A 57,671-nucleotide genomic window follows, 5' to 3' on the forward strand; every position below is an offset into this window, starting at 1 on the left:
ATGCAACGTTTTGCTAAAGGCGAAACACAAATTATGGTTGCCACTACAGTAATTGAAGTTGGTGTAAACGTTCCTAATGCCTCTGTTATGGTTATTGAAAGCGCTGAACGCTTTGGGTTATCGCAATTACACCAGTTAAGAGGTCGTGTTGGTCGTGGTGCCGAACAAAGTTATTGCATTTTAATGACGAGCCATAAACTAAGCAACGATAGTAAACTACGCTTAGAAACCATGACCAGAACCAGTGATGGCTTTGAAATTGCCGAAGTAGACCTTAAACTTCGTGGTCCTGGTGATATTATGGGAACCCAACAAAGTGGCGTGCTCAACCTTAAAATTGCCGATATTGTTAAAGACAAAGACATCTTACAAAGCACTCGCTTTTATGCTAAACGCATTTTAAACAGCGACCCAACTCTAGGCTTACCAGAACACAAAGTGCTACTCCACACCTACAGGCAATTGAGCAAATACAAAAACATGTGGAATTACATTAGCTAAAAAAAAAGCCCAACTAAAATGTTGGACTTAAAAAACATAACTGCTCGTTTTTAATTGATTGATTGTCTTAAAATTAGACCATTACCTACCTCGCTGCTGTTAGCAATTTGTTAAAGTACTGTATACAACTGTTAATTAACGCTTTTTTAAGAATACACAATTGTCCATAATTGTTTAGAACTAATCACCATTTAGCATTGATTTAATGCTGAAAAATACCGAACTTCGTTTAACGGTAGATATAGATAATTAAAACTATCCATATCTTTATTATTGTGTTTCATACCGAAAAAAGCCAGCCGCACAAATAGCACATTTGTTTTTTTCCTCGCAAAATCCAACGCAATAAAAAACAAAAGAGCTATTTTTAGCCAACGCTCACGACTAAATTTGTAACTTTGGAACTATGCAAACAACGTTAGACATAGAAAAAAACAAAGACACTTTACCAAGCAAATTTGCTGATATACTTGGCGTTAAGTACACTTCTACTGTTTCTAAAGAACATAAAAAAGGAAAAGGACAATTCTTTACACCAACTGAAATTTCCAATTTTATGGGAAGTATTGCAACAGAACCGAATTCTAGAGATATTTCTATTCTTGACCCAGGTTGTGGAACTGCGATTTTGACTTGTTCGCTAATCGAAAAATTAATTGAATTTGATTTAAACTCAATCCAATTAGTTGCTTATGAAACTGACATTACACTTTTTCCTTATACAGAACAATCTTTACAACATTTAAAGCAATGGACTAAAGAAAGAGGAGTAAAATTCAGCTATACACTTTTGACAAGTGATTTCATTGAAGATATGGCAAAATCAATGGAAAATCACATTGAGACTTTTGATTATATAATTTCAAATCCACCATATTTTAAACTCGCGAAAGATGATAAAAGGGTTAAACTTTTACAGAATTTAGTAAAAGGTCAACCAAATATTTATTCATTCTTTTTAGCTGTTTCAGTTAATCTCTTAAAAAATGATGGAGAACTGATATATATTGTACCAAGAAGCTTCGCTTCTGGTCAATATTTCAATTCTTTTAGAGATTATTTTTTCAGTAATATCAATTTAAATTTTATTCACCTTTTTAAATCACGTAGTGAAACTTTTGACAGAGATAATGTTCTACAGGAGACTTTAATTTTAAAAGGAAGTAAAGACAATATAACAGAAGTTATTGTATCGACTTCAGAAGGTCTTAAAGATATTCAAGAGCCAATACAAAAGACGTTTGATGTTAGTGATTTAATCGATTTAAACTCTAAAGCAAAAATACTTCATCTTCCAACAACAGAATATGAAGAGAATGTAATCCATTTGTTTAAATCTTGGAATAACAAATTAATTGACTTTGGCATCCAAATTTCGACTGGTCCAGTAGTTTCATTTCGTTCCAGAGAATTTTTATTTGACAATTACCAAAACTCAACCGTTTTTTTAGCACCTCTTTATTGGTTGCATAACGTTACAAAAATGAAAGCTGAATGGCCAATTTTTGTTTCTAACAAAAGCCAATATATTAACAAAACAAAAGTTTCCAAAAAGATGCTGACCGTTAACAAAAACTATGTTTTTTTAAGACGATTTAGTTCTAAAGATGATAAAAGTAGATTAATAGCTTCACCTTATTTTTCGAGATTTAACGATAGTGATTTTATTGGAATTGAAAACAAACTTAATTACATATATAGACTTGATGGTGAGCTTCAAGAAAACGAAGCTGTTGGAATTTCCGCAATTTTAAACTCAAAAGTATTTGACACATACTTTAGGACTTTCAACGGAAATGTAAACGTTAGTGCTACAGAAATACGATTAATGCCATTTCCAACAATTGAAGTAATACGAGAAGTTGGTAATACACTTATTGAACAAAATGATTTTTCTCAAGAAAAAATCGATTCCATTGTTAATCAATGGTTAGAACAAAACATTTTAGCAAATAATGAATAAAATTGAAGAAGCCCAAATTATCCTAAAAGATTTAGGACTACCCAAATCACAGCAGAATGAAATGTCAGCAGTTACACTTTTAGCTCTTTGTAACATTAAAGAAACTGACAAATGGAAAGATGCCGAAAAAATAAGTCTTGGAGTTAGTAATGGTGTTATGAAATTCAGTTCCGATTTTTATGGTATGAACTATGCACCAAACTCAAGAGAAACATTTCGAAGAAAAGTTCTTCATCAATTTATACAAGCCAGAATTGTAAATTACAATCCAGATGACCCTACTATTCCAGTAAATAGTCCACGAGCTCATTATGGTATTGCAAAGGAAGCTTTAGCGGTTATTAAGACTTTCGGTTCGAAAAAATGGAATAAAAACGCAACTGAATTTAGAGCTTCAGTTGGAGATTTATCTAAAAAATATGCAAAAAGTAAAGCTGTAGCTCGAGTTCCTGTAAAATTGCCAAATGGAAAAACTTTAAAACTTTCACCTGGTAAACATAACGAAGTTCAAGCTGCTGTAGTTGAGCAATTTTTACCTGAATTTGCAGAAGGCAGTGAATTACTTTATTTAGGAGACACAGAAACAAAAGACCTTTATGCTGATAAAAAAACTTTAGCAGAAATAGGAATTCCAATCGACCAGCATAGCAAATTACCTGATGTTGTTTTATATCATCGTGAAAAGAATTGGCTTTATTTAATTGAAGCAGTTACATCTCACGGACCAGTTTCGCCTAAAAGAATGCACGAATTGGAGGAACTTCTTGAAAAGTGTGATGCAGGAAAAATATATGTTACTGCATTTCCAGACTTTTCGGAATTCAAAAAATGGTCGAAAAAGATTGCGTGGGAAACTGAAATATGGATTTGTGAAATGCCTAGTCATATGATTCATTTTAATGGCGACCGATTTATGGGTCCACGTTAAGCCAACGCTAAAAGCCATACACATTTACAGTCGCATCATCCAGGCTTCACCAAAACTGTAAAAGAGTATGTCTTTGCCAACGCTCGCAAGATTGCGGAATGAAAAGCCAGCAGGTAACAACGTATATAAAATAGCGGTTAAAGTGCTTAAACAAAAATGAATTTTATAAATTTAAGGTCAGTTATAAACCGAAAAGTTAGTGCATAAAGTCCGCTACTTTTCATATACAAGACCGTTAAACGAACATTTGACCCGTCCTGAATAAAGGCTACATAATTTTAAACATTATGTATAAAAACGACAAAGTCATCAGACGGTATTCAGAACCTTTTAAACTGAAAATTTTAGACGAACTTACAACGGGTAAATTAAACAAGTATCAATTAGGTAAGGCTTATGGTATTGCACCAACTACCATTAATGAATGGATTAAGAAATACAACCGTAAAGACCTTATGAACACTAGAATAACAGTGAAAACTAAAGACGAAATAACACGTATAAAAGAACTCCAAAAAGAGATTGAACAACTTAAAAAATTGTTGTTAAAGAAAGACTTGGATGCGATGATTCAAGATTTATACCTGGAAGTTGCTGCCGAAGACCTTGGTTATAAATCGGTTGCCGAACTAAAAAAAAAGTTAAATATAGAGCGGTAAGTAAAACTAAAGACAAAGCTAAAGGATTTGCGTCTTTAACCACTATTTGTAAGCCTTTCGGGATTAAACGTGATGCTTATTACAAGTATAAATACAGAGCTGATAAACGTTTAAAACTTGAACAACAGGTCATTCAAATTGTAAACCAAAAACGTAGATCCTTGCCTAGAGAAGGTGTACGTAAACTCAAAATATCTTTGAAAAACGATTTTGATAAAGCTAACCTCAAAGTAGGCAGAGACACGCTTTTCAACATCCTTAGAAAACACAATATGCTTATAACCAGAAAGAAACCTAGCTATAGAACTACCAACTCTTTCCATAGGTTCTATAAACATAAAAACATCATCAAAGATTTACTTGTTAATAGACCTAATCAAGTCTGGGTATCTGATATTACCTATATCAGAACCGTAAAAGGATTTTGTTACTTGGCGCTCATAACCGACATGTATTCAAGGAAAATCATTGGCTATGACCTGAGTGATAGCCTTGAACTTAGTGGCTGTGTCAGAGCGCTTAATAAAGCATTATATCAAGTTAAAAACACTCAGAACCTTATACACCACTCGGACAGAGGAATACAGTATTGTAGCAATCTATACACGCAAATTTTAAAGAGAGAAAACATCAAAATTAGTATGACAGAAGAAAATCATTGCTACGAAAATGCTATTGCGGAACGTGTAAACGGCATCCTAAAAGACGAATTCTATCTCGACCAAACCTTTGATAGCGTACAACACGCAAAAAGAGCAACAAAAAGTGCTATTAATCTATACAACCAAATTAGATTACATGTATCTTTAGATTATAAAACACCAAATATGGTATATTTAAAAACAGCGTAAATCAATTTTTAACCTGTAGCCATATTTCAGGACTAGACAATTCCAAATCCTCCTATTCTTATTTCCATATTCAATTTAGTACCTTTAAGCATTAATTATCTATTATGCTTACAAAAAAAGAACAAGGCTTTAGTATCTTATTTTTTATCATTGTTATTGCAGAGCTTATTTGCAGTAGTGTTGAAAGCCTAAATGGGTTGCATTATGTTACCAAACCAGCTATTTTGGTGTCACTTATCGCCTATTTTTTAACAAGCAGTAATCACCTCAATAAAACCTTAAAGCTGCTTACCTTATTTGCCTTACTGTTTTCTTTGCTTGGTGATGTGTTGTTAATGTTTGTGCACAAATCAGAAGGTTATTTTATGTTTGGGCTTATCGCTTTTTTACTCGCTCATATTATGTACATTATAGTATTTTTAAAACATAAAAACCCAAACAAAAACCCTTATGTATTTACACTTATAGCTTTGCTGTATGCTGCAATGCTGTTTTATATAATGTTTGATGGTCTTGGAGACATGCTGTATCCTGTAACGGTTTATATGCTAGTAATTTTAACTATGGCTGCAACTGCGTTTTTAAGACAAGGTAAAGTGTTACCACTAAGCTATACGCTAGTATTTTTAGGCGCATTGCTGTTTATGCTTTCTGATAGTATTTTAGCGCTCAATAAGTTTTACAAACCCTTACCATTATCGAACATCAGTATTATGCTAACGTATGCTTTGGCACAGTATTTCATAGTGTTAGGCTTACTAAAAAACAAATAATTTTAAACTAGTGTAACAACTCACCTTTTATAGCTACATATAGTCAACTAACTGATTGAAATTTGGACAAACAACTTGAACATAGTTTTGTAGAACAGCTTGAAAAGCATCAGAACATTGTACACAAAGTCTGCAGATTATACACCAATAATCAAGAAGCGCACAATGATTTGTTTCAAGAAATAACTATACAATTATGGAAAGCCTATCCTAAGTTTAGAGGCGACTCAAAATTTAGCACATGGATGTATAGAGTTGGCTTAAATACAGCAATAACGTTGTACCGAAAATCTAAACGCTCCATAAAAACACAGGAGTTTGAGAGTATTCAGTTTAAAATTAAATCGGAAGAATACGACGACACCGAAGAGCAACAACTAAAGTTATTGTACAAAGCAGTCCACCAATTAAACGACATTGAAAAGGCACTGGTGTTTTTATACTTAGAAGATAAAAATTACAGTGAAATAAGTGAAACTCTGGGAATTACTGAAGTAAATGCAAGAGTGAAGATGAACAGAGTGAAAACAAAACTAAAAACAATATTAAATCCGTAAGCTTATGGATGAGTTAGAATTATTAAAGAAAGACTGGAAAAAGGGAGAAGACAACTACCCAAAGTTGACTTACAATGAGATTTATAAAATGATATTAAAAAAATCATCATCTATTGTCAAGTGGATTTTTATTATCAGCCTTTTAGAATTTGCATTTTGGACAGGAATAAGTTTCTTATTGAAAGACAACAAAAATGCTAAACATTTTGACGAGTTAGAAAGCGACTTTTTACTCATACCATTTACCATTTTAGGCTATGTGGTTTTAGCATATTTCTTTTATCTATTCTATAGAAACTACCGCAGAATTTCGGTAACTGACAGTGCAAAAGTACTTATGGAAAATATCCTAAAAACCAGACGTACTGTAAAGCAATATGTAGCTTTTAACCTTATTTTTATGATTGCCTCAGCAGTTATAGCGTTGTATATTGAATTTAGCCAAAACGAAGATGTTATTTCTAAGGTAGAGCTAGCTTCGGCCAATGGTGAAGCCTTTACATTCTACGCTAAAATTATTGGTTTAACCATAGTTACTCTAGGTGGCGCAATACTAGTGTTACTTGGGTTTTACTGGCTTATTTATGGTATTTTGCTCAAACGTCTTAACAACAACTACAGAGAGCTTAAAAAGCTGGAAGTATAGTGGTTATTAAAATGTAAATTGTCAATTTGAACTCGTTTCAGATTCTCATAATTTATGTTTGAGTTGAATTCCGCATTAGCAAATCAAGTGCAATACAGTCTTAAATTAGTTTTACCACTCACGCAGTTTGTTGAGTTCTTCTTGCGCTTGTAGTTCCTCTTGGGAAATCACCTTTAAAAACGAAGGATGTTGCTCAATAGCGTATTCTATTTTTTCAACAATTTCAGCAATACTTTCGTTATCGTAATCAATCTCCAAAGGTGCTTTTATTTCCATGCTTTGTAAGATGTTTTTCTTTTTAATACGCAATCCTTTTTTATCAAAAGAGCGTCTAAAACCATCAATTACAATAGGCACAACAACAGGCTTGTATTTTTTAATAATGTGCGCTGTTCCTTTTCTAATAGGTTTAAAAGGCGTTGTGGTTCCTTGCGGAAAAGTAACAACCCATCCATCGTCTAAGGCTTTTCCTATATTAGAAATATCGCTCATTTTAACCTGTCGGTTAACATCTTGTCCTTCTGCTCTCCATGTGCGCTCAATACTTACCGAACCTACATACGCCAAAATTTTTGGCAACAAACCAGATTTCATGGTTTCCTTTGCAGCAACATAGTAAATGTTCAGCTTAGGATTCCACAAATAACCTACATTTTTAATATTGTCTATTCTTCCACTTAAACTCGCATTGAACACGTGAAACATAGCCACAACATCTGCAAAATAGGTTTGGTGATTAGAAATAAACAACACATTGGCATCAGGAAGATTCTTGATAACCTCAGAGCCTTCAATTTTAAGTTCATTAAAACCTCTAAAGCGTCTGTGAGTCATTGCTCCTAAGATTCTAATGAGCCATTTTTTCAAAAAAAGAATATGTCCGAAAGGATTTTTTTTAAATAATCCCATAGATTTTTATTAGTTAGTAAGCTACAAATGTAAGAAAACTGTTATTTTATAACACTTGTTTTAACAAGTCTTTTAACTCGCTAAGCATCATTGCAGTGGCTCCCCAAACAATATGATTGTTCAATTTATAGGCAGGAACTTCAACATTTACTTTGTAAGATGTTGGTACAGAAGTTTTAATCATTGTGCTATCATCTAAAAAATGAGACAGCTCAACCTCTATCAAATCTTCAACCTCTTCTTCTTGTTTTATAAAACTAGGCATTGTGGTCGTGATTCCAAAAAACGGAAACACAGTAAAGTTACTTGGTGGTATATACATTGGCGTTAACGCTCGCAACACTTTTATGCTCTGCTCCAATACACCAACCTCTTCTCGTGTTTCTCTTAAAGCAGTAAATTCTAATGACGCATCGTCTTCTTCAAACTTGCCTCCAGGAAAACCCACTTGAGCCGAATGCACACCTTTGTAGGTTTTTCTTAAAATTAACAACAGTTTTGCGTTTTGCTTGGTATCAGGATAAAATAATGCCATAACACCAGCGTGCTTGGAGTTTTTCATGGCTTCTTTTTGTTTTGCCATAAGCTCCAAACGATAAGGAGGCGACATTTTAATTTGTGAAGCCTCTCCTGGTAGTGGTAGATTTTTTATTTTTGAAACAGAATCTAAAAACGCATTAAAATTCATTATGAGAATTCTTTTATTGGTTTGCCTTTGTTTTGCCTTAACGAACTGTGAAGATAAAAAATCTTCTAAAAAAAATAACACAATACCTTCAACAGATAGTACAGAAACCAAAAAAGAACCTCCAAAAACCGAAACTATTGTTGAGCCAGAAAGAGAATTCCCTTATCTAACCGATGAGAATGCTATGGAGTTTTTCTTGGAGTACGAAAAGCACAACAAAGAAAACAAAGTACGAATTACGACAGATTTTGGTACAATAGACATCTTATTGTTTAACGAAACCAAATTCCATAGAGCTAATTTTATCTTTCTTACCAAGCAAAGTTATTTTGACGACACACAATTTTACCGAGTAGTCAACAACTTTATTATACAAGGTGGAAGCACTGACGACCCTGATGTTATGAACAAAAGAAAAGACATTGGTCGCTACCTCTTACCTACTGATACCAAACGTGGTTTTAGACACGACAGAGGTGTGGTGAGCATGCCAAGTAGCGAAATTGAGAATCCTTACAAATTGGCATCACCTTATGAGTTTTTTATTGTTCAAAAACCTGGTGGTTCTTACCATTTGGATGGAGACTATACCATTTTTGGAAAAGTAATAAATGGAATGGACGTAGTAGATAAAATCGCAGCACAAGAAACCGATGAAGCCGAATGGCCATTGCATAATATATACATTAAAAAGGTAGAAATTATAAAATAATTAAGACTTCATTTTATAGATTTTTAATACCTTCCGCAGCATAATACTAAACTACTTTCTAAATGAAAAAACACAATTTTTCTACGCACATTAAAACTTTGGTTTTATGTGCTTTAATCTCTTTTACAGCTTGTAAAGAAGAGAGCCAACAACAAAATGATGACGTTGCCATGAGTGATAATATTTTACTACAAGAATGGACAGGTCCTTACCAAGGCGTTCCTGCATTTGACAAAATGAAGGTTGAGGACATTAAAGAAGCTATGGAAATAGGAATGGAATTAGGCTTAAAAGACATTGAAGCTATTGCCAACAATCCTGAACCTCCAACTTTTGAAAACACTATAGTTGCTATGGAGCGTTCTGCTGAAGAATTAGACCGAGTAACGCGTTACTATGGTATTTTTAGTAGTAATGTATCTTCGCCTGAGTTTAGAGCAATTCAAGCAGAGTTAGCACCTAAACTGTCAGATTACCAATCTAAAATTTCGCAAAACGAAAAATTATTTCAACGTATTAAAGCAGTTTATGATGCGTCACAAAAAACACCTTTAGGTGACCAAGAGCAACGTGTTGTAGATTTAACTTACAAGCGTTTTGAAATGAATGGTGCCAACCTTGATGCTGCTAAAAAAACACGTTACGCTGAAATCAACAAAGAATTATCATCGTTATATACTAAGTTTTCAAGTAACGTTCTACATGACGAAGAAAACTATGTGACTTACTTAAACAAAAACCAATTAGGAGGACTTTCGGATGGGTTTATAAAATCTGCTGCTAAAATCGCTACAGACAAAGGTCACGAAGGTGAGTATGCTATTACAAACACGCGTTCGTCAATGGATCCTTTCCTTACCTACTCTACCAACCGAGAGTTACGCAAACAAGTTTGGGAAAACTACTACTCGCGTGGAGACAATGGTGACGAATACGACAACAACCAAATTATTGCTGAGATTTTAAAACTACGTAAAGAGCGTGTAGCGCTTTTAGGTTATGACAATTATGCTGAGTGGAGATTACAAGACCGAATGGCAAAAACTCCTGAAAACGCTATGGATTTAATGCTAAAAGTTTGGCCTGCAGCAACAGCAAGAGTTAAAGAAGAGGTAGCAGACATGCAAGCTGTAGCTAATGAAAATGGCGACAATATTACCATTGAACCTTGGGACTATCGTTACTATGCTGAAAAAGTTCGTAAAAAGAAATACGATTTAGATAGCGATGAAGTAAAGCAATACCTTCAATTAGATAAGTTAACCGAAGCCATGTTTTTTGTAGCTGGAGAATTGTTTAATTACAAATTCACTCCTGTTAAAGAAGACTCAGTTCCTGTATTTAACGAAGATGTAAACGTTTGGGAAGTTACTGATAAAGATTCAGGAAAACATATTGGTCTTTGGTATTTAGACCCTTTTGCTCGTGAAGGTAAACGTTCAGGTGCTTGGGCAACTACTTACAGAAGTTACACGTCATTTGATGGTGAAACCAATGTATTGGCATCTAACAACTCTAACTTTGTAAAACCTGCTCCAGGAGAAGCTGTATTAGTATCTTGGGATGATGCAACAACATTTTTCCATGAGTTTGGACATGCTTTACACTTCTTTGCTGCTGATGTGAAGTATCCAACCTTACAAGGTGGTGTTAGAGATTATACCGAGTTTCAATCGCAATTGTTAGAACGTTGGTTATCTACTGACAAGGTGATTAATCAATTCTTAGTACACCACGAAACAGGAAAACCAATGCCTGCTGAATTGGTTGAAAAAATCAAAAAAGCTTCAACGTTTAACCAAGGTTTTGGTACGACGGAATATTTAGCTTCTGCATTAATTGATATGAAATTACACTTAGCTGACCCAACCAATATAGATATTGATAAGTTTGAGCGTGAAACTTTAGATGAACTTGGTATGCCAAAAGAATTACCAATGCGTCATAGAACACCTCATTTTGGACACGTATTTTCTGGTGAAGGTTATGCTACTGCATATTATGGTTACATGTGGGCAGATGTATTAACTAGTGATGCATCAGAAGCTTTTGCTGAAGCTCCAGGTGGTTTTTATGATAAAGCAGTTGCTGAAAAATTGGTGAAGTATCTGTTTGCTCCTAGAAACGCTATGGATCCAGCTGAAGCTTACAGACTATTTAGAGGTCGTGATGCTAAAATTGAAGCATTAATGCGTGATAGAGGATTTCCTGTACCGCAAAAATAAACACTAAAACAACAACAATTTAATCCCATTATCTCAGTATTAGGTAATGGGATTTTTTTATAATGCATATATTTTGTTAGCCTTCAAACAAAGCATCAAAATCAATCTCTAATCTTTATACAAACTAGGTAAGCTTATTTTCAACTTAACAGCTAAAAGTCGAATAACAATTACAACTACTCCTGCTATTACAAACACAAAGTTAGAATCGGTTAAAAACTCACTAAGCAAGAAATAAGTAAGTCCACCTAAAATACAAGCTGTTGCATAAATTTCTTTTCTAAAAATCACAGGTATTTCGTTACATAAAATATCTCTTATCACACCACCAAAGCAAGCTGTCATGGTTCCTAGCGCAATACAAATTATAGGATGCAAACCAATGGTTAAGCCTTTTTCAATTCCAACTACAGTGTAAAGTCCAATACCAATAGTATCAAACAAAAAAAGTGACGTTCTTAAATAATTAATATAGTTTTTAAAAAGAATAGCAAATAAGGTTGCTCCTAAAATAACATACACGTAAGTCATATTAATCATCCAAGACACAGGAGTTTGCCCAATAAGTGTATCTCTTAAAGTTCCACCACCTACAGCAGTTACAAATGCTATAATAAGTACTCCAAATGGATCCATTCTTTTATTCATAGCAACTAAAACGCCTGAAATAGCAAAAGCAATAGTACCTAGTATGTCAATAACCTGAAAAAACATTACATGCTTTGTGTATAGTAGTTATAGTCTTTAAGTATGGTATCAATAAATTCAATATCATTACCCTGTACTTCTTTAATATCTATAACTTCAATTATTTTCTTACGCAGTTTTATAAGCGTTGTGTAGTCTTTGGCTGCTTTGGCTGTTATAAAAGTGTCCTTAATAATACGTGCATCATTGTCAGACAATTTAATAACCGAAGGATAAGTTGGTGTGTAAGTGTCTTCTAAATCTTCAAGAATAGTATGGCTTATATTTACATTATTCTTTAATGAAATTACCGATGTACCAGCAGTCATATCACCTAAACGCTGACTTTTTTTACTAGTTACGATAGAGATTAATGCCACAATACCAGACATCATGTTAATATCTACAATCCTAAAAAACCAACGAATCACAAAATCGGCTAATGATGCTTGGTAACCGTCAATTTTTACAACCTTAATTTTCATTATACGTTTTCCAAGTGTTTGACCATCAAGTATAGTTTCAAAAATAAGAGAGTATAAAACAACAGGTAAATAAAAACATGCTTGAATGGCTATTTGAGACCAATGATCCATGTCTTCAATCATTTCATCAATTTCAAAAAGATTAAATGTCAGTTGATAAATTACAACAATATAGGCTATCTTAATTATTAAATCTATAATGTATGCCAATATCCTATCTCCAACACTAGCAGCTGTGAAATTAATATTTACATTTTGAGTGGTGTTTATTTGTAACTCTACCATTTATTACTTTAATTTGATAGCTTATGAGAGAAGTTGCATTTATTAAACAAAATAAAGAAAAATGGCTCAATTTTGAAAAGGCTATTTTTGGAAAAACCCTTAAAAATCCTGATGAACTTGCATCACTTTATATACACTTAGTAAACGATCTTTCGTATGCTCAAACTTACTATCCCAAAAGTAAAACAATTCTTTATTTAAACAACTTAGCCGCCAAAGCTTTTCAAAAAATTTACAAAACCAAGCGCGAAGACACTAATCGATTTGTGCATTTTTGGAAAATTGAAGTTCCGCTAATTGTTTACCAATACAGACGTTATGTGCTTTATGCCTTTTTAATTTTTGCTGCTTTTGTAGCTATTGGAGCAATTTCTGCAGCACACGACGACACCTTTGTAAGATTAATACTTGGAGACCATTATGTAAACATGACTTTAGAAAACATTGAAGCTGGCGATCCTGTTGCTGTTTATAAAAGTGGGAGTAATTGGGGAAGTTTTATAGGCATTACCTTAAACAATCTTTATGTTGGTATTTGCTCATTTATCTTTGGAGTTCTTGGAGGTATTGGCACTGTATACTATATGCTACATAATGGTATTATGCTTGGGTCTTTTCAATACTTTTTTTATGATAAAGGTGTGCTTTGGGAAAGCGTAAGAGGTATTTGGATTCATGGTTCTATGGAAATTTTTGCTATTGTTATTGAATGTGCCGCTGGATTAATTTTAGGAGCCAGTATTTTATTTCCAAAAACTTACTCACGAATGACTTCTTTTAAAACAGGTGTAAAAGATGGTGTAAAGATTTTAATCAGTACATTTCCGTTTACCTTTTCAGCAGGTTTTTTAGAAGGTTATGTCACTCGATATTCTAATACTATGCCCAATTGGTTATCAGTAGGAATTATATTAGTTACCCTTTTTATAATTTCTTACTACTATTTGGTTTACCCATACATTTTAAACAAAAAATTTAAATCGACTTATGGAACTATATAAATCTAGAGGCTTTGGTGAATTCTTTCAAGACACTTTTGCATTTTTAAAGCAAAGCGGAAAACACCTTTTTAAGCAATTTTTTATAGTAAATGGAATTTTCCTCATCATACTTATGGTATTGGGCTACTTTTTTTCAAAGTTTTATACTGATATCGTTTTTGGAGGATTAATGTCTAATAATCCATCAGTGGTTGATGATTACATGAATGAAAACATGGGAATTTTCATAGTACTCATTATTTTGTTTTGTACTGTTGGTTTAATTGCTGGTGTTGTCTCCTATTCGTTCGTTCCTATTTATTTAAAATTATACAGCGAACGTGGTGGTTCTAACTTTGAAACACGCGATATAGTTGACCTATATAAAAAACATATTGGTAAAATATTCATTTTTCTGGTATGTGCTATTTTAGTTAGTATCCCTTTAATGATTGTTTGTGGAGTAGCTATGTTTCTTCTTGTAATTACAATTATTGGTATGCTGCTTTTACCACTTGTTATTGGTTTTGTAGCGTTGTTTTATCAGTCTACTCTTATAGAATATATTGAAGACAAAAAAGGCATTTGGGAATGTTTTGGATATGCTTGGACCTTAATAAGTTCAAAATTTTGGGCTGCAATAGGTAGCGTTGGTATCTTTTTCTTAATGAGCTACATTGTACAAAACATTATTGCTTTAATACCTTATATTTTTGGTATGGCAAGCTTATTTACTACCATAGAACAAGGAGACACAATGAATAACCCACAGGAAATTGCTGGTACAATGACAGTAATGATGATTGCAATTTTCTTATTAACCTTTTTAGTTAGTTCAATACTAAATGTAATTGTTCAACTAAACCAAGGGATTGTATTTTACAGTTTAAAAGAAGACAATGAAAATATAAACACCAAAAGCGTTATTGATCAAATTGGTTCTGGTGAATAAATTCTTATTTATACATATTATCCTTTTCTACTTTGGGTCGTTAACTACAGTGTTTGGTATTCCTGCTACTGAAACTGTTTCTGATTCTTTAGTAACTGACAATTCGCCTATTGAAAAACGTCATTTTGAAAAGTTAACCGATAAGTATTCTGGTAACGATTACATTTATGAACGCACAGTAGAACAGTCTGGTTGGTGGACTCGATTTAAACAATGGTTAAGCGATTTGTTTCAAAAACTATTCAATTTAAGTGGTGACGGACAAGCATCGTCATTTACTGAGGTTGCTTTAAAAATTTTCTATGTGGTCGTTTTTCTACTGGTAGTGTATTTTATTTTTAGAGCAATTATCAACAAAGAAGGCACTTGGGTGTTTGGAAAATCTTCTGAAAAAAATATTGTTCCGGTTACTGATATTGAAAACAACATTCACGTAGCCGATTTTAAATCGCTTATTGAAATTGCTGAAAGTGAAAAGAATTACAGACTTGCAGTGCGCTATTATTATCTATGGTTGTTACGATCGTTAACCAATGCACAACTTATTGATTACGATGTAGAAAAAACCGATAGCGACTATCTGTACGAATTACAATCAAAAACCAATAGAGATCAATTTTCTTACACCTCTTACTTATATAATTACATTTGGTATGGTGAGTTTGATGTCAATACACAACAGTTTGACAAAGCTAAACATGCATTTACAACCTTTATAAACAACGTAAAAGCATGAACAAAACCATAAAAATATACATAGGTCTTTTAGTTTTACTTTTTGTAGGAGCTATAATTGTTGAGTTTTCTACTCCTCCACCAGTAAACTGGACTAAAACCTACAACGAAAATCAAAAAATACCATATGGTACTTATATTTTACACAACGAATTGGAAACCCTTTTTCCAACCAGTAAAGTGCATGATATAAAGGTCACACCTTATGAGTATTTTGACGATTACTACAGTTGGGAAGATAGCACGTACCTTACTGCTGGAAACTTTATTCAAATTAATGAGTTCTCTCCTACCGATGATGTTTCGGCTCAAGAGTTATTGGATTTTGCGTCCTTTGGAAATTCCATTTTCATGTCAACCAGTTATCCTCCAAGGACATTTTTTGACAGTTTAGGTTTTCAAACTGACAACGATTACAGTTTTAAAGGTGCTGCAAATTTAAGTTTTGCAAATCCTAGGCTTAAACAAGATTCTATTTCCATACAAAAAGGTATGAGCAACATCTACTTTTCAGAATTAGATACTGTTTACACAACCGTTTTAGGCTATCAAAAGTTTGACTCATTACAACAACGTGTCAATTTTATAAAAGTGAATTGGGGAAAAGGCAATATCTTTTTACACTTGCAACCTGTAGTGTTTACCAACTACCATTTACTCAAAAAAAACAATAAGAAATATGCAGCTGCTGCATTGTCTTACTTGCCTGACGACACCATTTATTTTGACTCAAAAAATAAGTTTGGTAAAGATTTAGGAAGTTCGCCATTACGATTTATTTTAAGCCAACCACCTTTGCGCTACGCTTGGTATTTAGCACTATTGTCTATATTTTTATTTATGATTTTTAATGCAAAACGAAAACAACGCGTTGTAAAAGTGATAAAACCATTAGAAAACACAACAGTAGCCTTTACAAAAACTATAGGAAACCTATATTACGAAACAAAAGACCACGACAATCTTGTCAATAAAAAAATAACTTACTTTTTAGAACATATAAGACGTGTGTATTATTTAGACACACAAGTATTAGATAAAAAGTTTGTAAAATCTTTAGTCTTAAAATCAGGAAAAGACGAAAGCGAAACTCAAAAACTCATCAACCTTATTGCACATTTAAAAGCAAAACCTAGTTGCAATGAAGATGATTTACTCAATTTAAATAAAGCAATAGAAGATTTTTATACCAAATAATTATGGAGCACGAAAACGAAAATCAAGACGAGCAATTACAACCTCAACAAGATGAGCAAACCACTCAAAAATCTGTTGAAACTGCTAATACAGAAGACGAAAACATTAGTTTTAAAAACCGAATAGACCTTAGCGAGTTACAAGAAGGTATTGCATCAATAAAGCAAGAAATAAGTAAAGTTATTGTAGGTCAAAAAGGAATGATAGACATGCTTTTGGCGTCGTTATTAGCAAATGGACATTCGCTTATTGAAGGTGTTCCTGGTGTTGCAAAAACCATTTCAGCTAAACTATTAGCAAAGTCATTGGATATTGGGTTTAGTCGTATTCAATTTACACCAGACCTTATGCCTAGTGATATTTTAGGAACTTCGGTTTTTGATATGAAATCATCAGAATTTCAGTTTAAAGAGGGTCCTATTTTTTCGAATATGATTTTAATTGACGAAATCAATCGTGCACCAGCAAAAACACAAGCTGCGCTTTTTGAGGTTATGGAAGAACGCCAAATTACTATAGATGGTAATAAATATAAAATGGATTTACCTTTTATTGTTTTAGCAACTCAAAACCCAGTAGAACAAGAAGGGACTTACCGCTTACCAGAAGCGCAATTAGACCGTTTTTTATTTAAAATAGATGTAGATTATCCTAACCTTGATGAAGAGGTTGAAATCCTTAACAGAGAACAAGCGCTTAAAGGCGATTTAAAAACCGATAAGGTAACGTCTCATCTTAACAAAGCACAAATTAAAAAGTTTCAGGATATTGTTAACCAAATCATTATTGAAGAGCATTTGGTAAAATACATTGCCAATATTATTGTAAACACACGTAACAATCCGTTTTTATATTTAGGAGCTTCACCAAGAGCATCTATAGCAATACTAAAAGCAAGTAAAGCATTTGCTGCTATTGCTGGACGAGATTTTGTAACTCCTGAGGACATTAAAAAAGCGGCAACTCCTGTATTACAACACAGAGTAATTGTAACTCCTGAACGCGAAATGGAAGGTATTACCACAAAACAAATTATTAATCAAATTATTGAAGCTGTAGAAATACCAAGATAATGCTTAAACGCCTAAAACCGTTTTACATACAAAACCGATTTTTTTATGCCTGCTTAGGTATAATACTGCTATTTATTGTCAGTTTTATTTTCCCAAGACTGTTCAATATTGTTAAGCTTTTGGTATTGTTATTAGTCGCATTAACCATTTTGGACACCTTACTGTTATTTATGGCAAAACGAGGTGTTGTTGGTAACCGTTTACTTCCTGAAAAGTTCTCAAATGGTGACCAAAACGCTATTGAACTTACGTTGGAAAATTTCTACACCTTTCCTGTAAATGTTAGAGTTATAGATGAAATTCCTGAACAATTCCAGGTTAGAAACTTTAATATTGAACGACGATTAAAAGCATCTAGCGTTTCAAAACTACAGTATGAATTGCGTCCTGTTGAACGTGGCGAATATCATTTTGGAAAACTTAACATATATGCTTCATCTGTTTTTGGTTTAGTTGCAAGACGCTTTGTAAGTGCCGAAAACAAAATGGTACCAACCTACCCTAGCTTTATGCAGTTGCGCAAATACGATTTGTTAGCAATTAGCAACAACCTGCATCAATATGGTATAAAAAAGATTAGAAAAATTGGTCATACCATGGAGTTTGAGCAGATTAAGGAGTATGTTTTGGGAGACGATTTACGCACTATAAACTGGAAAGCTACAGCTAAGACCAATCAGTTAATGGTTAATCAGTTTCAGGATGAAAAATCGCAACCAGTATATTCGGTAATTGACAAAGGACGTGTTATGAAAATGCCTTTTGATGGTTTAACCTTATTGGATTATGCTATCAATGCTTCTTTGGTAATTTCTAATGTAGCTCTAAAAAAGCAAGATAAAGCAGGTATTTTGGCTTTTTCTAAAAAGGTTGAAAACATTGTAGTTGCCGAACGTAGAACGTCGCAAATGAATCTTGTTTTAGAAACTCTTTACAATGTAAGAACCGATTATTTTGAAAGTGATTACGGAAGACTTTATGCTGATGTAAAACGAAACATTAACCAAAGAAGTTTGATGTTGTTGTATACCAATTTTGAAACTTTAGATGGATTACACAGACAACTTCCTTACTTAAAAGGTATTGCAAAAAACCATCTTTTGGTAGTTATTTTCTTTAAGAATACTGAATTAAACACGCTTATAGAAGACAAAGCAGAAACAGTACAGCAAGCGTATGACAAAGTCATAGCTGAGAAATTTGCTTACGAAAAACGACTGATTGTAAGTGAGCTTCAAAAGTATGGCATACAAAGTATACTTACAGCTCCAGAAGATTTAACCATAAACACTATTAACAAATACCTTGAGATTAAAGCGAGAGGATTGTTGTAGAAAGATTACTCATTTACCAATACAAACGAAACATTAAATTAGGTGTTAATCCTAATGAAAACTTATCTATTCGTTCGATTTCATTTTCAAAATCGTTATTACCTATATATTCTCTATTAATGAGATTATTTTGGTTGTAAATATTACGAATAGACAAACCTACTTTTCCTTTAAGCTTATTTCGATTTGAAAAACTAAAATCATAAGTTGATGAAAAATCTAAACGATGGTAATTTGGTAAGCGTTCAGTATTAATTCCTTCATTAAACTCATATCCATCTTCGGTTACAGTTGATGCAGTAAACGGTTTTCCTGTTTGCCAACGCCAACCTAATGCCATTTGAAAATCAGATAATTTATAGCTTACAGCAGCTGTCACAGCATGTAAAACGTTTGACCTTGATGTAAACGCTCTTTCATCATTAAGGTTTTCATACTTGCTTCTAGAGTGATTAAACCCATAACCAATCCATGAATTAATCTTGTTATAACGCTTTTTCAAAAAAACATCTACTCCTACCACATCACGCTCGCCAATATTGTATTGACTGTTTTCAGGATTAAGAAAACCAAAAGATAAAGCTGTAATATTATCCATAGTTTTATAGTAGCCATCAACATCAAGCATCCAACCTTTATTTTCATATATGAATCCCAAAGATGCTTGTTTACTACTTATAATTGGAAATTCCTTTCCATTAGCCAAACGCCAAAGTCGGTTTTCCAAAGACAAGTCACTTATAACCGTTTCATCTATTTTACTTAAAATTTGATGTTTAGCTTCTCCTGACAATTGAAGCGTTAAGTTTTTTAGAAGTGTTTTGTAAAGCAAGAGTCTTGGTTCTAATCTAAAAGCATCCAACTCCTCATAATACGTAGCTCTTGCTCCTATGGACACATTAAAAAGCTTAGGGTTTTTATAATCGTAGTTGGCGTAAATACTATGAGTTTGAATTTTTGAATCGTCTTGATCCAAAATAAACTCAAGATTAGCTGTATTCTTAAAAATATATCCAACATCCTTTAGCACATATTGATAACCTAAAGTTAGGTCTTGCTGAGAATTTAGTTGATATTGTATTTCTGTTGAAATCCCAGAATCATAAATAACATTGCGTTTTTCAAAATTGGATTGTTCTTCTTCATCTTCAAAAGTGATATAATTATAATCAAGCTCATATTCTGAAAAAAAGAGATTAGTAACTTGTTTCAACTTAGGTTGCCATTGAGCTTCCCATCCTAAACCATAACCTGAATTTGAGATTTGCATTACATCGTTGAACATTTTATTATCAGTACCAGAAACCGTATAATCCAACTCATTATTTATTGAAATCATACTAGCAAAAATGCTATGTTTTGTATTGGGTTTAAAATTCAATTTTACATTGTAATCCAAAAAGCTAAAGTCGTTGTTAGAGTTTTCAACATCGCTAATTTTTGTGCTTTCAAAAACTTTTTTTGCCAATTGATCAAAAGTGTAGGATTGGTATAAATTTGTGTAACTCGATCTTATTGAGGCCTGAACAGCTAACTTATTTTCAATAAGAGGCGTTTCTAAAAACGCATCGGTATGAATACCATTTAATCCTATTTGTGCTTTAGTTGTATTTGCTACAGATTTGGTTGTTGACATATTAATGACACTCGAAGCGCGTTCACCATAACGTGGATGTGACCCTTTATTGATAAATTCGATTTCATCTGTAGCATACGAATTAAAAGGTGATAACATTCCAAACAAATGTCCTTTGTGATACATGTTGATACCATCCCAAATCACTCTATTTTGATCTAGTTTTCCTCCTCTTACAATAAGTCCTGAAGCTGTTTCATTAGGACTAATTACACCAGGTAATAATTGAATACTTTCTAATACATCTGGTTCAGTTAAACCAGGAAGAACACCCAAACGGTTAGGTTTAATTTTAAAAGAAGCATTCTCTTGTTTTGAAATTCCTTGCGTGAGATAACTAGTAATTACAATTCGCTCAAGTTTTTGAAGTTGTAAAGAACTTTCAATACTATGAACTATAATGTAGCGTTCATTTATAAATTCAAAAGAAAGGGATAGTTGATTTTCAACAATAAAAAGTAAATCAGTTAGTGCTAAATACTGTGGTGTAATTGTAATACTTTTTCCTGAAGTCAATTGTGCATCATAAGACAATCTAATATTGTAAGTATGCTCTATAGTTTCAAAGGCAGATGCTAGTGGTTCTTCATTAAAACCAATGTAAAATTTAGCCTCTTCTTGCGAAAAGGCCAAATAAGACAATAGCATCATAAAGTAAACAATTATATTTTTCACTTCACTCCTAAATAGATAGTTTCTTTTTCTTTTTCATTATAAGGTATACCTAGCGATTTAAAAACAGTTTGCAATGCTATATTAATATCATTGTGCGGAAAACTTCCTGTAAATTCAATGTTGTCATTTATTTTTGAGGAATTAATAGTAACATCATATTGAGATTCTAAGGCTGAAATAACATACTTTAACGGTACATTTTTAAAGCTACTTTCACCATGAATCCAACTTGGATTAAGGTCGGCAACATTCCATTGCTCCAAATCATTTCCGTTAATGCGTCTTAGACTATTAGAAGGCAATAACACTACAGACTTCTCTTTACTCTCTACACGTACTTTACCTTCGTAACATACCACTTCAAACAAATCTAAATTTGTATTTACATTAAATTGTGTACCTAAAACCTGTACTGTTCCATTTGCGGTTTCAACGGTAAAAGTGCTTCCCTTTTGAACTTTAAAGTACGCTTCTCCATTGAGTTGAAGTGTTCTGTTTTTAGACCAATTCTTTTCGTTATAGCTTATGGTAGATTTGGAATTTAAAATAACTTCAGAACCATCTAAAAGTGCAATAGTTTTTTGTTCGCCAAAATTTGTTTCAACTAAAATTGTATCATTATCTAACAAAAAGAAAATTCCTAATAACACCACAACAGAAGCCGCAATACCCAACCACCAACGTTGAGCTCCCAACTGCCTTACCTTAACAGGCTTTTTATGAGATATTTGCTCTTGTATTTTAGCAAAAGTTGAATCGGTTTCTGCATTCAAATCAGCATAAGTATTAATACCCTTACGTAGCTTTAAAAAGGCTTTAAAATCAGCTTCAGACACCATTTCTTTTAACTGCTCATCTGAGATGTCTCCAGCCAACCATTGTGCTAAATACGTATCGTTTGTGTTATGTAAATCTTGTTCTTTCATTATTTCAACTGTATATATGACAACTCACTTTTGTTTTACCCTACTTTTTTTAAAAAAATTAAATATTACCTATATTTTCTCGCATTACTAATAAGGCTGCGTGCATACGCTTTTCAACAGCTTTAACAGAAATATCAATTTGTTCAGCAATTTCTTTATAGGTCTTTTTTTCTATTCTATTAAGCAAAAACACTTCCTTTTGTTTCTCTGGTAATGCTTGTATAGTACGTTCTAATTTTTCCATAAACTCTTTTTCTAGTAAAATAAATTCAGGTGATTCGTTAGATTGATGACTCGACACACTATTTTGGTGTTTTTGTACCACCTTATCGTGTTTTACCATATTTAAAAACGTATTTGAAGCTACTGAATAAATATAGCTTTTCACTTTTTCAATATTGACTTTACTACAATTTTCCCAAAGTTTTACAAACGTTTCCTGAACGATATCTTCAGTTTTGTCAATATCCTGAGTTTTGAAAAACACAAAGTGTCTCAAATCTTTTGCATATTTTTGGTACAGATCCTTAAAGGTATCTGACTTACAAATTGGGTGTTGGTTTTTTGACATTCACGAATAATTAAATCGATGTGCTCAAAACTAAATAAAAAAAAATTGAGTAAAAAAGTAGGGTATTTTTTTTGTGCGTTGTCTTAGGTATGATTAATCGCTAAAAAAAATATGAACCAAAAATTTCTATGATGAAACATTTTAAATTATTATTTGTCAGTTTTGCTCTTGTTACAGGGTTATTTACATCTTGTTCTAAAAACGAGCCAATTTCAGAAGAATTAAATATTCAAAAAACCGAAGCTATAACACTATCATTAAATAGGTTGTCTCAACAATTTAACAGTGATGGAAATGTAACTGCTTCAGGAAACCCTTCAGGCAACATAGTATTCGATTTCGGTTTTGATTTTGTATATCCTTTACACTTGTCTTTTAACAATAACAGTTCTGTTTACGTTAACAGTTTAGACGATTTAATTGAAATCTTAATCAATTCGTCAACCAATTTATACATTGATGGTATTCAATTTCCTTTTAATGTTGAAGTCTATGACGAAAATTCAAATTCAATAGTTGTAATTACTATTAATTCTGAAGCAGAGTTTTATGATTTGATAGAGAGCTTAGATTGGGATGACCAAGATGAGTGCGATTGTTACCAAAACTACAACCCTGTTTGTGTTGAAGTTACTGATGTTGCAGGCGTTGTTTTTACAGTAACTTACCCTAACTCTTGCTATGCAATTTGTGATGGTTTTGATGCAGATGATTTTATTGATAATTGTGAAGGAGATTACAATGGAAATACTACTTATGAGTGCTTTACGTTCAATTTCCCAATTTCAGTTATTACAGATCAAAACCTAACTATTACTGTAAATTCACAAGAAGAATTAAACACTGCTGTTTACAACTCTTTCTACTTCGGGTTTGTATATCCTTTTAATGTAACTACTGAAGAAGGTGATGTAGAAACTATTGAAAACCAAGAGAGTTTTAATGATTTACTAGAAGACTGTTATGATGACCTTACAGATGATTGCGAGTGTTACCAAGACTATAACCCTGTTTGTGTTCAAATTGAAACACCAACTGGAAATTTAGAAATAATAGAATTTGACAATGAATGCTACGCTATTTGCGAAGGGTTTAGTGCAGAAGATTTTGTGAATTGCGAAATTGATGATGAATGCGACTGTGATGATGAAGAAAACATTACTGTTTGTGTTGAAGTGGAAGTTGATGGACAAATAGAAATATATAGTTTTTTAAATGCGTGTTTAGCTGAATGTGAAGGATATACTGAAGCAGACTTTGTAGATTGTTCAGGAAACACTGATTGCACAACAGAAAATGTTGTTATAATTCTGTTAGAATGCCCATGGACTTTAAACGGAACAACAACTTACGAGTTTAATTCTGATAATACAGTAGAAATAACTGGTTCTGGACTTTCAACCACAGGAGAATGGTCTATAGAAATGAGCAATGATGGTTATCCTATTGTAAGTATTATTTCAGACATTGGTAACTTTAGTGATGATTGGCACTTTGTGGATTGCAATCAAGTAAATAGTTTAACCGTAACAAGCTCAGTAAATCCAGCAGCTGAAATCTTATTAAACTGTGATTAATAGCGCTGATATATATTAAGTTTTAAACCAAAAAAGCCACTCTATCGAGTGGCTTTTTGCTATTAATCAATTAACAAACGGTTAGATTGATTCGTCTAACCAAGCTTTCATCATCCAAACAGTTTTTTCCTGTTCAGTAATAAAATCACTCATCATCGAGTTTGTACCTTCATCATTAGCTTCATCAGAAGCATCTAATATGTTTCTTTCAATCTTTAATAATTCGGTTAATGAATCCACAATTAATCGTACTGCTTTTTCATCTTGAGAAATATTTTTTCCAACTGGCACCTTAGCGTTCTTAGTATAATCTTCAAACGTATGTAAAGGTGTTGTCCCTAAAGTAAGAATACGCTCTGCAATTTCATCAACCTTTAAGTTAGCGTCAGTGTATAATTCTTCAAACTTAACGTGTAAATCAAAAAAGCGTTTCCCTTTAATATTCCAGTGAATTCCTCTTAAATTTTGATAATATATTTGAAAATTTGCTAGCAAAATGTTTAAATCATTAGCAATTTCTTGTGTTTTCTTGGTTTCTAAACCTATACTATTTAAAGTCATAATTTACTGTTTTTTAATTCATTACAAATTTAAATTATAATTAACACAATCAACTATAGAATTAATTGATAGTTTTTATATTTTTATAGCTAAAATTAATTAAATGACCATAACACAATTACATTACGTCTTAGCAATTGCTGAACATAAAAACTTTACCAAGGCTGCTGAAAAGTGCTTTGTAACACAACCAACGCTTAGTACTCAAATACAAAAACTTGAAGAAGAACTTGATGTTTTAATATTTGACAGAAGTAAAAAACCTATTGAACTTACTGATGTAGGAAGAAAAATTGTGCATCAAGCTAGAAATATTGTTAACGAATCTGATAGAATACAAGATATTGTTGACCAACAAAAAGGGTTTATTGGAGGCGAATTTAAGCTTGGAATGATTCCAACCATAATGCCTACATTATTGCCAATGTTTTTAAAAACATTCATTAAAAAATTCCCTAAAGTAAAACTTAAAATTGAAGAGTTAACGACTGAAGAAATTATAGAGCGTATAAACGAAGGTCACCTAGACGCTGCTATTGCTGCAACACCTCTTGAGGACGAAACCATAAAAGAACGTGTACTCTATTACGAGCCTTTTGTTGGTTACATACCTAGTAGTCATAGGTTACATGAAAAGAAAAACATTGAAGTTTCTGATCTTGAAATTGACGATATGCTACTGCTAGAAGATGGTCATTGCTTTAGAGATGGTGTTATTAACCTTTGTAAAGTATTTAAAAACAATACCGATGAACATTTTCAGTTAGAAAGTGGTAGTATTGAAACCTTGATAAAACTATCAAACGAAGGTTTAGGAATGACGCTTTTACCTTATTTACACACTATGGAGCTTAATGATAACCTAAAACAAAACTTACATCATTTTGTAGAGCCAAGTCCAGCAAGAGAAGTGAGCATCATTTATCATAAAAGTGAGCTTAAACTCCAAATTATTGATGCACTGCACAATGTAATTTCAGGAATTATAAGAGGTGCTATTGCATTTCAAAATGTTGAAATTATAAGTCCTTTAGCTGTTCAGGAAACAAAAAGAGCGGTTTAAAACCGCTCTTTTTTTTGAATTATAGTTTGTAGTTTAAATAGACCGAAAACCTATTTTTGGCTTCTACGTTTCCACCAAAAAAATCTTGATGTATTGGTAGTGTATACTGCAACCCTAATTGAAAATCTTTTAAATTAAACTCTGACCCTAATGAGCAGTTGTACAAATGTCCATTAGTGTCAGCTAAAGTTTCACCATATTGTTCAATAGAATCATAAACATCTCCTGAAATACCTACAAAAGGTGAAATATCCATTTTTTTGGTTTTCAGTTTATAAAACAAATTTGAACTAACACTAAATTGATTACCAAACCTGTATTCATTTTTATTTTCAGATTTTAAGTAATATGCAAAAGTAGTATTAAGTCCCAAATTATTATTTCCGTAGTTATACATAACAGTCGCAATAGCATCCCAACTTCCTGTTCCTACCTGAAAACCAGGATTTACTCTATCAGTCAATTCTTCTTCAAACTTACCTGTTGGCGCTTTAACACCCAATCCAAAATTAAACGAATGTCCTGTAAGCTCTTTATTAGTACTAAAATCTATAGCTTCTTTATTTTCACTGTTACTCTTATAGATTTTTAAATTATACCAACCTATAAGTGTCATGTCTCCTACACCATTAATCGACTCGGTATTGCCTTGAAACTTTCTGCTTAAATCTTGAAACGGAAGTATCGCGCTTACATAAAATGATTTTCCTAACGGAACTCTAGCCCAAAGTTGATAAGTATTAAATTGCTCTTCACTTGTAGGCGAATTATCAAAAATTCCGTTTTTAGATTCGTACGTTTGATAAATGTATCGCAACCCAACAAAACTAGTCATTTGCAAATCACCAAACGAAGCGCTACCACTACTTGTTGTGCATCCACACAAGTCGCAACTATAACTGTTTGTAAAGCTAATAATAGCGAGTATTAAAAGTATTGTTTTAGTATTCTGAAAATCTTTCATCGTTTAAAAATTCATTATCTGTGAGTGTTTTTAAGAAAGCTATTAGGCTTTCTTTTTCATAAGTATTTAGGCTTATTCCCAAAGTGCCATCATCACGTTGAAAAATAGGGTCTACATTTCCATTATCTACCATTCCTGAATCGTAAAAATTAAGCACTGCTTCTAAGGTCGAAAATCGACCATCGTGCATATAAGGGAAAGACACCTCAACGTTTCTTAAACTTGGTACCTTAAACTTATATAAATCGTCTGGATTTTCTAACACATTAAATCGGCCTAAATCATTAAGCTGCGGGTTTACAGGTAAGCCATTATTTCTGTAGGTTTGGTCTGTAAATAAATCGGTAGCATGACATGAAGCGCATTTATTTTGAAACGTAGCACGACCATCTTGTTCAATTTGAGAAAACGTTACTCCATCTTCATTTCTAATATATTTATCATATTTAGAATTTGATGAAATCATGGTAATCATAAACTGAGACAAAGCTTTTAGCATATTTGCGCTATTAACTTCACCATCTTCAAATGCTTTTCTAAACTGTTGTCTGTAATAAGGTTCTGCATTAAGTTTTTCAACCACATTACTCAATGTTTCACCCATTTCTAGTTCGCTAGTTAATGGAATTATAGGTTGCAAATCTAAATGAGAAGCTGCTCCATCCCACATAAATTCGTTTTGAAATGCCAAATTTTGAATTGGTTGTGCATTTCTAAATCCAATACCTCCATTAACACCATGACTTAGTGTGTGTCCATGATGCGTAAACGCAAAAGCTTGCTCATGGCAAAACGCACAAGGTATAGCATCATTTGCTGATAGTTTTCCTTCGTAAAACAAACGCTTACCCAGTTCAACTCCTGCTTCGGTTAATGGATTATTATCCAAGTTGTAAGCCATATCAGGAAAATTTGATGGCATTTCTACAACCACAGGAACAGGCACGTATGTTTCTGTACTATCGGATTTTGAGCAACTAAAAACTAGCGTACCCAAAATCACTAATACTGAAAATTTAGTCTTCATAATTAGTATTATAAACACTCAAGAAGGTTTTTAGGCCTTCTTGAGTTACTATATTTTACTCATTATGTACGTGGTGTACACTAAAAGCATTTTGAAAATTATTTGCAATAACTGTTGTAGTTGTAGCATCAGTATGAACTTGACTATAACCATTAGACAGTTCTACCGAAGTTTCGCCATCAAACACCTTAGCAATATCAGCAACAATATGTACTTGAGGTGTAGTAGTTTCTCTTACTCTTACTGTATTTGGAAACTGTAGTGTAATTTCTCTATAATTATCTAAAGAAGTACCAACACTTCCCATGTGAATATTTAATGCTTCGTCAGTTACTGTAGCTGATGAAAACGTACCATCAAACCTCATAAACCTATAACCTGTTGCCCATGACCACATCATTCCTGCTGCTTCGGCTTGTGTTAAAAAATTACCTTGACCTTCAGCTCCTAAAGCATAACGGTCTTGATCGATACCTAAACCAAAAGTAATTTCAGTATAGTTTGCAGCATCTACATTATCTAAGTCTATATAAATTTCTCCAGCATTATTGCTTTCTGCTTCATCAACGATAAACACATTATCTGCAGAAGGATATGTAAACGTGTTACCGTTTTCGTCTTTTACCCTTACATTACTAATAATATATTTAAGGGTTTCTAACTTATATGACTCTGCACTTGACTTGTTGTAGCTAGTGCCAAAAATAAAGTCTTGATCACCTACTCCATTATCAAATTTTAGAGTTAATGTACCTGTTTGTCCTGTTAAATCTTCAGAGTTAGAATCGTCGTCAGAAGAGCATGACGATAGTGTTGCACATAAAAGTAGTGCAAATGTATATTTTAAAATTTTCATTTGTTTTAATTTAATATTCGTGTGCTATTAGTGGCAAGCACAGTTAAGCCTTGTATAAAAAACCGATATTAAACTTTAACAAATAGGAGGTTTATAGATACTGTAATCTATAAGGTGAGAATAATTATTTACGTAGTAGATGGGTTGTTTAGCTTTAAAAAACACAAGCTTTGAAAGCGTTATTTCTTCATTAGCTATTTGTTGAACAAAAACCGGATAAAACGCTTCAAACACCATTTGATGCGATTTACCTTTACCTGAATCGTTACTTGCCTTTTGAATTTGTGTAGCTAAATGACATTTACCATTACACTGTAGCTCTGGTTTGTCTTTATTAATACAATAGGTTTCAATAATGTAATCAATATTTAACTCATAGTATAATACTTGTCCAACATAATACATCGGTCGCAATGCAAACGAAAGAAGTAATATGGTTAAATATAGCTTTTTCAGGTCTTATATAATTTTCTACAAAGATAAAACCAATATTCTACTATCAAGCTCTTTTTTACAAAAATAAAGCGACCGTTTGGTCGCTTTATGTTAAGGTTTTAAATATATTAAACATTGATTTAATTCTGGGTTCTGTAGTACAAGTGATTGAATATAAATTCTTAACTCTTCAATTTCATAAGGTAATAATCGTTGAACAGCTTTTTGTACTTCTTTACAGAACAACGAAGCATCAAAACTAACTTTATTAAGTACCGTTTTGGTGTACTCAAACATTGCTCTTGCCATTTGTAATTTTAGGTTTTAGGGTTAGGTAGTTGTATTGTATAGGCTTAAAGTGTTTTTGTTTTTACATTCCTAAAGTACTAAAAAAATCGATTAGTTGTTTTAGTTAAACAAAATTTTAACACTAAAAATCCCTCATTAAATATAACTCAATACGTTAACGTTTAGAACCTATTGTCACCATCAAGTAAGTCTCCTAAACCACCAAGAATACTACCTTCTCCTTTACTTTTGCCACCAGATCTTGGTGCTGAGGCTAATACTCTACCTGCCAATCTACTAAAAGGTAAAGATTGTATGTATACTGTTCCTGGTCCTTGTAGTTTAGCAAAAAACAAACCTTCACCTCCAAATACTGTATTTTTTATACCTCCTACAAACTCAATATCATAATCTACATCTTGAGTAAAACCTACTAAGCAACCAGTATCTACTCTTAGAGATTCTCCTGCTTTTAATTCTTTTCTAGCCATAGTACCACCAGCATGAACAAATGCCATACCATCTCCTTCAAGTTTTTGCATTATAAATCCTTCGCCACCAAAAAGTCCTCTACCTAATTTCCTTGAAAACTCAATACCAACGCTTACACCTTTTGCTGCACAAAGAAAAGCGTCTTTTTGACAGATGAACTTACCTCTAAACTCGGTTAAATCTATTGGAATGATTTTACCAGGATAAGGTGATGCAAAACTCACATTGCGTTTGCCTGAAAGGTTGTTGTAAAACGCAGTCATAAACAAGCTTTCTCCTGTAAGTATGCGTTTTCCAGCTCCAAGGATTTTACCTAAAAAACCAGTGTCTTTTTGTGAACCGTCTCCAAAAATGGTTTCCATTTTAATACCATCGTCCATCATCATAAAGCTTCCTGCTTCGGCTATAACACCTTCTTGTGGATCTAATTCTATTTCTACGAATTGCATTTCTTCTCCGTAGATTCTGTAGTCTATTTCGTGTGCTGTCATTATATTGTGTTTTTTAATTGATTTATAAATTAGTTGATGTATTATCTGTTTTGTTACAAATAGTTTTATAAAGGCCTCATTACATGAAATTTACAAAAATCCTCCACTCTTAATCAAAGATACTAAAACATAACAAACTAAAAACAAACAACTTACAAGTAAGCAGTTAAAATATTGCATCTATTTTATTCTGCTTTTCTTGGATATAAAAACTCAACTTTGGCATTTATTATTCTTTCTATATCATTCAAGTTTAACTGAAACCAATATTCTTGCTTTTCTATATAATAACTGAAACAAAATTCCATTTCAGTTGTATCAAACCCACCATGATACCTTTCTGTTTGAAATTCATCTGAACTCTCAATTTCAGCCCATTGATTTATATTTAAATTTCTAGCCAAAATACTTTCGCAAATTTTTTTAAACTGTTCATCTACCTGAATTTTGATTAAGTCTGATTCATTTCCATAATAGTCATAGTAATGTTGAGCAAATTCTGTCTTCATTATTTTACTATTAATTCCGCCAAACTGAATTTCAAAATCGTTTCCTTTTTCCATTCCGCTAATTGCGCCTCCCCAACCAACTAGTTCTGTTCCGTTTTCAAGATAAACTTTCAATTTAGGGATCACCTGAGTATCAATAAATTTATATTCTTTATCGTCTTGATTTATTGTTACTTTATGCTGTTGACAATGATTTTTAAACAAGTTATATGGTGAGTCTACATTTTCAAAATTAATTTTTCCATAAACAACTCCCATTGGAGTATCAGCAAATTCAAAAGCAGTTGTTCCTATTTTAATTCCACTTAATTGTATTTCGTAAATTTTTTTCAAATTATTATCAACTAACTTTTAACTTTAATACTCCATTCAAAATTAAATACCGACACTTCTACTCCATCTTGGTTTACACCTTTTGATTGCATCCACAAGGTTTGTCCTTCACCAGTTTCAATAGCTTTGGCTATGGCATCATCAATTTTATGACCATCTGTACAACTAAATGTAATTTTTCCTGTTGCCTTTTTAGTAAAAGTAGCATTGTTATTAGCTACCAACATAGAAATAGGCTTACCGCTTTCTCTAATTTTAGCAAGTACCAGAGCACCTGTAGTTAATTCGGCAGCCATACCTTGCACTGCCCAAAACATAGATTTAAAAGGGTTTTGATTAATCCAACGGTGTTTTACAACTACTGTACAAGTGTCATTATTAATAGACTTTACACGAACTCCAGTAAAGAACACTGAAGGCAGTTTAAAAAAGTTGAAAGTGTTTATTTTATTAGGTGTAAGCTTCATTTTAAAAATTAGTTTTATCAAATCTAGACAAAATAATTCATAATTCAATTTGTTAATATTATGTTAAAATACACTACTATGCGTAACATAATACCTTTTTTTAGACATATATTTGTATAAGATAATATTATACGTTTTAAAATCATGTTAGACAACCACCAAAAAAATATTGCAACTTTTATTCATTTATCTACCTTTAGTAGGTTTATAATTCCGTTAGGAAATTTTATTGGACCTATTATATTATGGATTACTAACAAAGAAAAATCGGAGTTTGTTGATAGTCATGGAAAGCAAGCCATAAACTTTCAAATAAGTATATTACTATATACCTTAATTATAGGTACGCTAACTATCCCGTTTTTCTTTTTAAAGTTTTTTAATGGTATTGACTTTATAGACTTTCATGGGTTTAATGATTTTCACATTAACATAGGAAAACCTTCTCCTCTACTTTACATTACAGGAGGTTTGGGTGTTCTTGCTGTTTTTGGATTTATCTTAGAACTTATATTTATAGTCATTGCAAGTTTAAAAGCACGCGATGGTGAGTTGTACAACTATCCATTAACCATAAATTTCATCAAATAACCATCAATCAATCAATCAAAAAATGAACAGTTTTTCAAATTAAAATTTCTTTAGAACATGAAGATAGAAAACACAAAAGCACAAATGCGTAAAGGTGTATTAGAATACTGCATATTATCAGTCTTAAAAGACGATGATGCTTATGTAGCCGAAATTCTAGACACACTAAAAGACGCAAAACTGCTTGTTGTAGAAGGAACCATTTATCCACTACTTACAAGACTTAAAAACGCTGGTCTTCTTAACTACCGTTGGGAAGAATCAACCTCAGGTCCTCCACGAAAATATTACGGTTTAACAGAAACAGGAAAACTGTTTCTAAATGAACTTAATACCACATGGAGCGAATTACAAAATGCAGTTAACCTAGTAACAAGACAAAAAAATAAAAAATAATGAATAAAACAGTCAACATAAATTTAGCAGGTATATTCTTCCATATTGATGAAGATGCATACTTAAAATTACAACGCTATCTTGAGGCTATAAAACGTTCATTTACAGACTCTCAAGGTCGATCAGAAATCATAGCAGATATTGAAGCTCGTATTGCTGAATTGTTCAACGAGCGTGTTCAAAACGAAAAACAAGTTATCAGAATAAAAGAAGTTGATGAAGTAATCTCAATAATGGGACAACCTGAAGACTATCTTGTTGATGACGAAATTTTTGAAGACGAACCAAAAACACAATACAGAAGAACCTCAACTTCCAAAAAACTATTTAGAGATACCGACAACTCATACATTGGTGGTGTTTCATCAGGTCTTGGACACTATTTAGGTATTGATGCCATTTGGGTAAGACTACTTTGGATTTTACTTACTCTAGGTTCTGGTGGTACGTTTGTGCTTATATATGTATTGTTTTGGGTTTTAGTTCCTGAAGCAGTTTCAACCGCTGATAAACTTACAATGACTGGTGAACCTGTGAACATCAGTAACATTGAAAAAAAAATTAAAGACGGATTTGATAATGTATCACAAACGGTTTCAGACACGGTAAAAAACATTGATTTACCCAAACAAGGAAACCGAATAAAATCATCGTCAAAAACATTTTTTGACACTATAGGAGACATCATTATGTTTTGTCTTAAAGTGTTTGCAAAGTTCATTGGTATTATTTTAATACTCATTGGAGCCAGTACTTTAATAGGATTAATAATTGCATTATTTACCGTTGGAATTGCCGATTCTGTTAACGTCCCAGGAATTGAATTTATAAATGCGGCCAATGCTGCAAACACACCAGTTTGGTTAGTATCAATGTTACTATTGTTTGCCATAGGAATACCATTCTTTTTCATTTTCTATTTAGGACTCAAAATATTAATCAACAACCTAAAATCAATTGGTAACATCGCTAAGTTTTCGTTACTAGGTTTATGGTTAATGTCAATGATAGGACTATTTGTAATAGGAATAAAGCAAGCTAGTGAACATGCGTTTGATGCGAGTGTGACCGAAAACACTGAATTGTTAATGCTTAATCCATCAGATACTTTAACAATACGTATGCAAGGAAACTCGTCATACAGCAAACATTTTGGAAGACGTAGCAGCTTGTTTAAAACAGTGTATGACGATAACGACAACAAACTTATATACAATACTGATGTGCGACTTATTGTGCGTTCAACTAAAGATAGTGTAGCCTCTTTAAGTATTGAAAAAAATGCACATGCTAGCGATTATCAAAAAGCAAAATCAAGAGCACAAAACATTAATTATGATTTCAAGGTAATTGGTAATGAGCTTTTACTAGATGCTTACCTTACTACAGAGTTCAGAAACAAGTATGGTGAACAACAAATTGAAGCTACATTGTATTTACCAGAAGGTACTGTGTTTTATGCAGATCAAAACACCTATTCCTTTCACAGAAACTCTAGCTATTACAGAGACATACTAGAAAATGGTATGGAAGAGCATTATTTAAAAGTAACTCATGATGGTGTGGTGTGTTTAAACTGCGAAGACGATGAGTTTAAAGTAAGAGTTGATGTAAACGATGAACACTCTGGTCTTAAAATAGATGAAGATGGTGTTAAAATTAAAAAAGATAGTGTTGAAATAGAAATCAACGACCAAGGCATTAGAGCAAAGGACGTAGATGTTAAAGTAAGAATAGATGATAATGGTGTTGAAATAATATCAGACGACAATTAACAATTCATCAATAAAAAACAACAATTCAGATACTTAGTTTATTAATCGTATATATAAAACTAGACCTTTGAACTAGTAATCAATCAAAAAATGAAACAGTTAACACACAAACTATTAATTATTTTTTTAACACTAAGCTTTTCAACTATTACTTTTGCACAGGTAGATAAAAAATCAGAGCTTTTTAAAATTCTAAAAAATAATGATAGTTTAATTTTTAAAGTTGGCTTTAATACTTGCGATATGAGTCAGTTTGAAAACCTGATTTTTGATGACCTAGAGTTTTATCATGATAAATCAGGTGTTATCAACTCTAAACTAGACTTTATTAAGGTCATGAAAAATGGTATTTGCAATTCAAAAAACAATTCAAAGTTAAGAAGAGAACTTAAAAAAAATAGCCTAGAAGTGTTTCCGCTTTATAATGACAACAAACTCTATGGAGCTATTCAACAAGGAGAACATTTATTTTACGAAACAGTCAATAATAAAGAGACTCTAAACGGAAATGCCAAATTCTCCCATTTATGGCTATTAGAAAACAACAAGTGGAAATTAAAGCGTGTTTTAAGTTATAATCACATAGCAACAAAATATTAATCAATCAAAAAACAAACAGTTATGACAACCTTAGCAAAAGTAATTATCTCCACGGTTTTAGGACTACTTATGATGTCCTGTAACTTTGATATGAATTTTGGAGTAAACGGAAACGGAAATGTAACCACAACCGAAAGATCGCTTGATGGTAGCTTTAGCTCAATAAAAGTAAGTAGAGGTTTAGATGTTTACATTACTCAAACCAATACCGAAAGTGTAAGTGTTGAAGCCGATGAGAACTTACAAGACATTATTATGGTAGAAATTGAAGGTGATGTTTTAAACATTTATGCCGAAGAAAATATTGGCACTTCAAAATCAAAAAAAATAATGGTATCTCTTGACGATTTAACTAAAATCTCAACAACCAGTGGTAGCGATGTATTTTCAACCAATACTATTAACACAAACACTATCGAGATTAAAACCACTAGCGGAAGCGACCTTGAACTAGATATCAATGCCGAAAGTATTGACTGTAGTTCAACTAGCGGAAGCCATGTTAAGCTTTCAGGTAAAACAAATAAACTCTACGCAAGTGCTACAAGCGGAAGCGATATAAGCGCACAAGATTTAAGTGCTGTATCCTGTCAAGTAAAAGCAACTAGTGGTGCAAACATTACCGTAAACACATCAGAAGAATTAATAGCTAAAGCTAGTAGTGGTGGCGACATTAACTACTATGGTAACCCTAAAAAAGTAGAAACTAGCGATAATGTTTCTGGTAGTATAAGAAAACGCTAACCAACCTGTTTACATACAACTAACCAACCTGTTTTTCAAACCATTTCAACCTCTAGTTAGAGTTTGGGATGGTTTTTGCATATATTTGTTGTACAATTTTAAATTTATACAATGAATAAAACCCTTTTCGTTTTACTATTCAGCTTAGGTTTTACATCATCCTTTTTTGCTCAAAACAGTGAAAAAGTAAAAGGTAATAGAGATGTTACCATTGAACAAACCTATTTAGATGATTTCACTAAAATAATTGTAGGTGGCGACTTTTCAATAGAAATCATATATAACTCAAAGTCTTCAGTAGAAATTGAAACTGACAGCAATCTTCATGATATCATTAAAGTTGAAGTCGTTGATAGCACACTAACTTTCTCTACAACTCAAGAAATTTCTTCTAAAAAGAGATTGAATATAACGGTAAATTACAGCACTCCTTTAGAGTATATCGAAACTAAAGACGATGCTGAAATTCGCTCATTAACGTCTTTAGAGCTTAACGACGTTGTCTTAAAAACCACAGGAACCTCCAAAGCATACTTAAATATTAATGCCAATAACTTTGAGTACACAAGTTTAGACAAAGCAAAAGTAAAATTAAACCTTACAGCCAAAGGTACATCAACAGTTGTTTTAAGTGATAACAGTAAGTTAGACGCTCTTGTAAACAGTAAAGAAGCTAAAATTGACTTATACCAAAGAGCGACTATAAACATTGAAGGAGATACTAATAATGCAATTATTAGAACTGATAATAATTCTGATTTTAACGGAAAAAACTTTACAACCAAAACCTGTACTTTAATCTCTGAAGTTGCTAGTGATGCACACGTAAATGTATCTGAAGCTATCACTCTAGAAATTACCGGAAGCAGTGAAGTTTTCTTATACAACAACCCAAAGGTAACTATCAATAAATTTATTGATACTGCAAAATTGCTTAAAAAAGAAACTAATTAACTTTTAACCCTTTTTATTTAAATGAAAAAACTAATTGCCTTATCAATTGTTCTTTTTTCCATGGTTTCATGTAAAGAAGACACATCTAAAACTAGCAATAATTCAGCTGAATTGAAAGCTGAAGTTCAAGCGTTTTTAGATGATTACACTAATACTTTCGTAAAATTATATTACGATTCTGCACTTGCTGAGTGGGATGCCAACACACGTATTGTTGCTGGCGACACAACCAATGCTTACAATGTTCAAAAAGCAAATGAAGCCTTTGCTAAATTTACAGGAAGCACTGAAAACATTGAAAAAACAAGAAAATTTTTAGAGAAGAAAGATGCTTTAGATATTGTTCAAGTGAGACAACTTAATACAATTCTTTATGCTGCTGCTAACAACCCTGAAACAGTTTCCGATTTAGTTTCAGAACGTATTGCTGCCGAAAATGCTCAAAACGAAACTTTATTTGGTTTCGATTTTAAAGTTGATGGCAAATCAGTAACCACAGGAGACATCGACAAAGTATTAAGAGAATCTAACGATTTAAACGAAAGACTTGCCAACTGGGAAACTTCAAAAGCTGTTGGTAAAGATTTAAAAGATGGTTTAGAAAATTTAAGATCGCTTCGTAACAAAACTGTACGAGCTCTAGGTTATGACGATTACTTTACTTACCAAGTATCAGATTATGGTATGTCTCGTCAAGAAATGCGCGATGAAATGAACAAAATGGTTAAAGAAGTTTGGCCACTGTATAGAGAATTACACACTTGGGCTAGATATGAATTAGCTAAAAAATTCAATGCTGAAGTCCCTCAGTATTTACCTGCACATTGGTTACCAAACCGTTGGGGACAAGATTGGAGCGCACTGGTTAATGTTGAAGGTTTAGATATTGATGCTGCTTTAGCTGACAAAGAACCAGAGTGGATTGTAAGAGAAGGTGAAAACTTCTATAAGAGTATTGGTTTTGACCCATTACCTGCAAGCTTCTACGAAAAATCTAGCATGTATCCTTTACCTGCTGATGCACCTTACAAAAAGAACAATCATGCTTCTGCATGGCATATGGATTTAGAAAACGACTTGCGTTGTCTAATGAGTGTTGAAGCAACTGCCGATTATTATGAGACTATTCATCATGAATTAGGACATATTTATTATTATCAAGCTTACACTAATCCTGATGTTCCACCTTTATTACGTGGAGGCGCAAACAGAGGATACCACGAAGCTATTGGTAGTTTATTAGGTTTAGCTGCTATGCAAAAGCCATTTTTAGCAGAAAAAGGATTAGTTGATGCTAATGTTGAAATTGATGAAACTCAAAACCTATTAAAAGAAGCTTTAAACTATGTTGTGTTTTTACCATTCTCAGCAGGTGTAATGACTGAGTTTGAAAATGCTGTTTATGCTGAAAACCTTCCAAAGGATGAGTTCAACAAAAAATGGTGGGAACTTGCTCAAAAATACCAAGGTATGGTTCCTCCTTCTGAAAGAGGTGAAGAGTTTTGTGATGCTGCTTCAAAAACACACATCAACAATGATGCTGCTCAATATTACGATTATGCAGTATCTTATATTTTATTATTCCAATTCCATGACCATATTTCTAAAAATATCTTGAAGCAAGATCCACATGCTACAAATTACTATGGTAGCAAACCTGTTGGAGATTTCCTTAAAGAAGTTTTAAAATCTGGTGCTAATAATGATTGGAGAGAGTTATTAAAAGAAAGTGTTGGTAGCGAAATGAGTGCAAAACCAATGTTAGACTATTTTGCTCCTCTTATGGATTACTTAAAAGAACAAAACAAAGGCAGAACATACACACTACCAGAAAGTTTATAATATTTAAACTTTAATACATAAAAAAAACCGAAGCTATAAACTTCGGTTTTTTTTATCTCTATTATTTATGTTCTAGTTATAGATAGAAGTATTAACTTCAAAAGTAGTATCTTTTGCAGCTAACCAACGCTCTGCATCAAGAGCAGCCATACAACCTGTTCCAGCAGCAGTAATTGCTTGTCGGTAAACATGATCGGCAGCATCACCACTAACAAAAACACCTTCTACATTAGTTTTAGATGTTCCAGGAACATTTATAATATATCCCGTTTCATCTAAATCTAAATAATCTTTAAAAATATCAGTATTAGGCTTATGTCCAATAGCTACAAAAAATCCTGTTGCAGGAATTTCGTGCTTCTCATCAGTTTGGTTATTAAACACTTTAACACCTGTAACTACTTGTCCATCTCCTAAAACCTCTTCTGTTTCAGTATTGAATAGTATTTCAATATTTGGTGTGTTTTTAACGCGTTCAGCCATAATTTTTGAAGCTCTAAACTCATCACGTCTTACAAGCATTGTTACCTTTTTACAAAGCTTAGATAAATAATGTGCCTCTTCACAAGCACTATCTCCTGCTCCAACAATCACTACTTCTTGATTTCTGTAGAAAAAGCCATCACAAACAGCACATGCAGAAACACCTCCTCCTAATTTTAAATATTTTTGTTCAGATTCTAATCCTAAATATTTTGCTGAAGCTCCTGTAGAAATTATAACTGTATCGCAGTGTATTTCTTTAGTATCATTTACCCATACTTTGTGAACATCACCAGAAAAATCTACTTTGGTAATCCACCCATCTCTTACGTCAGCTTCAAAGCGCTCAGCCTGTTTTTGTAACTGAATCATCATTTCAGGACCAGTTATTCCTTCAGGGTAACCTGGAAAATTTTCAACTTCATTAGTAGTTGTCAATTGTCCTCCTGGTTGTGCTCCTTGGTATAAAACTGGAGACATATTTGCTCTTGCTGCATAAATAGCTGCTGTATAACCTGCAGGTCCAGAACCTATTATCAAACACTTTACTTTTTCAATTGTTTCAGACATAATCGTATCATTAATTTTACTAAACAAAAGTAGGTTTTTTGGGCAAATCCTTACATATAAGTTATTAACAGTTTGTATACAACTATAAGTAAAAATTATACCTAGCTGCATATTTTTTACATTGAATAATTTAAAAATACCAGTAGATTTTTGTAAATTTAGAAGGCAACACATTTAAAACTAAAACATTCTGTCATGAAACATTTAGCACTAATAATACTCACTGCTCTATTAGTAATTGCTTGTAAAAACAATGCAAATCAAAACGTCCAAGACAACACTAAAACACAAGATTCAATCAACGCGTCACTAGAAGGCACTTGGGAATTGGTAGGTTTTTATAACTACATCAACAATAAAGTATCCGATTCGTTTAACCCTTCGACAGGTTATCGTCAAGTAAAGATGTATACCTCAACCAAAGTAATGTGGAGTAAAAATGTACCAACCGACAGTACTGAATGGTTTGGTTATGGATATTATAATATTAATGGTGATACGCTCACCGAAGTTTTGGATTATGGCTCTAAAATGATGAAAAAAATTATTAATGAACGAAAAGAATTTAAATACGAGCTCAGCTTAAAAGAAAACACCTTTAGTCAAATTGAAGTTGATGATGAGGGTAACCGTATTTACTCAGAAAACTACAAACGTATTGAATAAAAAAAAAGCCGAACAAAACAGTTCAGCTTTTAAAGTCGGGGTGGCAGGATGATACTCAAGTCGCCACTATGCAGTAAAATCAATACTTTCAGAAGTAGACTAAAACAGTGTGAACCGAATTGTAGACCTATCTGTTAGTTTGAAATAGTATTATTTATCTGAACGTCTTACTACAAATTTACAATTTTAACTCCATTAAAACCAGTCAATTTGTATCAAATATTATGATTAATCTATTAAATATTTGTTGACAATATCTTCTTCTATTCCGCTGTATTCAACAAATTCTTTGATTGTGATAAATTGGTATGACTCCTTTCCAAAGTAGTTTCTAATGTCATTTAAAAGCTTACGTCCATAGCGTTCACTGCGTCCTGTGATACGCTGAATATCTTTTGGGTATATGCAAGCTCTTTTTGGGGTCATAATACTTTATCTACGCTTTATCCGTACATCACCAGTACATCATTATTTTATGATTGTGGTGATGATGATGCGTTGTTAAAATGTTGAAAATCCCGATAGGGTTTTCAATATTTTAATGACGTTTTTGGTTGTATCGGAATGGATGACCGAAAACGGAATTGCTTTTTTAACAACGTGCTATAAAATTACGTGATTTGATTTCATTAATCAAAAAACGAATTATTATGGCAAAACAAACTGGAATTATTAAGCTGAAAGGAACTATCGGTGGTATTTCCTTTTACAAAACGACTGACGGTCATTTAGCACGCGAAAAAGGTGGTGTTGATGGCAATCGTATTGCGAACGACCCAGCGTTTCAGAGAACGCGTGAAAATGGGTCTGAATTTGGACGAGCTGGTAAAGGTGGTAAACTTTTACGAAATGCGATTCGTATTCTTTTGCAAAATGCAAAGGACAAACGTGTGGTTTCTCGTTTAACTAAAACTTTGGTTGCTATCACTAAAACAGACACAACCAATGAAAGAGGTTTGAGAACCTTACAGGATGGTGATTTAAGCTTATTAAATAGCTTTGAATTCAATTTGGGTGGAAAGTTAGGCACTACGCTTTTTGCTCCGTTTACGAATGCTTTTGACCGTGTTTCTGGCGATGCTACGGTTAACCTTGATGCATTTTCTCCAACGGTTAGGATTGCAGCTCCAACTGGAACAACCCATTTTAAGGTGGTAATGGGTGCTTCTGAATTGGATTTTGAAAACGAAACCTCAACATTTGAAAATGATGAAACTGCCATTCTTCCTTACACCGCTGCTGATACTGCTGCCATTGCCTTAACAGCTTCTTTGACCGCTAACTCAACGCTTCCTGTTGTACAGGTGCTTGGTATTGAGTTTTACCAAGAGGTAAACGGACAGATGTACGAGCTTAAGAACGGTGCTTACAACGCTTTGGCAATTGTTATTGTAGATACGCCGTAAGTATGGAATTAATGCTGCATAGAGCCTATTTTGAAGAGGGCACCAATGGTGCTCTCTTTAATTCTGGTAAACCTTTCGACTCCGCTCAAGACAGGTTCCTTTGCCATACTATTGAATTGCCCTGGAAGGATAACAAGCGAAATATTTCCTGTATTCCTGAAGGTGTTTATGAAATTGAACCACGTTTTTCTAAACGGTTTAAGCATCATTTGATTTTGAAGGATGTAAAAGGTAGAAGCTTTATTCTCTTTCATCCTGCGAATGATGCCTTAAAAGAGCTTCAAGGGTGTATTGCTCCAGTAACGTATTTGAGTGGCATAGGAAAGGGCATTTACTCTAAAGGTGCTATGCAAAAACTGCTGTCTTTGGTGTACCAAGCTAAAGACCGAAAAGAACCTATTTTATTAACTATTAAATCACAGAATTATGAACATTGTAGAACGTTATAAAAAACCGACTCCTAAATTTTTCAAGACTTTACGTAATGTCGGAATTGCTTTGGCTACTGCTGGTGGTGCTATCATAGCTGCGCCGATTAGTATGCCTGCCATTGTGGTAACTATTGCTACTTATATGACTGTTGCCGGAACTGTAGCCACCGCAGTAAGTCAAGCAGTTGTTACTGATGATGAAAACACCGAAACTGATGCAAATGACGATGGATTATAATACCAAATCTGCCATTATTGGTGGTACTTTCTTTTCATCTATTTTAAATATAGGTGTTGAGGATTTGATTACTACTATTGTTTTGGCTGTTGTTGGTGCAATCGTAAGTTTCATTGTTTCTCTACTTCTTAAAAAACTGATCACTTTTCTTGGGGCAAAGTGTCGTAGGTGGAAGTAATTATTGATGTTAAGCGATAGGAAAGATAAATAAAGGGCATTTTCTAAAAAATGCTCTTTTTTTATGCGCGGTGTTGAGGTGGGTGAATGAAAAGAGCGATACCCTGATAAGGGATTGAGCGAATGTAATGCATCCTACCGCAGACACAAGGCAAAACATTAATAATTGCTGTAACCTACACCGTTGAAATGGGTGGTGGGGAAAAGATGGAAAAATTGTGTGTTCTAAATTTCAATGCCAGTTCTGAATTGAGCGTGGGGAATGTCGGCTATTTTACATAATGGCGTTATAGTACAGAAAGTGAATGAATGCTACTATAACTACCCGTTATGTAAACATAGCTTTGGTGAAGTGTGGCGCGCGGAACAAACCAAAAGACAGAGGCTTTTTGGCTATGACAACAAACTGGGTTTTGGTTTGTGGGGAATTATATAACCTCTTTATTTTCTAATACCTCAATCAAATCCATAGATTCTTCTTCAATCCATTCATTGCTATTTATAAGATTATAAATCAGTTTAATTTGAGTTTTTGTGAAATCGTTCTTACTTAATTTAGAGAATTCTTCTTTTTGCCATTTGCTATTATGGTGAGGTGAATTTACAGAAAGAGAGTTTGTTAAATCCTTTGGTTCTAATAGCTCAATGTTTATTTTTTTTTCATCAAAGATTTTTTTTATCCTTGAAAATATTAGCAAACCATAATAATCCCAATCACAAAAATAAAATATGGGATGAGTGATTTTTTCATGAGATAAATCCAGTAATGGTTTCGTATTATTACCTCCTACATACCATAATTCTATTCCTCGTTTTTTATATTCAGCAGGAACTTTTAAACAAGCAATGTTTTCACAAATCACAATGACTTTTGGGTTTATACAATCAACCACAATTCGCCATAAATTATTTTTTGGATCTTTTTCTGGAAACTCATCGATTTCTAAAAGCTTTAAAACATCTTTTTTTAATCCTGGCTTATTTGATAGGTATTTAGCTCCTTTTCTTTTGAAAACTCTACTTGAAAATGTGTATTCAGTTGTCAAGTTTTTTCTTAATTCTTCTTTATTATTATATATGAATATTAATGATTCTAAATCAGATTTATCATACCTCTTGTGAGCATTATTATCTATTCCAGATTCTTCAAAAAAATTATTATAGTAGTCAAATATATCTCTAAAGTGTTCTTCGTAAAAAGCTTTGAATTTTGGTGTTATAACAGTGAAATTATGATTTCCTGATTGAGGTCTTATTAATTTCTTCTGTTTATATAAAACCTGATTGATAAAACTATTATTTAAAACTTTTAATCGAGTTTTTTTATTCTCGTATAGTTGATTTAACCCCTTAAGATATCGCCATTCTATATTTTTCAATATTATACTTTTTAATTAGAACCTATAAAGACAGGTATTGGTGGATAATTAACTTTTTTATCTTCTTCCAAATTATTTTGAAGTAAATATATATTTTGATTTTTCTTATCTACTTTATTAGGCATAATTGAAAGTGACAATAATTGATACTCATTGTTTTTTGCTATTTCATATAGCATATCAAAATTACTACCCAAACCTTCAGCTTCATCGATTGGCATAAAACGAATACCTGATTTTATTTTCTTTGGATTTAATTTATCATTTTCAATTAATGATAATCTCGCTATACATAGTAAAGCTATAGCGGAATATGTTTGGCTAGTACTTCCAGCATTTTTACCTTTATTAGATTCAATGGTAAAACTTAAATCGTAATATGATTTAGGGTTTAATAATTGTTTGTATGTCGGCTTCACGTATTTTGGCCCACCACACCTATGAAAGGCTTCAACCATTTTTTCTTCTAAAGGGGCAAATTTTTCTAAATCTTTGCTAAACGGTTTTAAATCATCTAAAAGATTAGTTCCAACACCTAAAGATGATTCTTGGTTTATTTTATCCACAAAATCCTGCATCCATATTCTTGGATAAGATTTATTTGTTTCGTCTTTTAAATAAGCTTTATGATTGCCAGTTATAAGTTTATCATCATCATTTAAAAAGTTTCTTATTCTTCTTATATAATCCAGTTGACGACTAACTTCTGCATTTACTTCATCAATTATAGTATTTAATCTTTGAAGTTTTCTTCCATTAAGCTCTTGATTTTTTAGATTAATATCTTTTAATCGTTTATCAATTTTTTCAATAACATCTCTATCCAAAGTTTCACCATCTTTGAATATTTCTGGCGGTAATATTTCTTCACACAATCCTATGAAATCACCTAGATTCTCATAACGAGAATAGTTGTTTTCCATATATCTACCAGCAATTGTATTGTACAAAACTATATAGGCATTGTTCTTAAGGTTGTTTTCCTCTTCAAGTTCTTTGATTTTATATTCATCCAATATACCACCTGAATAATCGACTGTACTAATATCATTTTCAAACTCCAGAAAATATTCATCAGAAATATCTTTTAGTTGCTTTTTAAAATCTGATACTTTTCCACCCAATTCAATAAGTGAATCTTTAGGACTAATATGTTTCTCTTGTGATTGTACAAACGCTTGGAATGTTTTATAATAATTTTCAGAATTTGATAGTGCATTTAAAAAAATATTACCATCATTAGTAATTTCTTTTTCATACTTATAATCTTTTTCTAATTCAGCTAAATTTTCTGGATATTCTGCTATTGGAAAGTCTTCTAATTGGCTTTCTATATTAGTTTTTAAAGTCTTTAAGCCACTTCTTTTATTATCAACTTCAGAATGTATCTTCTTTGCTTTAGCATATTTGCTTGATATCTCTGTTGAACTTTCGAATAAGGATGCATATTCATTGAGTTCTTTTAAATCAAGCTTGTAAAATTCATAATCTTCAGTGTCTTCAAATGTGTTTTTAGAGTTCCAAGCTGAAATGTATTCTTTAGGACTGTCAAAGCCATTAAATACCTCTTGCAACGATTTTAGTTTTATCCTCTGTTCTTTAAGTTTTTGAATTTCGTCATTTAAGGTTAGATTTTGGTTTTTAAAAAACGTTTTGATTTCATCTTTTTGAAGTGTATTAAATATTGGATTAGTTACAACAGGAATAAATTCTTTGATACCATTAATATTTAACCAAAAACCGTCTTTTGTTCTTTTATGGATTAAAAGATTCTCAAAAAGCTCTTTAGGTTCAGGAATATATTTAAAGGCAATATTTTCTGGTTTATCTACTATTAGAGTTTCTTGATATTTGGCAAGTACACTTTCTTCGTCAATGGTTAATTGTCTATCTAAATTTAAGGCCCAATACGCTAAAGACTTTACGTTTTCTACATCATTAATAGTGTTTAATTTCTCCTTATTCTCAATATTCTCATTAATTGATTCCTCTTCTTTCTGTAAATTGAAAATTATATTGCTATCCCAAGTTTTACTTTCAAAGTAATACAACAATCCTTTAGGTTTCAACTCACCTTTTAACAAATTGATTTTATCTATTTGATCTTTGGATTTATGGTAGTCCTTGTATCTTTTTATTATCTCATCTTTATCACAGTTGAGTAGCTTTTGCCACTCCATAAACTTTTTAGTTTTGTTTACTTTTTTACTTAATTCTTCTTTTTCTTGATAAGACTTTTGAAAATCTTCTTCTATAGAACCTAAATCTTCTATGAGCTTTTCAACTTTGCCTTTAGCTATTGTTTGTAAAAGGGAAAGGTTAGAATCACTCTTATAAAAGTTGTTAAGAGTATTAATTATTTCAGTGCTTTTGGAAATTAACTGACTGTTTAAATAGTTATAATTAGCTAATAAGTACTCCTTGCTTTTCTCATCTTTTTCATCTTTCTTTTTTAGCAAATCTGCTAAATCTGTATGCTTACTTTTAAGTTTTTCAATTTCATTAGAGTTGTCTTTAAACTCTGCAACATCAGAACTTAAATCACTGACTGCTTCATCAAACTGTTTTTTGAACTTTTTTTCTGCTTCATCACCAAACAAAAAATCTTTGAGTTTTTCGCTTTTGGAAATATCTAATGACTCTCTTGAAAATGCTTGGATGATTTTTGAATAGTTTTTTAAAACCTTTTCATTTTTTGATACATCAACAGGTATTATACTATTTTCACCACTACATAATATTTTATGGTATTTATTTGTAGTAGCCCAAGAAGCGCAAGTATATTGTAAGGTGTTAAAAATATATTCTTTTAATTGGTCAATTGGTAGTGTTTTATCTTTATCAATAAAGTCATTTATACTTATTGGTTTATCAAATGGAATTAATTTAGTTTCTTCAGAAAAATCATCACCATTTTGAATAATAAACATTTGAGATGCTCCAGTGCTTTCTAAATAAATCCCAATTACGATAAATTGATTTTCTTCAACTTCAATGTTTAAGAATGCATAGCCGAAATCTGTTCCTCTACCATCTGTTTTTAGCACCATAGTTTTTGGTAATCTATCATCTGCACTTTGAGTAGGTGAATGAAAAGCTGATGTGCCAACAAAAATTAATTGTAGTAAATCTGAAACTAAACTTTTTCCAGAACCACCTTCACCTACAAAATCTGTTCTAAATGAGTTAAACTCATAATCAAATTTCTGATGATGTATAATGTTAAGCGTTGACAGTCTCTTTATTTTAGGATACTTTATCATTTTAATTCTTTAAGTATTTCATCAATATTCAGTATTTCATTTTCGTAAAACTTTATTAATCTGTCAAAAGCAGGAAGTAGTTCGAATTCATCGTCATTAATTTTTACCCAACCAATTTTTTTAAATTCTGTTAAAGCAGATTTCACTTCCCTATCAATGGCTTCATCATTAAGCTTTCCTGGACTTTTATTCTGTGATTTTGCTATTAATCTATAAAGGCCTGGTTTTATATCCTCGTAATCAATACGAATCTTTTTCTTTAACTCTGAAATAGAATGTAAGTCTACTTCTTTCTGAATATTTATTATTTCATAAATTATGAAACCAATGATTATATGTTCGTTTTTTAAATAATGTCTATGGTCACTAACAATATTCCCTCTACTATTAGGGTCATTAAAATCGAGATAGTAGTATTTGTCTGGAAATTCACCGCCAGATGATAATTCAACTTTAAATAACTGTTTGTAATAGAGTTTTAAACTTTCTTCGTTTTCAACGATATAATTATAAAGTGCAGTTTGTTTGCCTTGTTGCTGAATATGTACACCATCTTTCAGTTTATAATCAATTTTAGCAAACAACTCTACTGTATCACTATTATTTAAAAAACTATCTATTGAAACTTCTGTACTTCCATTTTCCATAGAGTAATGTCTTTGAAATTGTTATTTATTTCTAATTCACCTTTTACTGATAAATTAATTCTCTGTTTATTCCTTACGATTCTTACAACATTAAAGAGAGCTGTTATAGCCACTTGAATATCATTTTCTTCATTCAATATTTGAAAAAATAATTGACTTAATTGTACATTTTGGTTTAACTCAATTTGAGATAGAATAAGATTTTCCCAGTCCGATATTTTCTTTTGCTGCGATATTCTTTTTTCTACCTTTTCTTTGTTCTTCCTTATTAAGTTTTGATTTTGTTTATATACTTGAACTTTTCTAGGTTTAGAGGGGAAAAGCTCAATATCTTTTCTCAAAATTGTAAAACTTGGTGTGTCAATATGGACAATTGGTGCTTTAAGATTGTTAGGGAAAATAATTTCCTTTTTGCTATCTACAATTTGAATAGTACTCTCATCTAAAACATGTCTTAAAAACTTTTGAACTTTTGAATTGAATTTAGGCCTATTTAATGCTGAAAATAATTGCCTTATTCTTGGTTGTATCCTTTCAAGCCTTTTATCTATAGTAGTCAGACGCCTATTAGTGTAACTTATAAAAGAGTTAACATCAGAAATTAAGTCATTGATATGTGAATCATCAATATTTCTTTCTTCTAAAAGTGTTCTTATAATCTTGGTTTGTTCATAGGCAGATCTTAATTCTTTATTTTGCTCTTTTGCATTATCCAAGCTCGATTCAACACCTCTTAAAACATCAATAAACTTTTGTTCAGAAAAATTAGTGTCTTCTTTAAGTTGCTCAATTGAATTAGCAATGTGCTTTTCAAGAAAATCAATCTGCTCTCTTAATTTAGGTTCAAAATTTTTATAATGAAGCTCCAACCAATCTTTTAATTTTTCTGTTTCATCTTCTTTGATATTCTTTAACAAAGAAGTAATATCTGTACATAGAACTTTTATTTTGGTTGGGTTAAACGCTCCTTTTAGTATTGTTTTAGCATGTTCACAAAATTTATAGGCATAATCTTTAAAAACATACTTTTGTGTTTCTTGATTATAGTCTAAAAAATATTCTTGTAGAGAATATATATACCTTCCATAATCTTCTGTTTGTTGTCTTACCTGATGTCCGAAAACTTTGATAAAAGCATTATGTATATCTTTTTCGGTAAACTCTTTATCTATAGAATTGAACTCAATTAGTTGTTCGTATAAGTATATAATTGCTAATCCTATTTCTCGTTGAGGAAACAGTTGATTATATGTCTCTTTTTCCTTTATTTCATTGAAGAAATTAAACTCTATTTTACTATTATTTTGCAATTTTAATTTGATAATTGAATAAACAAAAAAGCCAATGACATATCATTAGCTATAAAAAACTTTGTATAGTTAAGGGGAATTTCGCACCCTAAATATACAAATTATGTAATTGATTTATTACGGTTTACCATATTTTGTTGCAATTTGACTGTTCATTAAATTCTCTTGTCTTTACTTTCCTTATCAAACGCTATCAAATTAAATAGTTGACGCATTCTAGAGCGTACACGATTACCATATCTGATTTCTAATTCTTGTGCATTGAGGTTGGTTGTACAGTGGGTTTTTATTTTACTCTTCAGAAATAAATCATAACGCGATAAGAGGATTTCACCCATTACATTACAGTCTTTACCATAGTGTCTTCCTGATGGTTCTACACCTAAATCATCAAAGCAATAGAACTTATCATTTCCATAATCTTCAATAGTTTTATAGCCTAAATGATTAAAGCTAAATACTGTATTTCTACAAGGAATGATTTTATAAGATTTATGATGTGGTACGATATGACGCAATAATTTCATTAAACTTGTTTTGCCACAACCTACCGGTCCTGTTAATAGAATACCTTTATCAACATCTATATTTTGTTTTTTACAAGCTTCAGAGTCTTGAATGAAATAAATACACAACTTGTAAAGTATAACCTCATCTTCATTATAGATTTTAAAGCTATCACCGAACAATAGTTTTCCTTTAACATTGAGATAATTTAGAATTTTATCAAAATCATATTTTATGAGATTATCTTTTAATTCGCCTAATTGGTACTCAATTCCTTTTTCTGTAATTATATGCGGTGTTTTGGTTATCATAATGGTTCGTTATAATCTTTATCATTACTTACATTAAGGTTGTCCATATTTGGGACAGTGCTACTTTGTTTGCTCTGGTTTTTAAAATCTTCTAAATCTGAATTTTTAATTTTTTTGTTTGAGCTGTTTATATTGTTTATTCCTGTTTTATTATGTTTATATTTAGGTACCAATGCTTGTCCAGTGGTTGTCTCAATTTTGGGACTGTGCTGGTACAGTACTTGTCCAGAGCTTGTCCAATTTTTGGTTAACTTAATTCTACTGCCTCTATATGGATTGTGTGACGGTTCGTATTCTATATAACCGTATTTATGCAACTCTTTTAAGCAACGATGATAGGTAGATTTAGAACCTATTTTAGATTGTTTCATTACCTCATCACGAATTACAAAAAACTCTTCAGGAAACCGTGTGCTATTCCAAACCTGAAATAGCGCCATATACAAACTTATATGTGTTGGATTTAAGCGGTTGTCTTCTAAAAAATGTTGAAATATGGTGTTGAGATGCGTGATATAATTAACTTCTGCCAAGACATCTAAAACTTATTATGAATTCGATTTTCTTCCATTACCTTAACGATTTCCTCATAGTCATAATAGATTACACCGCCTACTTTGGTATATGGTAGTGTTCCATTAATTCTTAAGTTTTGTAATGTACCTGGTGAAATACTCAATAGTTCTCTAACTTCTGGTGACTTAAGCCATTTCTTTTGTTTGAAACCTGTTTGAGTATCAAATAATATTTTGATGTCGTTTAGTAATTCATGTCTAAATTCTTGTAGATCTTCAGTAGTGATAATTGTTGCTGCCATAATTAAAAGTTTAAGGTTAAAATAACTACCACATCAAACTTTCGTTTTCAGTGGTAGCTATTAATATGATTTAGCTCACTAACCTTTATATTTTATTAAATCGGTGTTCGTGAATCTGCGATTTGCTGCGCTAAATCTTGATTTGACTTTCGTTAGGCAAAGATGAAGTACTTTATTGAGGTTTATTCAATAGTTGCACCCAAGGTTGGGTGATTTAATTTGCTAATAATTAATGATTTAAAATGAATTGATTTGAATTTTCAACTACTTATTACTACAGTCAAATACAAGCAATAAAAATTATAAGTAGAACATTTTTAGTATTACCCAAGTTGGGTTCGACTAGGGATTTTATTGATCAGATTCTTCATACCTTTTAATTAAACTTTCTTTAAGCTTATCAATAAATTTGGTGTTGTTAGATTTTCTCGCTCTAATTTCAATAAATGTGTGATAGTAATTACCTAAATCGATATTAAAAATTTGCTCACAAACTGCTGCCATTTCTTTAATATCTGCAGTACCACTATTTATTACTCCACTGCTATGCAATGCGTAAATTAATTCTATTAAATCAGTTTTATTTCCAGTCCAAAATAATTTTGATTGTTTTTGAAATGGATTAATACTTGTTTCCATGTTATTGCTATTAATTAGTTTATCAGTTTCTTTTTTTAGGTGAATTATAAGCATATCATAAGCAATTATTGTAGCTACAGTACTATCGTAACTTGTAGAAAATTGGGGGTCTGTAAAAAAATGAAATGTTTCTGGATGCAACCGAATATCTGCTTTTCCTCTAACGAAATATTGCGCATCTAAATATGTAGCTCCGCGTCTATAATAATGATAGAATTCTAAATTATCATTAAAATAAATTTGAAGTTTATCTATGTGATTATTTAGATATTTAGCTTGGGATTTATTACTACTTCTAGGTCGTTTACTTTCTATATTAAACAACTTAACATAGTAAATTAGCTTACTAAACACCTGCGGTTTTATTTCTTTAAAAAACTTTATTTCATCATCAATAGAATTGAAATTATTCTTTAAAGCAATATCTCTTATTTTTTGAAGAGCACGTTTTGAGATTTTAATACCTTCTTCGGCCTTATATAATATATCCTCATTTTCAGATTCAAGAAAATCTAAAGCAGAATCTAAATCTGAAAGTATGGTATGTACTCTTTTTGGGGTAGGCATTGATATTTTACATAAATCAAAAATTCTTACACTTTACCTCGCAAAGTCTTTACAGCATTCAGAATTTATAATATGTTGAAGTAGGTTATGAGTTAGTTGTATTATAATCTTTTAAGTATTTAGCGGTATAACTGTTTTTATTTTTTTGCAATTGATTTGGTGTTCCTTCAAAAATTAATTCACCTCCATTTTTACCTCCTTCTGGTCCTATATCAATAATCCAATCAGCATTATTCATAATATCTAAACTATGTTCTATGACAATTACTGAATTCCCTTTATTCACTAACTTTTCTAGTAGTTCAATGATTTTAGTAATATCCGATAAGTGTAAGCCAGTTGTAGGTTCATCTAGAATATAAATGTTTCCTTCTTTGTGTAATTCACTTGCTAGTTTTACACGTTGACATTCTCCACCTGAAAGGGTTGATAATGGTTGTCCTAATTGTAGATATCCTAAACCTACTTCTTGTAATACTTTTAGCTTCTTTAGAATTTTACTATCTGTAAAGAAATCTATCGCCTGATTTACGGTCAATTCTAAAACATCTACTATCGTTTTATTATTCAGCTTATATTTTAGAACGTCTTTATCATATCGATTGCCATTACATTTTTCACAATTAGTTTTAATAGAATCCATAAATGCTAAATCCATTAAAATATATCCTAACCCTTTACAGTTTTCACAAGCACCATCTGCATTAAAGCTAAATAAAGAGGCTTTGGTATTAGGATTATGCTCTGCAAATAATTCTCGAATTTGGTCGAATACACCTGTGTATGTTGCTGGATTTGAACGTATAGATTTACCAACTGGCGATTGGTCTATAACAATTGCTTCAGAATATCTACTTAAAAACTCTTTGTGGATTAGTGAACTCTTACCTGAACCAGCAACACCTGTTACACAAACAAATATGTTAGATGGTATTTTAACATCTATATTTTTCAAGTTATTTGCAGTGGCATTTTTGATTTCAAAAAAGTCTTTCCAAGGTCTAAAGTTCTTCTTTACTGTTATCTTTTGTTTTATGTATTTACCAGTTAAAGTATTAGCATTTGATAGTTCTTTATAGCTTCCTTGAAAAACAACCTCACCACCTTTGCTTCCTGCATGTGGTCCCATATCAACAATATGGTCTGCTATTTTAATTAAATCAGGGTCATGCTCAACCATTAATATGGTATTCCCCTGGTTTCGTAATTCTTTTAATAAACTTGCAACTAAAGCTACATCTCTAGGGTGTAAACCAACACTAGGCTCATCTAAAACATATAGCATTTCTGTTAAGCTATTACCCAACTGTTTTGCTAATTGAACACGTTGTGCTTCACCACCAGATAAAGTTCCTGTTGCTCTAGATAAGTTTAAATAACCTACACCTATTTTAATAAGGTTATCAGTTCTTTTTATTAGCTGTTCTAAAATGGTTTCTGCTTCTTCACTTTTAATGCCCTTAAAGAACTCTAATAATTCTGTAAGTTGAAGTTCACCCAATTCATGAATATTCTTCTGATTGATTTTACAGTCTAATGCTTCTTTTTTTAATCGCGCTCCGTTACAATCTGTACAAGTTGTAGTCTTAACAAACTGCGTTATAATTTTTTGTCTTGACTTTGAAAGACTATTAAAATCTTTCTTGAGAAATCCTCTATTGATTTTGGTAACAATTCCATTAAAATTGGCATCAAAACCTTGTTCTCCTTCGCTTAATTTAAACTTGATACCATCAGCATAAAACAGTGTTTCTTTTTCCTTATCAGAATACTCTTTTAAAGGTTTGTCAGCATCAAAAAAACCTGTGTTTATGATTATTTTCCAAGCGAGAGAATTCACTTTAAAATCAGGAAAAAGTATAGCTCCTTGTTTTAAAGATTTGTTCCAGTCTATAATTCCATTGATATCTAAATCATTTATAGTTCCAGCACCTCCACATTTTGGACACATGCCCTCAACAGAATTTGGTGAAAAGTGATTAGACATACCGACTGCAGGAATTCCTATCCTAGAATATAACAACCTTAAAAAAGCTGAAATTTCAGAAAGTGTACCAACATTAGAGCGCGAATTACCTACAATTCTTTTTTGCTCTAAAAGTATTACAGGCGATAGATTTACTATTGAATCGTAATCGGCTTGGTCGTATTTAGGTAAACGACTTCTGGCAAATGTGCTGAACGTGTCGTACAACTGCCTTTGTGCTTCAGCTGTTATGGTTTCAAAAACTAATGATGACTTACCTGAACCAGACAATCCTGTAAAAACAACCACTTGATTTCTTGGTATCTCAACATCTATATTCTTTAAATTGTTTTGTCGTGCGCCTTTTATTTGTATGTGTTTCATAAAATTTTATACTCTTTGAAGTAGCCAGTTTAATCCTTTGTAAAAATCTTTGATAGTTAATACTCCCAAATCTGTTTTTTCATTTTGAGAAGCTGCAGCTAATACAAAACCATGAGTATAATCAACAATTATGTCAGCAAATAGAATTCCTTCTTTTTCATCATTTACTAATGAAATAGCGTGTTTCCTAATCTCATCGGTTAAGCGAAATAACTCCTGGTTAATTAATGAGTGATCTGTCAATAATAATCTTGATACATTAGGATGTTTAAATACACATTTACAATAGTTTCCTAACAATTGCTCAATCGCTTCTTTAGAATCTTCAGTTGCTGAAATACTATTCACATCTTTATAGACAATATCAACAAGGCTCTTTATTATATCATGACGAGTACCAACATGATGTTTTAAAGCCATTGCAGTAACACCAAATACTTTAGCTAATTTTCTAAATGAAAGTTCTTTTTCACCTTGTTCATCAAGAATTTTAAGCGCTTCTTTTAGAATTTCATCTTTAGATAAAATCAACTTATCATTTGTTGGTCTTCCTATAGTATTGCTTGACATACTTAACTATTTACTATGCGATAATGATTTTGTATGAACCCAAATTTCATTGGTTTTGATGTGATTAATTCTAAATCAATATCCTTTTCTAGCTCTCCGAATAATCTTTTACCTTTACCAATAAGAATTGGTATTTGAGTAAGCGTAATTTCACTTACTAAACCTTTACTTATAAATGACTGAACTAACTTACCACCATCAACATATATTTTCTTTAAATCATTTTCATAAAGAAACTTCATAAGTTCATTAGGATCTAGATTCTTGATAGTAACTTTATTCTGCAGTTCTCCAGGAACGTCATCTTGCGTTAATGTTCTACTCATTACATAGGTATGCATTTTATATGGCCATTGGTCAAAACCAATTACAGTTTTATAAGTGCCACTTCCCATAACAAGCGCATCTATATTCTCTGTAAACTCTTCGAAACTATTGTCATTTTCATCAACTCCATACTTCATTAACCAGTCTAATGAGTTATCCTCTCGTGCTACAAAACCATCTAAACTTGCAGCCATAAAGACATATCCTTGTGAATAACTTTCTTTCATATTTATAAAATTAAAAAGTGTAAATATACAGTGTATAATTTAATTTATATAGATTTGATTAGTTTTAATAAACTTAAATTGCTTTCGAGCTTGTAGATTTACCAATCTTATGCTTTAGAGCAATCATATCTTCACTAACTTTTCGTTCAATTACTCGTGCATAAATTTGAGTGGTTCTAATTTTTGTGTGGCCGAGTAATTTAGATACTGTTTCAATTGGAACACCGTTACTTAAGGTAATTGTAGTAGCAAACGTATGGCGTGCCATATGAAAAGTTAGATTCTTTTTTATGCCACATAAATCTGCAATCTCCTTTAAGTATGAATTTAGTTTTTGATTGGAAATATTAGGAAACAAAGTCTTTGTCTTTCTAGTTTTAATATGCCACCTATATTTATTCATTAAAGTTTCTGCAATTGGTAGAATTGGAATCTTTAAGCTGTTTTTAGTTTTTTGGCGTTTGGTAATTATCCATCTGTTACCATCAATACCTATACTTATATGTTCTTCAGTGAGGTTCATAACATCTATATATGATAAACCCGTATAACAGCTAAATAAGAATAAGTCTTTGACTATAGTTAAGCGCTCTATTTCAAATTCCTTTTCAATAATGGCTTGCAATTCTTCTTCACTTAAAAACTCTCGTTCATTCTTTATATATGTTGGTTTGAATTTTATAAAAGGATCTTTATCTATCCATTCCATTTTATAAGCTAGAGTAACCATCTTACGAAGTCGTTGAATATGCTTCATCACAGTATTGTTTTCCATTGGTTTTTGATGGTCCTCTGGAACATAAGAGCGTAAATACTTTTCAAAATCAACTAAAAAGCGATAAGTCAACTGTGATAAATAAATATCTTGATTTTTATACTTCTTGTTTAAAAACTCTTTGATGTAACGTTGTGTAGTGAAGTAGTTTTTCAATGTACCATAACTTAATGATTCACTCATTTGAGTATTATGATAATCAACTAATGTTAGTAGTGAATATTCTTCGTTATCTTCCCCAAGAAAACGTGCCTTAATAGATTGGGCGCAAATAAAAGCTTTTTCTTTTACTAGTTCATCATAAGCTTCGTAAACTCGATTTTTAACCAGGTCGATATATCTATTAAGTAATCGATTCTCTTGTTTATTACCTTTTGCTTTTCCTTTTTGAGAATCCCAATCGGATATTTTTACTTTTCGTTTTAAACTGATGTTTGCACGTTTGCTATTAACAGTTATTCTTGCGTATACAGGTGAGTAATTATTAATTGCTCTAGTTGCGTTTATCCAAAATGATAAACTGAAGGTGGTTTGTGATTGCATAGTTGCCGTCTTTTAGTTAAACATTTACTCAAGACGAAAGTCAAATCAACTATTTCAATTACATTGTTTTTATCACTTTTCTGGTTCACAGTCTGGGCAGGATTCGAACGTTAACCGATTTGTGAACCGAATTAAATCATATAATATCAATTCTTATGATAGTCTAAAAACCACAAAACCTTGTAAATCATACGATTTACAAGGTTTTAGTTTCTAATGGTATTCATTTTAGTCGGGGTGGCAGGATTCGAACCTGCGACCTCCGCGTCCCAAACGCGGCGCGATAACCGGGCTACGCTACACCCCGAATCTTGGTTATCATTTTTAGGACTGCAAATATATACCTTTTTTTAAAAACTGACACATTTTATCATTAAATTTAAGCTCAAAATCATTTTTATATGAAATTTAAAAAACAGTACATGCTTTTTATAGCATTGCTAGGTGTTTTTGCTTGCGCTCAAGATAAAAATCCCGTAAACACAAACCACGATTACGAACTAGTTGTAAAAGAACTTAATATACCTTGGGGATTTGCATTTTTACCTGATAAAT

General features: G+C 32.1%; 60 protein-coding genes and 1 tRNA gene (2 of these 61 cut by a window edge). 30 read left to right on the forward strand and 31 right to left on the reverse strand.

Annotated features, from left to right (window positions below; translation table 11 throughout):
• From recG to A8975_RS10315, 8 genes are all read left to right on the forward strand, one after another.
• Positions 1–501, forward strand: the 3' end of a protein-coding gene (gene recG / locus A8975_RS10280; protein WP_134200295.1) for an ATP-dependent DNA helicase RecG. The gene continues 1,638 nt to the left of window position 1, outside the view; the window shows 501 of its 2,139 coding nt (coding positions 1,639–2,139); its start codon lies beyond the left edge, outside the window; it ends in the stop codon at positions 499–501.
• 406 nt (positions 502–907) lie between these two features.
• On the forward strand, positions 908–2,464 hold the full coding sequence (locus A8975_RS10285; protein WP_134200297.1) for an Eco57I restriction-modification methylase domain-containing protein: 1,557 nt from the start codon (positions 908–910) through the stop codon (positions 2,462–2,464).
• Positions 2,457–3,392, forward strand: a complete 936-nt coding sequence (locus A8975_RS10290; protein WP_134200299.1) for a BsuBI/PstI family type II restriction endonuclease — start codon at positions 2,457–2,459, stop codon at positions 3,390–3,392. Before A8975_RS10285 ends, A8975_RS10290 begins: the two co-directional genes overlap by 8 nt.
• 287 nt (positions 3,393–3,679) lie before the next feature.
• Positions 3,680–4,051, forward strand: coding sequence for a transposase (locus A8975_RS10295; protein ID WP_134200301.1), 372 nt, complete (start codon positions 3,680–3,682; stop codon positions 4,049–4,051).
• Entirely contained in the window at positions 4,009–4,902 is an 894-nt protein-coding gene (locus A8975_RS10300; protein WP_134200303.1) for an IS3 family transposase, read from the forward strand. Before A8975_RS10295 ends, A8975_RS10300 begins: the two co-directional genes overlap by 43 nt.
• A gap of 104 nt (positions 4,903–5,006) precedes the next feature.
• Positions 5,007–5,675 carry a lysoplasmalogenase gene (locus A8975_RS10305; RefSeq protein ID WP_134200305.1) on the forward strand — a complete coding sequence of 223 codons (669 nt, stop codon included), beginning with the start codon at positions 5,007–5,009 and terminating at the stop codon, positions 5,673–5,675.
• Positions 5,676–5,737: 62 nt separating this feature from the next.
• Positions 5,738–6,232, forward strand: coding sequence for an RNA polymerase sigma factor (locus A8975_RS10310; protein WP_134200307.1), 495 nt, complete (start codon positions 5,738–5,740; stop codon positions 6,230–6,232).
• A gap of 4 nt (positions 6,233–6,236) precedes the next feature.
• Positions 6,237–6,878 carry a hypothetical protein gene (locus A8975_RS10315; RefSeq protein ID WP_134200309.1) on the forward strand — a complete coding sequence of 214 codons (642 nt, stop codon included), beginning with the start codon at positions 6,237–6,239 and terminating at the stop codon, positions 6,876–6,878.
• Positions 6,879–6,989: 111 nt separating this feature from the next.
• Here the strand turns inward: A8975_RS10315 and A8975_RS10320 are convergent, their stop codons facing one another.
• Positions 6,990–7,787, reverse strand: a complete 798-nt coding sequence (locus A8975_RS10320; RefSeq protein ID WP_134200311.1) for a lysophospholipid acyltransferase family protein — start codon at positions 7,785–7,787, stop codon at positions 6,990–6,992.
• A 46-nt stretch (positions 7,788–7,833) separates the two neighbouring features.
• On the reverse strand, positions 7,834–8,475 hold the full coding sequence (locus A8975_RS10325; RefSeq protein ID WP_129760561.1) for an NUDIX hydrolase: 642 nt from the start codon (positions 8,473–8,475) through the stop codon (positions 7,834–7,836).
• A 1-nt stretch (position 8,476) separates the two neighbouring features.
• Here A8975_RS10325 and A8975_RS10330 point away from each other — a divergent pair, with 1 nt between their 5' ends.
• Both A8975_RS10330 and A8975_RS10335 read left to right on the forward strand, forming a co-directional pair.
• Entirely contained in the window at positions 8,477–9,187 is a 711-nt protein-coding gene (locus A8975_RS10330) for a peptidylprolyl isomerase (RefSeq protein ID WP_134200313.1), read from the forward strand.
• A gap of 62 nt (positions 9,188–9,249) precedes the next feature.
• Positions 9,250–11,412, forward strand: a complete 2,163-nt coding sequence (locus A8975_RS10335) for a M3 family metallopeptidase (protein ID WP_134200315.1) — start codon at positions 9,250–9,252, stop codon at positions 11,410–11,412.
• Between the two features lie 108 nt (positions 11,413–11,520).
• On the opposite strand, the gene A8975_RS10340 is transcribed toward A8975_RS10335, so the two are convergent.
• Positions 11,521–12,126 (reverse strand): trimeric intracellular cation channel family protein, encoded by a 606-nt coding sequence (locus A8975_RS10340; protein WP_129760558.1) that lies wholly within the window; start codon positions 12,124–12,126, stop codon positions 11,521–11,523.
• On the reverse strand, positions 12,126–12,869 hold the full coding sequence (locus tag A8975_RS10345; RefSeq protein ID WP_129760556.1) for an RDD family protein: 744 nt from the start codon (positions 12,867–12,869) through the stop codon (positions 12,126–12,128). Before A8975_RS10345 ends, A8975_RS10340 begins: the two co-directional genes overlap by 1 nt.
• A 23-nt stretch (positions 12,870–12,892) precedes the next feature.
• Here A8975_RS10345 and A8975_RS10350 point away from each other — a divergent pair, with 23 nt between their 5' ends.
• From A8975_RS10350 to A8975_RS10375, 6 genes are read left to right on the forward strand one after another with little or no spacing between them, the layout of a single operon-like run.
• Positions 12,893–13,870 (forward strand): stage II sporulation protein M, encoded by a 978-nt coding sequence (locus A8975_RS10350; protein ID WP_134200317.1) that lies wholly within the window; start codon positions 12,893–12,895, stop codon positions 13,868–13,870.
• A complete protein-coding gene (locus tag A8975_RS10355; protein ID WP_134200319.1) occupies positions 13,857–14,801 on the forward strand; it encodes a hypothetical protein in 945 nt (314 codons plus the stop codon). The genes A8975_RS10350 and A8975_RS10355 overlap by 14 nt, the downstream gene beginning before the upstream one ends.
• Positions 14,794–15,537 (forward strand): DUF4129 domain-containing protein, encoded by a 744-nt coding sequence (locus A8975_RS10360; RefSeq protein WP_134200321.1) that lies wholly within the window; start codon positions 14,794–14,796, stop codon positions 15,535–15,537. Before A8975_RS10355 ends, A8975_RS10360 begins: the two co-directional genes overlap by 8 nt.
• Entirely contained in the window at positions 15,534–16,733 is a 1,200-nt protein-coding gene (locus A8975_RS10365; RefSeq protein WP_129760548.1) for a DUF4350 domain-containing protein, read from the forward strand. The genes A8975_RS10360 and A8975_RS10365 overlap by 4 nt, the downstream gene beginning before the upstream one ends.
• Positions 16,734–16,735: 2 nt before the next feature.
• Positions 16,736–17,806 carry an AAA family ATPase gene (locus A8975_RS10370; RefSeq protein WP_134200323.1) on the forward strand — a complete coding sequence of 357 codons (1,071 nt, stop codon included), beginning with the start codon at positions 16,736–16,738 and terminating at the stop codon, positions 17,804–17,806.
• Positions 17,806–19,140 (forward strand): DUF58 domain-containing protein, encoded by a 1,335-nt coding sequence (locus A8975_RS10375; RefSeq protein ID WP_134200325.1) that lies wholly within the window; start codon positions 17,806–17,808, stop codon positions 19,138–19,140. Before A8975_RS10370 ends, A8975_RS10375 begins: the two co-directional genes overlap by 1 nt.
• A 13-nt stretch (positions 19,141–19,153) precedes the next feature.
• On the opposite strand, the gene A8975_RS10380 is transcribed toward A8975_RS10375, so the two are convergent.
• Genes A8975_RS10380 through A8975_RS10390 form a run of 3 tightly spaced genes read right to left on the reverse strand, consistent with a single transcriptional unit; the run spans position 19,154 to position 22,948 of the window.
• A complete protein-coding gene (locus A8975_RS10380) occupies positions 19,154–21,427 on the reverse strand; it encodes a TonB-dependent receptor plug domain-containing protein (protein WP_134200327.1) in 2,274 nt (757 codons plus the stop codon).
• 20 nt (positions 21,428–21,447) lie between these two features.
• A complete protein-coding gene (locus A8975_RS10385; RefSeq protein WP_134200329.1) occupies positions 21,448–22,377 on the reverse strand; it encodes a FecR family protein in 930 nt (309 codons plus the stop codon).
• Between the two features lie 58 nt (positions 22,378–22,435).
• A complete protein-coding gene (locus tag A8975_RS10390) occupies positions 22,436–22,948 on the reverse strand; it encodes an RNA polymerase sigma factor (protein WP_134200331.1) in 513 nt (170 codons plus the stop codon).
• 131 nt (positions 22,949–23,079) lie between these two features.
• Here A8975_RS10390 and A8975_RS10395 point away from each other — a divergent pair, with 131 nt between their 5' ends.
• The gene (locus tag A8975_RS10395; RefSeq protein ID WP_134200333.1) at positions 23,080–24,525 is read left to right on the forward strand and encodes a hypothetical protein; all 1,446 of its coding nucleotides are present in this window, start codon (positions 23,080–23,082) and stop codon (positions 24,523–24,525) included.
• 81 nt (positions 24,526–24,606) lie between these two features.
• Here A8975_RS10395 and A8975_RS10400 read toward each other — a convergent pair whose 3' ends face one another.
• The gene (locus tag A8975_RS10400; protein WP_131507630.1) at positions 24,607–25,086 is read right to left on the reverse strand and encodes a Dps family protein; all 480 of its coding nucleotides are present in this window, start codon (positions 25,084–25,086) and stop codon (positions 24,607–24,609) included.
• A gap of 103 nt (positions 25,087–25,189) precedes the next feature.
• Between A8975_RS10400 and A8975_RS10405 the strand changes: the two genes are divergently transcribed.
• Positions 25,190–26,149: a LysR substrate-binding domain-containing protein gene (locus A8975_RS10405; protein ID WP_134200335.1), complete on the forward strand. Its 960-nt coding sequence runs from the start codon at positions 25,190–25,192 to the stop codon at positions 26,147–26,149.
• Between the two features lie 19 nt (positions 26,150–26,168).
• Here the strand turns inward: A8975_RS10405 and A8975_RS10410 are convergent, their stop codons facing one another.
• The 8 genes from A8975_RS10410 to A8975_RS10445 all read right to left on the reverse strand — a co-directional run bounded on the left by A8975_RS10410 (position 26,169) and on the right by A8975_RS10445 (position 32,011).
• Positions 26,169–27,113 (reverse strand): hypothetical protein, encoded by a 945-nt coding sequence (locus tag A8975_RS10410; protein ID WP_134200337.1) that lies wholly within the window; start codon positions 27,111–27,113, stop codon positions 26,169–26,171.
• Positions 27,091–28,140: a cytochrome-c peroxidase gene (locus A8975_RS10415; RefSeq protein WP_134200339.1), complete on the reverse strand. Its 1,050-nt coding sequence runs from the start codon at positions 28,138–28,140 to the stop codon at positions 27,091–27,093. Before A8975_RS10415 ends, A8975_RS10410 begins: the two co-directional genes overlap by 23 nt.
• A 55-nt stretch (positions 28,141–28,195) precedes the next feature.
• Positions 28,196–28,996 carry an MbnP family protein gene (locus A8975_RS10420; RefSeq protein WP_134200341.1) on the reverse strand — a complete coding sequence of 267 codons (801 nt, stop codon included), beginning with the start codon at positions 28,994–28,996 and terminating at the stop codon, positions 28,196–28,198.
• 75 nt (positions 28,997–29,071) lie between these two features.
• On the reverse strand, positions 29,072–29,401 hold the full coding sequence (locus A8975_RS10425; protein WP_134200343.1) for a hypothetical protein: 330 nt from the start codon (positions 29,399–29,401) through the stop codon (positions 29,072–29,074).
• A gap of 141 nt (positions 29,402–29,542) precedes the next feature.
• The gene (locus tag A8975_RS10430; RefSeq protein WP_129760530.1) at positions 29,543–29,740 is read right to left on the reverse strand and encodes a hypothetical protein; all 198 of its coding nucleotides are present in this window, start codon (positions 29,738–29,740) and stop codon (positions 29,543–29,545) included.
• Between the two features lie 161 nt (positions 29,741–29,901).
• Positions 29,902–30,702, reverse strand: a complete 801-nt coding sequence (locus A8975_RS10435; protein WP_129760529.1) for a TIGR00266 family protein — start codon at positions 30,700–30,702, stop codon at positions 29,902–29,904.
• 185 nt (positions 30,703–30,887) lie between these two features.
• Positions 30,888–31,544: a hypothetical protein gene (locus A8975_RS14675; protein WP_187347855.1), complete on the reverse strand. Its 657-nt coding sequence runs from the start codon at positions 31,542–31,544 to the stop codon at positions 30,888–30,890.
• A gap of 11 nt (positions 31,545–31,555) precedes the next feature.
• Entirely contained in the window at positions 31,556–32,011 is a 456-nt protein-coding gene (locus tag A8975_RS10445) for a DUF4442 domain-containing protein (RefSeq protein WP_131507642.1), read from the reverse strand.
• A gap of 144 nt (positions 32,012–32,155) precedes the next feature.
• Here A8975_RS10445 and A8975_RS10450 point away from each other — a divergent pair, with 144 nt between their 5' ends.
• The 7 genes from A8975_RS10450 (at position 32,156) to A8975_RS10480 (ending at position 38,913) form a co-directional block, all read left to right on the forward strand.
• Positions 32,156–32,602, forward strand: a complete 447-nt coding sequence (locus tag A8975_RS10450; protein WP_129760525.1) for a DUF4870 domain-containing protein — start codon at positions 32,156–32,158, stop codon at positions 32,600–32,602.
• 57 nt (positions 32,603–32,659) lie between these two features.
• Positions 32,660–32,998, forward strand: coding sequence for a PadR family transcriptional regulator (locus A8975_RS10455; protein ID WP_129760523.1), 339 nt, complete (start codon positions 32,660–32,662; stop codon positions 32,996–32,998).
• Positions 32,998–34,773 carry a PspC domain-containing protein gene (locus tag A8975_RS10460; protein ID WP_131507644.1) on the forward strand — a complete coding sequence of 592 codons (1,776 nt, stop codon included), beginning with the start codon at positions 32,998–33,000 and terminating at the stop codon, positions 34,771–34,773. Before A8975_RS10455 ends, A8975_RS10460 begins: the two co-directional genes overlap by 1 nt.
• A 90-nt stretch (positions 34,774–34,863) precedes the next feature.
• On the forward strand, positions 34,864–35,373 hold the full coding sequence (locus tag A8975_RS10465; protein WP_131507646.1) for a DUF4440 domain-containing protein: 510 nt from the start codon (positions 34,864–34,866) through the stop codon (positions 35,371–35,373).
• A 21-nt stretch (positions 35,374–35,394) separates the two neighbouring features.
• Positions 35,395–36,117, forward strand: a complete 723-nt coding sequence (locus tag A8975_RS10470; RefSeq protein ID WP_131507648.1) for a head GIN domain-containing protein — start codon at positions 35,395–35,397, stop codon at positions 36,115–36,117.
• Positions 36,118–36,228: 111 nt separating this feature from the next.
• A complete protein-coding gene (locus tag A8975_RS10475) occupies positions 36,229–37,071 on the forward strand; it encodes a GIN domain-containing protein (RefSeq protein WP_131507650.1) in 843 nt (280 codons plus the stop codon).
• A 21-nt stretch (positions 37,072–37,092) separates the two neighbouring features.
• Positions 37,093–38,913 (forward strand): M2 family metallopeptidase, encoded by a 1,821-nt coding sequence (locus A8975_RS10480; RefSeq protein WP_134200345.1) that lies wholly within the window; start codon positions 37,093–37,095, stop codon positions 38,911–38,913.
• Between the two features lie 72 nt (positions 38,914–38,985).
• Here A8975_RS10480 and trxB read toward each other — a convergent pair whose 3' ends face one another.
• Entirely contained in the window at positions 38,986–39,966 is a 981-nt protein-coding gene (gene trxB, locus A8975_RS10485; RefSeq protein WP_134200347.1) for a thioredoxin-disulfide reductase, read from the reverse strand.
• Positions 39,967–40,161: 195 nt separating this feature from the next.
• Here trxB and A8975_RS10490 point away from each other — a divergent pair, with 195 nt between their 5' ends.
• Positions 40,162–40,632: a hypothetical protein gene (locus tag A8975_RS10490; protein ID WP_134200350.1), complete on the forward strand. Its 471-nt coding sequence runs from the start codon at positions 40,162–40,164 to the stop codon at positions 40,630–40,632.
• A 228-nt stretch (positions 40,633–40,860) separates the two neighbouring features.
• Here A8975_RS10490 and A8975_RS10495 read toward each other — a convergent pair whose 3' ends face one another.
• Positions 40,861–41,058: a hypothetical protein gene (locus tag A8975_RS10495; RefSeq protein ID WP_134200352.1), complete on the reverse strand. Its 198-nt coding sequence runs from the start codon at positions 41,056–41,058 to the stop codon at positions 40,861–40,863.
• A gap of 224 nt (positions 41,059–41,282) precedes the next feature.
• Here A8975_RS10495 and A8975_RS10500 point away from each other — a divergent pair, with 224 nt between their 5' ends.
• Genes A8975_RS10500 through A8975_RS10510 form a run of 3 tightly spaced genes read left to right on the forward strand, consistent with a single transcriptional unit; the run spans position 41,283 to position 42,707 of the window.
• Positions 41,283–42,038, forward strand: coding sequence for a hypothetical protein (locus tag A8975_RS10500; RefSeq protein WP_134200490.1), 756 nt, complete (start codon positions 41,283–41,285; stop codon positions 42,036–42,038).
• Between the two features lie 2 nt (positions 42,039–42,040).
• Positions 42,041–42,487, forward strand: a complete 447-nt coding sequence (locus A8975_RS10505) for a DUF5675 family protein (RefSeq protein WP_134200354.1) — start codon at positions 42,041–42,043, stop codon at positions 42,485–42,487.
• Complete coding sequence (locus A8975_RS10510) at positions 42,465–42,707, forward strand: hypothetical protein (protein WP_134200356.1); 243 nt, start codon at positions 42,465–42,467, stop codon at positions 42,705–42,707. Before A8975_RS10505 ends, A8975_RS10510 begins: the two co-directional genes overlap by 23 nt.
• A 605-nt stretch (positions 42,708–43,312) precedes the next feature.
• On the opposite strand, the gene A8975_RS10520 is transcribed toward A8975_RS10510, so the two are convergent.
• The 13 genes from A8975_RS10520 to A8975_RS10580 form a co-directional block, all read right to left on the reverse strand.
• Entirely contained in the window at positions 43,313–44,263 is a 951-nt protein-coding gene (locus A8975_RS10520) for a hypothetical protein (protein ID WP_134200360.1), read from the reverse strand.
• Positions 44,264–44,274: 11 nt separating this feature from the next.
• The gene (locus A8975_RS10525; RefSeq protein WP_134200362.1) at positions 44,275–47,526 is read right to left on the reverse strand and encodes a DNA repair protein Rad50; all 3,252 of its coding nucleotides are present in this window, start codon (positions 47,524–47,526) and stop codon (positions 44,275–44,277) included.
• Complete coding sequence (locus A8975_RS10530) at positions 47,523–48,173, reverse strand: condensin complex protein MksE (RefSeq protein ID WP_134200364.1); 651 nt, start codon at positions 48,171–48,173, stop codon at positions 47,523–47,525. The genes A8975_RS10525 and A8975_RS10530 overlap by 4 nt, the downstream gene beginning before the upstream one ends.
• Entirely contained in the window at positions 48,143–49,483 is a 1,341-nt protein-coding gene (locus A8975_RS10535; protein ID WP_243832979.1) for a hypothetical protein, read from the reverse strand. Before A8975_RS10535 ends, A8975_RS10530 begins: the two co-directional genes overlap by 31 nt.
• 155 nt (positions 49,484–49,638) lie before the next feature.
• Positions 49,639–50,301, reverse strand: a complete 663-nt coding sequence (locus tag A8975_RS10540) for an ATPase (RefSeq protein ID WP_134200368.1) — start codon at positions 50,299–50,301, stop codon at positions 49,639–49,641.
• Positions 50,298–50,834 (reverse strand): hypothetical protein, encoded by a 537-nt coding sequence (locus A8975_RS10545; protein ID WP_134200370.1) that lies wholly within the window; start codon positions 50,832–50,834, stop codon positions 50,298–50,300. Before A8975_RS10545 ends, A8975_RS10540 begins: the two co-directional genes overlap by 4 nt.
• A gap of 5 nt (positions 50,835–50,839) precedes the next feature.
• Positions 50,840–51,118, reverse strand: coding sequence for a helix-turn-helix domain-containing protein (locus tag A8975_RS10550; protein WP_134200372.1), 279 nt, complete (start codon positions 51,116–51,118; stop codon positions 50,840–50,842).
• A 351-nt stretch (positions 51,119–51,469) separates the two neighbouring features.
• On the reverse strand, positions 51,470–52,324 hold the full coding sequence (locus A8975_RS10555; protein WP_134200374.1) for an RteC domain-containing protein: 855 nt from the start codon (positions 52,322–52,324) through the stop codon (positions 51,470–51,472).
• 85 nt (positions 52,325–52,409) lie between these two features.
• Entirely contained in the window at positions 52,410–54,674 is a 2,265-nt protein-coding gene (locus A8975_RS10560; protein ID WP_134200376.1) for an ATP-binding cassette domain-containing protein, read from the reverse strand.
• Between the two features lie 6 nt (positions 54,675–54,680).
• Entirely contained in the window at positions 54,681–55,244 is a 564-nt protein-coding gene (locus A8975_RS10565) for a TetR/AcrR family transcriptional regulator (RefSeq protein WP_134200378.1), read from the reverse strand.
• A gap of 2 nt (positions 55,245–55,246) precedes the next feature.
• Complete coding sequence (locus A8975_RS10570; RefSeq protein WP_134200380.1) at positions 55,247–55,798, reverse strand: dihydrofolate reductase family protein; 552 nt, start codon at positions 55,796–55,798, stop codon at positions 55,247–55,249.
• 73 nt (positions 55,799–55,871) lie between these two features.
• Entirely contained in the window at positions 55,872–57,116 is a 1,245-nt protein-coding gene (locus tag A8975_RS10575) for a site-specific integrase (RefSeq protein WP_134200382.1), read from the reverse strand.
• Between the two features lie 232 nt (positions 57,117–57,348).
• Positions 57,349–57,423, reverse strand: a tRNA-Pro gene (locus tag A8975_RS10580).
• Positions 57,424–57,517: 94 nt separating this feature from the next.
• On the opposite strand from A8975_RS10580, the gene A8975_RS10585 reads away from it, so the two are divergent.
• Positions 57,518–57,671 carry the 5' portion of a PQQ-dependent sugar dehydrogenase gene (locus tag A8975_RS10585; RefSeq protein WP_134200384.1) on the forward strand. It continues 953 nt past the right edge of the window, so only the first 154 of its 1,107 coding nucleotides appear in the window; the start codon lies at positions 57,518–57,520; its stop codon lies beyond the right edge, outside the window.

Origin of the sequence: Meridianimaribacter flavus, assembly GCF_004366715.1 — a bacterium.
Classification (GTDB): Bacteria; Bacteroidota; Bacteroidia; order Flavobacteriales; family Flavobacteriaceae; genus Gaetbulibacter_B; species Gaetbulibacter_B jejuensis.

Bases quoted from the DNA above. Each gene is read 5' to 3' on its own strand.
- A8975_RS10285 (WP_134200297.1), top strand. From the start codon at position 908: ATGCAAACAACGTTAGACATAGAAAAAAACAAAGACACTTTACCAAGC.
- A8975_RS10290 (WP_134200299.1), top strand. From the start codon at position 2,457: ATGAATAAAATTGAAGAAGCCCAAATTATCCTAAAAGATTTAGGACTA.
- A8975_RS10295 (WP_134200301.1), top strand. From the start codon at position 3,680: ATGTATAAAAACGACAAAGTCATCAGACGGTATTCAGAACCTTTTAAA.
- A8975_RS10305 (WP_134200305.1), top strand. From the start codon at position 5,007: ATGCTTACAAAAAAAGAACAAGGCTTTAGTATCTTATTTTTTATCATT.
- A8975_RS10315 (WP_134200309.1), top strand. From the start codon at position 6,237: ATGGATGAGTTAGAATTATTAAAGAAAGACTGGAAAAAGGGAGAAGAC.
- A8975_RS10320 (WP_134200311.1), bottom strand. From the start codon at position 7,787: ATGGGATTATTTAAAAAAAATCCTTTCGGACATATTCTTTTTTTGAAA.
- A8975_RS10325 (WP_129760561.1), bottom strand. From the start codon at position 8,475: ATGAATTTTAATGCGTTTTTAGATTCTGTTTCAAAAATAAAAAATCTA.
- A8975_RS10330 (WP_134200313.1), top strand. From the start codon at position 8,477: ATGAGAATTCTTTTATTGGTTTGCCTTTGTTTTGCCTTAACGAACTGT.
- A8975_RS10335 (WP_134200315.1), top strand. From the start codon at position 9,250: ATGAAAAAACACAATTTTTCTACGCACATTAAAACTTTGGTTTTATGT.
- A8975_RS10340 (WP_129760558.1), bottom strand. From the start codon at position 12,126: ATGTTTTTTCAGGTTATTGACATACTAGGTACTATTGCTTTTGCTATT.
- A8975_RS10345 (WP_129760556.1), bottom strand. From the start codon at position 12,869: ATGGTAGAGTTACAAATAAACACCACTCAAAATGTAAATATTAATTTC.
- A8975_RS10350 (WP_134200317.1), top strand. From the start codon at position 12,893: ATGAGAGAAGTTGCATTTATTAAACAAAATAAAGAAAAATGGCTCAAT.
- A8975_RS10355 (WP_134200319.1), top strand. From the start codon at position 13,857: ATGGAACTATATAAATCTAGAGGCTTTGGTGAATTCTTTCAAGACACT.
- A8975_RS10365 (WP_129760548.1), top strand. From the start codon at position 15,534: ATGAACAAAACCATAAAAATATACATAGGTCTTTTAGTTTTACTTTTT.
- A8975_RS10370 (WP_134200323.1), top strand. From the start codon at position 16,736: ATGGAGCACGAAAACGAAAATCAAGACGAGCAATTACAACCTCAACAA.
- A8975_RS10375 (WP_134200325.1), top strand. From the start codon at position 17,806: ATGCTTAAACGCCTAAAACCGTTTTACATACAAAACCGATTTTTTTAT.
- A8975_RS10380 (WP_134200327.1), bottom strand. From the start codon at position 21,427: ATGATGCTATTGTCTTATTTGGCCTTTTCGCAAGAAGAGGCTAAATTT.
- A8975_RS10385 (WP_134200329.1), bottom strand. From the start codon at position 22,377: ATGAAAGAACAAGATTTACATAACACAAACGATACGTATTTAGCACAA.
- A8975_RS10390 (WP_134200331.1), bottom strand. From the start codon at position 22,948: ATGTCAAAAAACCAACACCCAATTTGTAAGTCAGATACCTTTAAGGAT.
- A8975_RS10395 (WP_134200333.1), top strand. From the start codon at position 23,080: ATGAAACATTTTAAATTATTATTTGTCAGTTTTGCTCTTGTTACAGGG.
- A8975_RS10400 (WP_131507630.1), bottom strand. From the start codon at position 25,086: ATGACTTTAAATAGTATAGGTTTAGAAACCAAGAAAACACAAGAAATT.
- A8975_RS10405 (WP_134200335.1), top strand. From the start codon at position 25,190: ATGACCATAACACAATTACATTACGTCTTAGCAATTGCTGAACATAAA.
- A8975_RS10410 (WP_134200337.1), bottom strand. From the start codon at position 27,113: ATGAAAGATTTTCAGAATACTAAAACAATACTTTTAATACTCGCTATT.
- A8975_RS10415 (WP_134200339.1), bottom strand. From the start codon at position 28,140: ATGAAGACTAAATTTTCAGTATTAGTGATTTTGGGTACGCTAGTTTTT.
- A8975_RS10420 (WP_134200341.1), bottom strand. From the start codon at position 28,996: ATGAAAATTTTAAAATATACATTTGCACTACTTTTATGTGCAACACTA.
- A8975_RS10425 (WP_134200343.1), bottom strand. From the start codon at position 29,401: ATGTATTATGTTGGACAAGTATTATACTATGAGTTAAATATTGATTAC.
- A8975_RS10430 (WP_129760530.1), bottom strand. From the start codon at position 29,740: ATGGCAAGAGCAATGTTTGAGTACACCAAAACGGTACTTAATAAAGTT.
- A8975_RS10435 (WP_129760529.1), bottom strand. From the start codon at position 30,702: ATGACAGCACACGAAATAGACTACAGAATCTACGGAGAAGAAATGCAA.
- A8975_RS10445 (WP_131507642.1), bottom strand. From the start codon at position 32,011: ATGAAGCTTACACCTAATAAAATAAACACTTTCAACTTTTTTAAACTG.
- A8975_RS10450 (WP_129760525.1), top strand. From the start codon at position 32,156: ATGTTAGACAACCACCAAAAAAATATTGCAACTTTTATTCATTTATCT.
- A8975_RS10455 (WP_129760523.1), top strand. From the start codon at position 32,660: ATGAAGATAGAAAACACAAAAGCACAAATGCGTAAAGGTGTATTAGAA.
- A8975_RS10460 (WP_131507644.1), top strand. From the start codon at position 32,998: ATGAATAAAACAGTCAACATAAATTTAGCAGGTATATTCTTCCATATT.
- A8975_RS10465 (WP_131507646.1), top strand. From the start codon at position 34,864: ATGAAACAGTTAACACACAAACTATTAATTATTTTTTTAACACTAAGC.
- A8975_RS10470 (WP_131507648.1), top strand. From the start codon at position 35,395: ATGACAACCTTAGCAAAAGTAATTATCTCCACGGTTTTAGGACTACTT.
- A8975_RS10475 (WP_131507650.1), top strand. From the start codon at position 36,229: ATGAATAAAACCCTTTTCGTTTTACTATTCAGCTTAGGTTTTACATCA.
- A8975_RS10480 (WP_134200345.1), top strand. From the start codon at position 37,093: ATGAAAAAACTAATTGCCTTATCAATTGTTCTTTTTTCCATGGTTTCA.
- trxB (WP_134200347.1), bottom strand. From the start codon at position 39,966: ATGTCTGAAACAATTGAAAAAGTAAAGTGTTTGATAATAGGTTCTGGA.
- A8975_RS10490 (WP_134200350.1), top strand. From the start codon at position 40,162: ATGAAACATTTAGCACTAATAATACTCACTGCTCTATTAGTAATTGCT.
- A8975_RS10495 (WP_134200352.1), bottom strand. From the start codon at position 41,058: ATGACCCCAAAAAGAGCTTGCATATACCCAAAAGATATTCAGCGTATC.
- A8975_RS10500 (WP_134200490.1), top strand. From the start codon at position 41,283: ATGGCAAAACAAACTGGAATTATTAAGCTGAAAGGAACTATCGGTGGT.
- A8975_RS10505 (WP_134200354.1), top strand. From the start codon at position 42,041: ATGGAATTAATGCTGCATAGAGCCTATTTTGAAGAGGGCACCAATGGT.
- A8975_RS10510 (WP_134200356.1), top strand. From the start codon at position 42,465: ATGAACATTGTAGAACGTTATAAAAAACCGACTCCTAAATTTTTCAAG.
- A8975_RS10525 (WP_134200362.1), bottom strand. From the start codon at position 47,526: ATGATAAAGTATCCTAAAATAAAGAGACTGTCAACGCTTAACATTATA.
- A8975_RS10530 (WP_134200364.1), bottom strand. From the start codon at position 48,173: ATGGAAAATGGAAGTACAGAAGTTTCAATAGATAGTTTTTTAAATAAT.
- A8975_RS10540 (WP_134200368.1), bottom strand. From the start codon at position 50,301: ATGATAACCAAAACACCGCATATAATTACAGAAAAAGGAATTGAGTAC.
- A8975_RS10550 (WP_134200372.1), bottom strand. From the start codon at position 51,118: ATGGCAGCAACAATTATCACTACTGAAGATCTACAAGAATTTAGACAT.
- A8975_RS10555 (WP_134200374.1), bottom strand. From the start codon at position 52,324: ATGCCTACCCCAAAAAGAGTACATACCATACTTTCAGATTTAGATTCT.
- A8975_RS10560 (WP_134200376.1), bottom strand. From the start codon at position 54,674: ATGAAACACATACAAATAAAAGGCGCACGACAAAACAATTTAAAGAAT.
- A8975_RS10565 (WP_134200378.1), bottom strand. From the start codon at position 55,244: ATGTCAAGCAATACTATAGGAAGACCAACAAATGATAAGTTGATTTTA.
- A8975_RS10570 (WP_134200380.1), bottom strand. From the start codon at position 55,798: ATGAAAGAAAGTTATTCACAAGGATATGTCTTTATGGCTGCAAGTTTA.
- A8975_RS10575 (WP_134200382.1), bottom strand. From the start codon at position 57,116: ATGCAATCACAAACCACCTTCAGTTTATCATTTTGGATAAACGCAACT.